Annotated in this window: 46 protein-coding genes and 1 pseudogene (2 of these 47 cut by a window edge); 34 read left to right on the plus strand and 13 right to left on the minus strand. The window is 74.1% G+C overall.

Annotated elements, in window-relative coordinates; translation table 11 throughout:
• The 17 genes from nicT to VT52_RS06970 all read left to right on the plus strand — a co-directional run.
• Window positions 1–375 carry the 3' portion of a Nickel transporter NicT gene (nicT, locus tag VT52_RS06890; protein WP_046420231.1) on the plus strand. It extends 717 nt beyond the left edge of the window, so the window shows 375 of its 1,092 coding nt (coding positions 718–1,092); its start codon lies off the left edge, out of view; its stop codon occupies window positions 373–375.
• 188 nt (window positions 376–563) lie between these two features.
• On the plus strand, window positions 564–806 hold the full coding sequence (locus VT52_RS06895) for a hypothetical protein (protein ID WP_046420229.1): 243 nt from the start codon (window positions 564–566) through the stop codon (window positions 804–806).
• Window positions 803–3,094, plus strand: a complete 2,292-nt coding sequence (locus VT52_RS06900; protein ID WP_046420227.1) for a heavy metal translocating P-type ATPase — start codon at window positions 803–805, stop codon at window positions 3,092–3,094. The genes VT52_RS06895 and VT52_RS06900 overlap by 4 nt, the downstream gene beginning before the upstream one ends.
• Before the next feature lie 20 nt (window positions 3,095–3,114).
• Entirely contained in the window at window positions 3,115–3,639 is a 525-nt protein-coding gene (locus VT52_RS06905; RefSeq protein WP_338059179.1) for a copper chaperone PCu(A)C, read from the plus strand.
• Between the two features lie 134 nt (window positions 3,640–3,773).
• On the plus strand, window positions 3,774–4,508 hold the full coding sequence (locus tag VT52_RS06910) for a hypothetical protein (RefSeq protein ID WP_046420222.1): 735 nt from the start codon (window positions 3,774–3,776) through the stop codon (window positions 4,506–4,508).
• Between the two features lie 244 nt (window positions 4,509–4,752).
• Window positions 4,753–5,355: a sigma-70 family RNA polymerase sigma factor gene (locus VT52_RS06915; protein ID WP_046420220.1), complete on the plus strand. Its 603-nt coding sequence runs from the start codon at window positions 4,753–4,755 to the stop codon at window positions 5,353–5,355.
• 270 nt (window positions 5,356–5,625) lie between these two features.
• On the plus strand, window positions 5,626–6,381 hold the full coding sequence (locus VT52_RS06920) for an aspartyl/asparaginyl beta-hydroxylase domain-containing protein (protein ID WP_046420218.1): 756 nt from the start codon (window positions 5,626–5,628) through the stop codon (window positions 6,379–6,381).
• Window positions 6,382–6,462: 81 nt separating this feature from the next.
• Window positions 6,463–7,836 (plus strand): MFS transporter, encoded by a 1,374-nt coding sequence (locus tag VT52_RS06925; protein WP_046420216.1) that lies wholly within the window; start codon window positions 6,463–6,465, stop codon window positions 7,834–7,836.
• Window positions 7,837–7,888: 52 nt separating this feature from the next.
• Window positions 7,889–8,044: a hypothetical protein gene (locus tag VT52_RS06930; protein WP_240509665.1), complete on the plus strand. Its 156-nt coding sequence runs from the start codon at window positions 7,889–7,891 to the stop codon at window positions 8,042–8,044.
• Window positions 8,045–8,167: 123 nt separating this feature from the next.
• On the plus strand, window positions 8,168–9,058 hold the full coding sequence (gene scoE / locus VT52_RS06935) for a (3R)-3-[(carboxymethyl)amino]fatty acid oxygenase/decarboxylase (RefSeq protein ID WP_046420213.1): 891 nt from the start codon (window positions 8,168–8,170) through the stop codon (window positions 9,056–9,058).
• Window positions 9,055–9,603: a (2E)-enoyl-ACP glycyltransferase gene (gene scoD, locus VT52_RS06940; protein WP_079174884.1), complete on the plus strand. Its 549-nt coding sequence runs from the start codon at window positions 9,055–9,057 to the stop codon at window positions 9,601–9,603. Before scoE ends, scoD begins: the two co-directional genes overlap by 4 nt.
• A gap of 25 nt (window positions 9,604–9,628) precedes the next feature.
• Window positions 9,629–11,212 (plus strand): long-chain-fatty-acid--CoA ligase, encoded by a 1,584-nt coding sequence (locus VT52_RS06945; RefSeq protein ID WP_046420210.1) that lies wholly within the window; start codon window positions 9,629–9,631, stop codon window positions 11,210–11,212.
• Window positions 11,213–11,298: 86 nt separating this feature from the next.
• Window positions 11,299–11,556: a phosphopantetheine attachment domain protein gene (locus VT52_RS06950; RefSeq protein WP_046420208.1), complete on the plus strand. Its 258-nt coding sequence runs from the start codon at window positions 11,299–11,301 to the stop codon at window positions 11,554–11,556.
• Window positions 11,543–15,874 (plus strand): non-ribosomal peptide synthetase, encoded by a 4,332-nt coding sequence (locus VT52_RS06955; protein WP_046420205.1) that lies wholly within the window; start codon window positions 11,543–11,545, stop codon window positions 15,872–15,874. Before VT52_RS06950 ends, VT52_RS06955 begins: the two co-directional genes overlap by 14 nt.
• A 106-nt stretch (window positions 15,875–15,980) precedes the next feature.
• Window positions 15,981–17,021: an ABC transporter substrate-binding protein gene (locus tag VT52_RS06960; protein ID WP_046420203.1), complete on the plus strand. Its 1,041-nt coding sequence runs from the start codon at window positions 15,981–15,983 to the stop codon at window positions 17,019–17,021.
• A 56-nt stretch (window positions 17,022–17,077) separates the two neighbouring features.
• Complete coding sequence (locus VT52_RS06965) at window positions 17,078–18,043, plus strand: FecCD family ABC transporter permease (protein ID WP_046420201.1); 966 nt, start codon at window positions 17,078–17,080, stop codon at window positions 18,041–18,043.
• 4 nt (window positions 18,044–18,047) lie between these two features.
• On the plus strand, window positions 18,048–18,875 hold the full coding sequence (locus VT52_RS06970; RefSeq protein WP_046420199.1) for an ABC transporter ATP-binding protein: 828 nt from the start codon (window positions 18,048–18,050) through the stop codon (window positions 18,873–18,875).
• Window positions 18,876–18,899: 24 nt separating this feature from the next.
• Here the strand turns inward: VT52_RS06970 and VT52_RS38630 are convergent, their stop codons facing one another.
• On the minus strand, window positions 18,900–19,262 hold the full coding sequence (locus tag VT52_RS38630) for a DJ-1/PfpI family protein (RefSeq protein ID WP_240509675.1): 363 nt from the start codon (window positions 19,260–19,262) through the stop codon (window positions 18,900–18,902).
• A complete protein-coding gene (locus VT52_RS38635; RefSeq protein WP_240509679.1) occupies window positions 19,151–19,513 on the minus strand; it encodes a type 1 glutamine amidotransferase family protein in 363 nt (120 codons plus the stop codon). The genes VT52_RS38630 and VT52_RS38635 overlap by 112 nt, the downstream gene beginning before the upstream one ends.
• A gap of 484 nt (window positions 19,514–19,997) precedes the next feature.
• Between VT52_RS38635 and VT52_RS06980 the strand changes: the two genes are divergently transcribed.
• On the plus strand, window positions 19,998–21,326 hold the full coding sequence (locus tag VT52_RS06980; RefSeq protein ID WP_046420196.1) for a cation:proton antiporter: 1,329 nt from the start codon (window positions 19,998–20,000) through the stop codon (window positions 21,324–21,326).
• 26 nt (window positions 21,327–21,352) lie between these two features.
• Here the strand turns inward: VT52_RS06980 and VT52_RS06985 are convergent, their stop codons facing one another.
• On the minus strand, window positions 21,353–21,919 hold the full coding sequence (locus VT52_RS06985; protein ID WP_240509666.1) for a fasciclin domain-containing protein: 567 nt from the start codon (window positions 21,917–21,919) through the stop codon (window positions 21,353–21,355).
• Window positions 21,920–22,255: 336 nt separating this feature from the next.
• Here VT52_RS06985 and VT52_RS06990 point away from each other — a divergent pair, with 336 nt between their 5' ends.
• Window positions 22,256–23,770 carry a DUF1254 domain-containing protein gene (locus VT52_RS06990; protein ID WP_053055482.1) on the plus strand — a complete coding sequence of 505 codons (1,515 nt, stop codon included), beginning with the start codon at window positions 22,256–22,258 and terminating at the stop codon, window positions 23,768–23,770.
• Window positions 23,771–23,836: 66 nt separating this feature from the next.
• On the opposite strand, the gene VT52_RS06995 is transcribed toward VT52_RS06990, so the two are convergent.
• Complete coding sequence (locus tag VT52_RS06995; RefSeq protein ID WP_420856265.1) at window positions 23,837–25,045, minus strand: phospholipase D-like domain-containing protein; 1,209 nt, start codon at window positions 25,043–25,045, stop codon at window positions 23,837–23,839.
• A gap of 319 nt (window positions 25,046–25,364) precedes the next feature.
• Window positions 25,365–26,924 carry an SDR family oxidoreductase gene (locus VT52_RS07000; RefSeq protein WP_046420191.1) on the minus strand — a complete coding sequence of 520 codons (1,560 nt, stop codon included), beginning with the start codon at window positions 26,922–26,924 and terminating at the stop codon, window positions 25,365–25,367.
• Window positions 26,925–27,081: 157 nt separating this feature from the next.
• Here VT52_RS07000 and VT52_RS35345 point away from each other — a divergent pair, with 157 nt between their 5' ends.
• The 3 genes from VT52_RS35345 (at window position 27,082) to VT52_RS07015 (ending at window position 31,313) form a co-directional block, all read left to right on the plus strand.
• Window positions 27,082–27,675: a MarR family winged helix-turn-helix transcriptional regulator gene (locus tag VT52_RS35345; RefSeq protein WP_240509667.1), complete on the plus strand. Its 594-nt coding sequence runs from the start codon at window positions 27,082–27,084 to the stop codon at window positions 27,673–27,675.
• A 146-nt stretch (window positions 27,676–27,821) separates the two neighbouring features.
• Entirely contained in the window at window positions 27,822–29,954 is a 2,133-nt protein-coding gene (locus VT52_RS07010; RefSeq protein WP_046420190.1) for an MMPL family transporter, read from the plus strand.
• Between the two features lie 351 nt (window positions 29,955–30,305).
• Window positions 30,306–31,313 (plus strand): MerR family transcriptional regulator, encoded by a 1,008-nt coding sequence (locus VT52_RS07015; protein WP_046420187.1) that lies wholly within the window; start codon window positions 30,306–30,308, stop codon window positions 31,311–31,313.
• Window positions 31,314–31,338: 25 nt separating this feature from the next.
• Here VT52_RS07015 and VT52_RS07020 read toward each other — a convergent pair whose 3' ends face one another.
• Complete coding sequence (locus tag VT52_RS07020) at window positions 31,339–32,847, minus strand: cryptochrome/photolyase family protein (protein ID WP_046420186.1); 1,509 nt, start codon at window positions 32,845–32,847, stop codon at window positions 31,339–31,341.
• 93 nt (window positions 32,848–32,940) lie between these two features.
• Entirely contained in the window at window positions 32,941–34,314 is a 1,374-nt protein-coding gene (locus VT52_RS07025; RefSeq protein ID WP_046420184.1) for a cryptochrome/photolyase family protein, read from the minus strand.
• Between the two features lie 259 nt (window positions 34,315–34,573).
• On the opposite strand from VT52_RS07025, the gene VT52_RS07030 reads away from it, so the two are divergent.
• Together VT52_RS07030 and VT52_RS07035 are read left to right on the plus strand one after the other, a co-directional pair.
• Window positions 34,574–35,824, plus strand: a complete 1,251-nt coding sequence (locus VT52_RS07030; RefSeq protein WP_046420181.1) for an NAD(P)/FAD-dependent oxidoreductase — start codon at window positions 34,574–34,576, stop codon at window positions 35,822–35,824.
• A gap of 338 nt (window positions 35,825–36,162) precedes the next feature.
• Window positions 36,163–37,611: a pyridoxal phosphate-dependent decarboxylase family protein gene (locus VT52_RS07035; RefSeq protein WP_240509676.1), complete on the plus strand. Its 1,449-nt coding sequence runs from the start codon at window positions 36,163–36,165 to the stop codon at window positions 37,609–37,611.
• A 107-nt stretch (window positions 37,612–37,718) separates the two neighbouring features.
• On the opposite strand, the gene VT52_RS07040 is transcribed toward VT52_RS07035, so the two are convergent.
• Together VT52_RS07040 and VT52_RS07045 are read right to left on the minus strand one after the other, a co-directional pair.
• Window positions 37,719–38,579, minus strand: a complete 861-nt coding sequence (locus tag VT52_RS07040) for an NAD(P)H-binding protein (protein ID WP_046420179.1) — start codon at window positions 38,577–38,579, stop codon at window positions 37,719–37,721.
• Window positions 38,576–39,001, minus strand: a complete 426-nt coding sequence (locus VT52_RS07045) for a nuclear transport factor 2 family protein (RefSeq protein ID WP_046420178.1) — start codon at window positions 38,999–39,001, stop codon at window positions 38,576–38,578. Before VT52_RS07045 ends, VT52_RS07040 begins: the two co-directional genes overlap by 4 nt.
• Before the next feature lie 86 nt (window positions 39,002–39,087).
• Between VT52_RS07045 and VT52_RS07050 the strand changes: the two genes are divergently transcribed.
• Window positions 39,088–39,696: a TetR/AcrR family transcriptional regulator gene (locus VT52_RS07050; protein ID WP_046420177.1), complete on the plus strand. Its 609-nt coding sequence runs from the start codon at window positions 39,088–39,090 to the stop codon at window positions 39,694–39,696.
• A gap of 332 nt (window positions 39,697–40,028) precedes the next feature.
• On the opposite strand, the gene VT52_RS07055 is transcribed toward VT52_RS07050, so the two are convergent.
• Complete coding sequence (locus tag VT52_RS07055) at window positions 40,029–40,715, minus strand: hypothetical protein (protein WP_053055481.1); 687 nt, start codon at window positions 40,713–40,715, stop codon at window positions 40,029–40,031.
• 108 nt (window positions 40,716–40,823) lie between these two features.
• Here VT52_RS07055 and VT52_RS07060 point away from each other — a divergent pair, with 108 nt between their 5' ends.
• The 5 genes from VT52_RS07060 (at window position 40,824) to VT52_RS39870 (ending at window position 43,836) form a co-directional block, all read left to right on the plus strand.
• The gene (locus VT52_RS07060; RefSeq protein ID WP_046420175.1) at window positions 40,824–41,456 is read left to right on the plus strand and encodes a TetR/AcrR family transcriptional regulator; all 633 of its coding nucleotides are present in this window, start codon (window positions 40,824–40,826) and stop codon (window positions 41,454–41,456) included.
• A 297-nt stretch (window positions 41,457–41,753) separates the two neighbouring features.
• The gene (locus VT52_RS07065; protein WP_046420173.1) at window positions 41,754–42,431 is read left to right on the plus strand and encodes a GAP family protein; all 678 of its coding nucleotides are present in this window, start codon (window positions 41,754–41,756) and stop codon (window positions 42,429–42,431) included.
• A 252-nt stretch (window positions 42,432–42,683) separates the two neighbouring features.
• Complete coding sequence (locus tag VT52_RS07070; RefSeq protein ID WP_046420171.1) at window positions 42,684–43,166, plus strand: hypothetical protein; 483 nt, start codon at window positions 42,684–42,686, stop codon at window positions 43,164–43,166.
• Between the two features lie 293 nt (window positions 43,167–43,459).
• Complete coding sequence (locus tag VT52_RS37840) at window positions 43,460–43,630, plus strand: hypothetical protein (RefSeq protein WP_167377660.1); 171 nt, start codon at window positions 43,460–43,462, stop codon at window positions 43,628–43,630.
• Between the two features lie 128 nt (window positions 43,631–43,758).
• Window positions 43,759–43,836: a hypothetical protein gene (locus tag VT52_RS39870; RefSeq protein ID WP_464863028.1), complete on the plus strand. Its 78-nt coding sequence runs from the start codon at window positions 43,759–43,761 to the stop codon at window positions 43,834–43,836.
• A 252-nt stretch (window positions 43,837–44,088) separates the two neighbouring features.
• Here VT52_RS39870 and VT52_RS07075 read toward each other — a convergent pair whose 3' ends face one another.
• The 3 genes from VT52_RS07075 to VT52_RS07085 form a co-directional block, all read right to left on the minus strand.
• Entirely contained in the window at window positions 44,089–45,627 is a 1,539-nt protein-coding gene (locus VT52_RS07075; RefSeq protein ID WP_046427883.1) for an MFS transporter, read from the minus strand.
• A 246-nt stretch (window positions 45,628–45,873) separates the two neighbouring features.
• The gene (locus VT52_RS07080; protein WP_046427885.1) at window positions 45,874–46,266 is read right to left on the minus strand and encodes a VOC family protein; all 393 of its coding nucleotides are present in this window, start codon (window positions 46,264–46,266) and stop codon (window positions 45,874–45,876) included.
• Between the two features lie 373 nt (window positions 46,267–46,639).
• Window positions 46,640–46,915 carry a hypothetical protein gene (locus VT52_RS07085; protein WP_143070845.1) on the minus strand — a complete coding sequence of 92 codons (276 nt, stop codon included), beginning with the start codon at window positions 46,913–46,915 and terminating at the stop codon, window positions 46,640–46,642.
• A gap of 286 nt (window positions 46,916–47,201) precedes the next feature.
• Between VT52_RS07085 and VT52_RS07090 the strand changes: the two are divergent.
• From VT52_RS07090 to VT52_RS07105, 4 genes and pseudogenes are all read left to right on the plus strand, one after another.
• A pseudogene (locus VT52_RS07090) lies at window positions 47,202–47,420 on the plus strand (discoidin domain-containing protein); the annotation flags it as partial.
• Window positions 47,421–48,605: 1,185 nt separating this feature from the next.
• Window positions 48,606–49,814 carry a cytochrome P450 gene (locus VT52_RS07095; RefSeq protein ID WP_046427890.1) on the plus strand — a complete coding sequence of 403 codons (1,209 nt, stop codon included), beginning with the start codon at window positions 48,606–48,608 and terminating at the stop codon, window positions 49,812–49,814.
• Window positions 49,815–49,916: 102 nt separating this feature from the next.
• Entirely contained in the window at window positions 49,917–51,269 is a 1,353-nt protein-coding gene (locus VT52_RS07100; RefSeq protein WP_046427892.1) for a serine hydrolase domain-containing protein, read from the plus strand.
• A 432-nt stretch (window positions 51,270–51,701) separates the two neighbouring features.
• Window positions 51,702–57,671, plus strand: partial view of a non-ribosomal peptide synthetase gene (locus VT52_RS07105; protein ID WP_071387416.1) — the 5' end (the start) only. It continues 12,726 nt past the right edge of the window; only the first 5,970 of its 18,696 coding nucleotides appear in the window; the start codon lies at window positions 51,702–51,704; its stop codon lies beyond the right edge, outside the window.

The following is a 57,671-nucleotide window of genomic DNA, read 5'->3' on the forward strand; positions in this document are numbered from 1 at the left end:
TACGCGATCCTGTGCCTGCCGCTGCTGTTCGCGGCGGGGATGAGCCTGTTCGACACCCTCGACGGCACCTTCATGAACTTCGCCTACCAGTGGGCGTTCTCCAACCCGGTGCGCAAGGTGTTCTACAACCTCACCATCACCGGCCTGTCCATCGCGGTCGCCTTCCTGATCGGCACCATCGAACTGGTCGGGGTGCTGCACGAGAAGCTCGACCTGAGTGACGCGGTGACCGGCTGGATCGCCGGGCTGGACCTGGACAACGTGGGGTACGTCATCGTCGGCCTGTTCGTGGTCGTGTGGGCGGCGGCGCTGGCCTACTGGCGGCTGGCCAGGGTGGAGCAGAGGTGGGCGGGCCGGCTCGGCGGGGGCGGCTGACACCCCGGCCGCTTCGAGGACCTCCGCGGTCCGCCGGCGGTGCCGGTGAAGCCGACGGTGCCGGCCGCTATGGCGTACGTCACGGTCGAGTCCCGGAACTCGACGCTCCGCCGGCCCGACTACTGCGACGGTACGGCTTCCAGTGCCATCTCTCGCACGACGGTCCGAAGCGGCCAGGAAGGTCGGGCATGGCCGATATTCCGTTGTCACCCGGCTCGACCGGTACGACCCGCGGCAGGCTGCTGCCGCCTCCCGCGCTCTGCGCGTTCCTGCTCCTGCTGGTGCTGCTGTTCTCGGTGTCCTACGCCGTCGGGTCGGCGGCGGGTCCGGTCGCGCCCGGCATGCACGGCGGCGGAGGACCCGGGCACGGCGGTGGGGGCGGTGGCGGCATGGACGACATGCCCGGGATGAGCCACGGGAGCGGTGGATGACCGCGCTCGAACCGGCGGCGGAACTCGTCGTCACCGACATCACCGTGGGCGGGATGACCTGCGCGGCCTGCGTCCGGCGGGTGGAGAGGAAGCTCGGCAAGCTGGCAGGCGTCACCGCCACGGTCAACCTGGCCACGGGGCTCGCCCGGGTCAGCCACCCGGCCGATGTCGCGCCCGAGAGCCTCGTCGCCGCGGTCGGACAGGCCGGCTACCGGGCCGCGCTGCCGGTGAGCGAGGACGAGGAGGACTTTGGCGCGGCGGACGAGGACGACGCCGAGTCCCGGCGCGAGCGGGAACGGATCACGGTCACCGCCCTGCTGGCCGTACCGGTGCTGGTGCTCTCGATGGTGCCGGCCCTGCAGTTCCGCGACTGGCAGTGGCTGTGCTTCGTGCTGGCCGCCCCGGTGGCCGTGTGGAGCGCCTGGCCCTTCCACATCAGGGCGTTGCGCGGGCTGCGCCACTCCACGGCCACGATGGACACCCTGGTCTCGCTGGGGATCGTGGCGTCGTTCTCGTGGTCGGCGTACGCGCTGTTCCTGGGCGGCGCGGGCGAGCCCGGGATGCGGATGTCGTTCAGCCTCCTGCCCTCCGCGTCGGACGGCATGGCGCACCTGTACCTGGAAGCGGCCGTGAGCGTCCCGCTGTTCGTGCTGACCGGACGGTTCCTGGAGGGGCGGGCCCGGCGCGGGACCGGGGCGGCGCTGCGGTCGCTGGCCGGACCGGCGGTCGAGAACGTCTCGGTACGTGACGAGCTCGGGGAGCGGTCGATCCCGGTCGAACGGCTGCGCGTGGGGCAGACCTTCGTGGTGCGGCCGGGGGAGCGGGTCGCCACCGACGGACGGGTGACGCGGGGCACCTCCGCCGTGGACCTGTCCCTGGTCACCGGTGAGAGCGAACCCGTGGAGGTGGGCCCCGGCTCCGCTCTGGTCGGGGGCGCCGTCAACGCCGGCGGACTGCTGCTGGTCGAGGCCACGGCTGTCGGCGCGGACACCCGGCTGGCGCGGATCACCGCTCTCGTCACCGAGGCCCAGACCGGCAAGGCGCGGGCGCAGCGGCCGGCCGACGCGGTCGCCGGGGTGTTCGTACCCGTCGTCCTCGCCCTCGCGGTGACCGTCCTCGGATTCTGGCTGGGTGCCGGAGCCGATCCGCAGGCGGCCCTCACCGCCTGTGTGGCCGTACTCGTCGTCGCCTGCCCGTGCGCGCTGGGGCTGGCGACACCGACCGCCCTGACGGCCGCCACCGGGCGCGGGGCGCAACTGGGCGTGCTGGTGCGGGGGCCGCGGACGCTGGAGGCCCTCCAGCACGTGGACACCGTCGTCCTGGACAAGACCGGCACCCTGACCACCGGTCACATGACGGTGGCCGGCGTCACCGCACTGCCGGGCGCGCTCGGGCGGGAGGCGGTGGTCCGACTGGCCGGGGCCGTGGAGCAGGGCTCCGAGCACCCGATCGGGCGGGCGGTCACCGCGTACGCGCGCCGCACGGGCGACGCCGGCCCGTTGCCGGACGTGACGGACTTCGCCGCGGTTGTCGGGCACGGGGTCCGCGGCCGGGTGGACGGTCTGGTGGTCGAGGCGGGCGCGCCGGAGGGCAGGCTGCCGCGCGAGCTGGCCGGGGCGCTGGCCGCGGCGGAGGAGGCCGCGCACACACCGGTTCTGGTACGGGTCGACGGACGTGCCGAGGCGCTGGTCGCCGTCGGCGACGTACTGCGCCCCGGCAGCTACCGGGCCGTGGACCGGCTGCGCCGGCTCGGCATCCGCCCGGTGCTGGCCACCGGCGACCGGAGGGCGTCCGCCGAGGCCGTCGCCGCCGCGCTCGGCATCGACGAGGTGCACGCCCGCTGCACCCCGGAGGGCAAGGCCGCCCTCGTGCGCGAACTGAGGAACGGGGGCGCCCGGGTCGCGGTGGTGGGCGACGGGGTGAACGACGCCGCCGCGCTCGCCGGCGCCGACCTGGGCATCGCCATGGGCGGCGGCGCCGACGTGGCCATCGGCGCCGCCGACCTGACCCTCGTCCGCGGGGACATCGAGGCCCTCGTCGACGCGGTCCGGCTGGCCCGGCGCACCCTGGGCACGATCCGGGCCAACCTGGCCTGGGCGTTCGGCTACAACGTGGTCACCGTGCCGCTGGCCATGGTCGGCCTGCTCGACCCCATGGTGGCGGCCGCGGCGATGTCGGCGAGCTCCGTGCTCGTGGTCGCGAACAGCCTCCGGCTGCGGGGCCGGCAGCCGTCCGCGGCCCGCGGCCTGGCGGCCGGGAGGCGCGGCGGGAAGGCGGGTGCGCGATGAGGCGCGTGAGGACCACGCACTTGGTTCTGGCTTTGAGGGGCCTCGGCCGGCGGCGGGTGAGGGACGCCGCGCTGTCCGTCCTGGCGCCCGTCGTGGCCTGCTGTGCGGCGCTGGCCGGGCTGACCGCCTGGGCCGGCGCGGGCCGGGCCGGCAGTCCGACGCGTGTCCGGGTCACGGAGGGGCGGGTCCTGCTGCCGTCCGTCGGGGTCCCGGAGACCGCGGCGTTCTTCCGGATCGCCAACGAGGGCGGCTCCGCCGACACACTCGTCCGGATCACCGCGCGTGACGTGCCCGGCGACGTCACGCTCTCCCAGCACCGTATGGAGCGGGGCGACATGGCCTACCGGTCCGAGATCGACTCCGTATCCGTGGCGGCGGGCGAACGCCTCGCCATGTCGCCGGTCGGCGTCGATCTGACGGTGCCGGTGCCCTCGAAGGCGTGGCGTTCGGGTGATCTCGTGCCGTTCACCCTGGAGTTCCGGCGCAGCGGCCCGGTCAGGGTCCTGGCCGTGGTGGTGCGGCCGGGTACGGTGTCGCCGCAGTAGTCGTTCCTCGTGTTCTCCGGGTTCCCCTGCGTCTGCTGTGAGTTGTGTCTCCTGATCGTCGGTGGGCCGGAGGGCGGGGGTTCCTGCCCACCCCCTGACGGTGACCGGACCCCGGGTGCGAGGATGAGCGGGCTATGAATGTCCCAGGGTGGTGCCGTGCGGTGCGGGCCGGCGTGTTCGCCGCGGCCTGCGTGGTGCTCGCCGCCCTCGGTCACGCGACCATGTCGGGAACTCCCGTGCCCTGGTGGGCCGTGGTCGCCGGGGCGGTCGGGACCGGCGCGGCGGGCTGGCTGATGGCCGGGCGGGAGCGCGGCCGCACGTCGATCGTCGCGGTCGTGACCGCCGCCCAGATGGTGCTCCACGAGACCTTCTCGCTGGCGCAGTCGTGGGCGTCCGGCCCCGGGCCGACGCCGCACGCCGGTCCGTCCCCGGGCATGAGCGCCATGCGCATGGGCTCGACGCACATGGGGTCGATGGGCTCCATGGGCGCGATGCACGCGGGCTCCATGGGCGGGACGGACATGGGGTCCGCCGACCACCCGGTCCACGGCATGGCCGGGTTCGGTCATATGCATGACATGACCGGCATGAGCAGTACGGCCTCGGCCGGCATGTTCGCCGCGCACTTCCTGGCCGCCGTCCTGTGCGGGCTGTGGCTCGCCTACGGTGAGCGGGCCGTCTTCCGCGTCCTGCGCGCGACGGCGACCTGGCTGGCGGCCCCGCTGCGACTGCTCGGGGCCCTGCCCACGCCGTACCGCCGCCCCAGCGTGCACAGGCGCCGCGCCGTCGACGCTCCGGCCCCGGTACGTCTGCTCCTGTGCTGTTCCCTCACCTTCCGGGGGCCGCCCGTGGGTGCCGCTGTCCGCTGAGACAGCCGGATCCACCGGAGCCCCTCGTCCACTCGTCCCGCGGTGTTCTCGCGCGCGGGTGTGCCCTGACCTCTGCGCCGGGCACACCGGCGGGTGGCCGTGAACGGACCGTTCCCCACGGGCGGGACCGTTCCCCACGGGCTCCGGGAATCGCCCTACCTCCGCGTACGGGCGCACCCCATGCCCCGGTGAGCCGTGCCCCCGCACGGGCCGGCCCCGGAAGACCCGAGAAGGACATCACACGATGATCTCTGTCATGCCCGCTCCGCGGGCGGACCGTGCCTCCGCGGACGCGACGGCGACCGCCTGGGCGCTGGCCGCCCGCGGCGGAGACCCCGACGCGGCCGACCACTTCGTCCGCGCCCTGCACGCCGACGTACTGCGCTACGTCACCTACCTCAGCGGCGATCCGCAGCTCGCCCACGATCTGACCCAGGACACCTTCGCGCGCGCGTTCGGCAGCCTGCACCGCTACGAAGGCCGGGCCTCGGCCCGTACCTGGCTGCTCTCGATCGCGCGCCGCGCGGTCGCCGACAGCCTGCGCCGCGCCGCGGTCCGCCCCCGGATCGCGGACACCGTCGACTGGCGGACGGCGGTGGAGGGCGCCCAGCCGCGCGGCCTGCCGGGCTTCGACGACGGCATCGCCCTGCTCGACCTCCTGGAGACCCTGCCCGACGAACGCCGGGAGGCGTTCCTGCTGACCCAGGTCGTCGGGCTGTCGTACGAGGAGGCGGCCGGATTCGCGGGCTGCCCCGTCGGCACGGTCCGCTCCCGGGTGTCCCGCGCCCGCGCGGGACTCGAACGGGTGCTGCGGGAGGCCGAGGCGGCGAGCGCCCTGGCCGGCTGACGCCGGGCCCTGCCGAGGTCCGACGTTCTCGACCGCGTGTGCGGCGGCACGGTCCCCGGCCGGGGACCGTGCCGCCGGGAACTCCACGGCGGTGACGCGCGACCACTGTGGTGCGGGAGCCGGCCGCAAGCGGACGGGAGGTCAACTCCGGTGCCGTACAGAGTAATTGCCAGGGTTTCGCGGGAACTCCCCGGCCCTTCGCCCCGACTCCTACCGCGACGGCACCGGCCCGACGGCCGGCCGCGACGGCAGTGACCAGGAGGGGCCCGCATGACACCCGAGACAGAGAACGCCTTCGCGGCGATCAGGAGCGAGCACGGCGCGGACTCCGTCGGACGTGTGGAACGCATGCTCCGGCCCGGAGGCGGGGGCGCGCGGCACCCGCTCCAGCGGGGCGCCAAGTGGATCCTTCCGGGACTGTCGCCCACGCCCTGGCACGAACCGCGCGGCCATCCCGGACTGACCCCGCTCGTCGAGGCGCTGGAAGCCGCCCATCCGCTGATCAAGGAGGAGCTGGCCGCCGCCTGGGAGGGCCGCCCGGAGGCGTTCTCGGACTACGAGCACTACCTGATCCGCCAGGAGGACTGGCAGGCCCTCCATCTGTACCGGGGCGGCGCACTGGCCGAGGAGGCGGCGGGCCTCGCGCCCACGGCGTACAAGGTGCTGGACGAGTTCGCCGTGGAGGCGGAGAGGATATGCCCCCTCCTGGAATCCCACTTCTCCACCCTGCTGCCGGGCGCGGTCATAGCCCCGCACTGCGACCTGTGGAACTTCAGCATCAATCTGCATCTCGCCGTGGACATTCCGGATGGCTGCACCCTCACGGTGGCGGGCGAGACCCGTTCCTGGACGGAAGGGGAGTGCCTGCTCTTCGACTACTCCTTCGAGCACGCGGCGCGCAACGACGGCGACAGGCCGCGGACCTGCCTGCTCGTGGACCTCTGGCATCCGGAGACGACCGTCGCGGAGCGGCAGGCGCTCACCGCGCTCATCGACGAGGTCAGGCGTCGCCTGGACGACGGCTGAAGGGCCGGCGTTCGCGGCGAACGACGATCCGGCCGAGATTCCCTACCGTTCCCCATCGATGAGTGAGGAGGTTGTCGACCGGTGCGGGCCCGGCTCTCCCTTCCCGTCCTGGCGCTGGCCCAACTGGTCATCGCGCTCGACTACAACATCGTCTACGTCGCCCTTCCCGGCATAGGCGACGGCCTCGGCTTCTCCTCGCACGGCCTCCAGTGGGTGGTGAGCGCCTACGTCGTGACCACCGGCGGCTTCCTGCTGCTGGGCGGCCGGACGGCCGATCTGCTGGGTCGGCGCCGGACCTTCGTCGCCGCGGCGCTCGTGTACGCGGGGTCCTCGCTGGTGGGCGGCCTGTCCGGGTCGGCGGGCGGCCTCGTCGCCGTCCGCGCGGCGCAGGGCGTCGGCGGATCGCTGCTGTTCCCGGCGACCCTCGCCCTGATCAACACCCTCTACGCGGAGGGCCCCGCCCGTAACCGGGCCCTGGCGGTATGGGGCGCCGCGGGGGCCGGCGGTCTCTGCTTCGGTTCCCTGCTGGGCGGTGTGCTCGTCGAGGCGTTCGGCTGGCGGTCGGTCTTCTTCGTCAACGTGCCCGTGGCGGCGGCGCTGGCGTGGGCGGGACGGGCGCTCTTCCCGGCCGACGCCCCGCGCAGCCGCCCGCGCCGGTACGACGTGACGGGCGCCCTGGCCGGCACCGCAGGCATCACGCTCCTGGTGTTCTCGCTGGTGCGAGCCCCCGAGGCGGGCTGGGACGACCGGTCCGCGCTGCTCGGCGCCGCCCTCGCGGTCACCCTGCTGGCCGTCTTCGCCGTCGTGGAGACCCGTGCGCGCGACCCCCTGGTGCCGGCGCGGCTGTTCGCCCACCGAGGACTGCTCGGCGTGATGGCCCTCACCGCGCTCTACAGCGCCACCTTCAGCTCACTGCCGTACTTCATGACCCTCTACTTCCAGACCGTCCGCGGCTACGACGCGTTCACGACCGGCCTCGCGTTCCTCGTCCCGGCCGTGGTGACCGCCCTGGGCACCAAGGCCGGTGAACTGGCCGTCGCCCGACTGGGGCCGGGGCGCGTGCTGGCCGGCGGCCTGGCGCTGGGCGCGGGCGGAGCCGTCGTGCTCGGGCTCGCGCTCACCGAGCACGGGCCGTACTCCCTGCTGCTGCCCGGCATCGTGCTGCTCGGGCTCGGGCAGGGCGCCGCCTGGACCGGCATGTGGATCGCCGCCGCCTCCGGAGTGGCCGCCGAGGACCAGGGAGTGGCCTCCGCAATGGCCTCCACCGCCCTCCAGGTGGGCGGCGCGATCGGCCTCGCCCTGCTGGTCGCCCTGTCCTCGGGCGCCGGTCAGGGCCCGCCGGAGGCGAACCCGCTCACCGGCATACGGGTCGCCGTCTTCGCCGTCGCGGCCGCCCTCTGCTGCGGTGCGCCGCTCACCCTTGCCCTGCGCACCGGCCGCGCCTCCGCCGCGTAGCCGGCTCGACCCGCCCCCCGCTCTCCCATCCTCGACCGGAACGGACCACCCCGTGACCACCTACGACCGGCTCGTCGCCGTCGTCGGCCTGCACGACGTACCCGCCGACCTCATCCGTCCCGACGCCGCTCTCGGCGCACTGGACGTCGACTCCCCGACCACGGCCGGGACCGGCATCCGCATCGCACGGGACCCGGGCGTCACGTAGGCGAGGACGAACTCGAACCCGGCCGCACCCTCGGCGAGATCGCCGAACTCGTCGACTCCCGTCGCGGAACCACCGTCTGACCCCGCACCACCCCGACCGCATCCCCGGAAAGGAACGGCAGCCATGCAGATCAAGGACCAGCCCGGTGCCGCACTCGGCGTCACCGTCGAGGACTTCGACCACACCACGGCCTCCGAAGCCGACGTCCAGGACCTGAAGAAATCCGTCTACACGAGGAAGATCGCCGTTCTGAAGGGCCAGGACCTCACCCCCGAGCAGTTCCTCGCCCTCGGCAAGCGCCTGGGCCGCCCCGAGACGTACTACGAGCCGATGTACGAGCACCCGGACGTCCCGGAGGTGTTCGTCTCCTCCGACGTCCCGGAGAACGGCAGGCGGATAGGAGTGCCGAAGACGGGCAGGTTCTGGCACGCCGACTACCAGTTCATGCCCGACCCCTTCGGCATCACCCTGATCCACCCGCAGGTCGTCCCCGAGAAGAACCGCGGCACCTACTTCATCGACATGGGCAGGGCCTACGAGCGGCTGCCCGAGGAGCTGAGAGCGGCCATCGCCGGAACGCGCTGCCGGCACTCCGTGCGGAAGTACTTCAAGATCCGGCCGCAGGACGTCTACCGGCCGATCTCCGAGATCATCGAGGAGGTCGAGACGAAGACCCCGCCGGTGGTCCAGCCCACCACCTTCACCCATCCGATGACCGGGGAGACGGTCCTCTACCTCAGCGAGGGCTTCACCGTCGGAATCGAGGGCGGGGACGGCGAACCGCTCGACGGGGAACTGCTGGAGCGCCTCTTCGAGGCCACCGGCCAGCTCGACGACACCTTCGGGCACGAGGGCATCCACCTGCAGAGCTTCGAGAAGGGCGACCTGCTGGTCTGGGACAACCGCAGCCTCATCCACCGGGCCCGCCACACCACCACCCCGGAACCCACGGTCTCGTACCGGGTCACCGTCCACGACGAACGGAAGCTGTACGACGGGATGCGGGTCGCGTGAGCGCGCCCGCCGCCGGCCGTGCCGCCGCCTCGCCGCCCCGGTCGTACGCCACCGACGGGGAACTGCTGGCCCGTGTCCTGGCGCCCTACAAGGAGCACTGCGAGTACCTGAGGTCCGCGGAGGTCACGGCGTCCGGCGGACTCTCCCGCGCCCGCTGCGCCTTCGCGATCCCGGAGTCCTGCTACATCGACGACACCGGCCATCTGAACTCGGTCGAGGTCAACATCGCCTACAACCAGATGATGTACTACCTGGTCGCCAAGTCCGTGCAGGAGCGGCTGCTGACCGGGTTCGAGGACTGGACCCTCGACGACTTCTGGCGCCACCAGCTCCCGGACATCCTCATCGCCCGCTTCACGGCGAACTTCCGGCGGCCCGTCGACCCTCGCCGGTTCACCGGGGAGATGGAGTTCCGCTCCGTGACCCGGCGCGCCTCCGCCACGGCCGGCCCCTTCCTCCACGCTCCGACCGCGTTCCGCTACCAGGACGCCCACGGCGGCCGGTGCGACGGCGAGGTGACCCTCGCGTTCGTCAACGTCCCCTGACCCGACCACCGAAGGGAGACCGCACATGGACACGTCCACGGTGCCGCAGCCCCAGGGCGCGAGGCCCCGCCGTCCCGAACCGACCACCCTGGTCCACACCACCCGCTTCCACGCCGCCCGCCGGCCGGCGGCCGTCGCGGTGATCTGCGAGGGCCGCACCCTGACGTACGGCGAACTGCACCGCGTCAGCAACCGCATGGCGCACGCCCTGCGGGCCGCGGGCCTCGGCGAGGGCGACCGGGTCGCCTACCTGGGAAAGGAGTCCGAGCACTACTACGAGGCGCTCTTCGCCTGCGCCAAGACCGGCGCCGTGCTGGTCCCGGTCAACTGGCGGCTCGCCGCCCCCGAGGTGAGCCACATCCTCCAGGACTCCGGCACCCGACTGCTGTTCCTGGAGGACGAGTTCGCCCCGATCGTCGCGGCCATGCCCACCCGGCCCCCGGAGACCGTCGTCCCGGTGGGCTCGATCACCGCCTGGCGCGCCGGACACCCCGACGGCGAGACGGAGTTCGAGGCCACGCCCGACACGCCGGTCGCCCAGCTCTACACCAGCGGCACCACCGGCCTGCCCAAGGGAGTCGTACTCGCCCACCGCAGCTTCTTCGCGATCCGCGACGCGCTGGCGAGCCGGGGACTGGACTGGATCGACTGGCGGCAGGGCGACATCGCGCTGATCGGCATCCCCGGCTTCCACGTCGGCGGCCTGTGGTGGGCCACCCAGAACCTCAACGCCGGTGCGACGATCGTCGCCCTGCGCGCCTTCGCCGCCCGGCAGGCCGTGGACCTCATCCGCGACCTCGGCATCACCACCGCCTGCGTGGTCCCGGCCATGCTGCGCATGATGCTCACCGAACCCGGCGTCGGGCCCCGGGACTTCACCACCCTGCGCAAGACGGTGTACGGCGGATCCCCTGTCTCCGAGGCGCTGCTGGAGCAGAGCCTCGCCGTCCTCGACTGCGAGTTCGCCCAGATCTACGGCCTGACGGAGACCGGGAACACCGCCGTCTGTCTGCCCCCGGCCGCCCATGTCCCCGGCAGCCCCCTCATGCGGGCCGCCGGGCGCCCCTACCCCGGGGTGCGGGTCAAGACGATCGACGGCCGGGGCCGCGAACTGCCGCCGGGTGCCGTGGGCGAGGTCTGCCTGCGCACCCCCGCCCGGATGGTCGAGTACTGGGGCCTGCCCGAAAGAACCGCCCGGACGCTCGTCGACGGCTGGATCCACACCGGTGACGCCGGCTACCTCGATGAGGACGGTCACGTCTTCATCCACGACCGCATCAAGGACGCCATCCTGGTCGCCGGCGAGAACGTCTACCCCGCCGAGATCGAGAACGTGCTGGAACGCCACCCCGCGGTGGGGGAGGCGGTCGTGATCGGGGTCCCCGACGAGCGGTGGGGAGAGCGGGTCCACGCCTTCGTGGTCCCGGCGGCCGGTGCGCGGCCCAGCCGCCGGGACCTGCACACCTTCCTCGTGCCGCGGCTGGCCGCGTTCAAACTGCCCGCGGACTACGAGTTCACGGACCACCTGCCGCGCAACCCGAGCGGCAAGATCCTCCGCCGCGAGCTGCGCGACCGCTACTGGCGCGACTCCGCCCGCCAGGTCAACTGATGCCCCGGCCCGGACCGTTCGCCCCCGGCGCGGCGCGCCGCGAGCCGTCGCCGCACCGGCGCAGGAGCCACCGAGAGAGAGCCCCCATGCCTGAACCACTCACCCTGGACAGCTTCCGCGCGGACCTCGCCGCATGCCTGTTCCTGGAGCCCGGCGAAGTCGACCTGGAAGAGAGCCCGCTGGACGCGGGACTGGACTCGCTGCGCATCGTCACCCTGCTGGAGCGCTGGCAGGCGGCGGGCGCCGAGGTCACCTTCGTCGACCTCGCCGAGCGCACCTCCTTCGCCCAGTGGTGGCAGCTGCTCACCGAACGCGTACGAGGAGCCGGACGTGCCGACACCTGAGCGACGTCCGCTGCTGGCCGCCCAGGAGGGCATCTGGGCCGGCCAGCAACTCGACACGGACAGCCCGGCGTACAACACCGCCGAGTACCTGCGCATCGCCGGTCCCCTGGACACGGCCGTCTTCGAGCGCGCCCTGCGCCGTGTGGTCGCCGAGACCGAGGCCCTGAACGTCACCTTCGACACCGACGACACCGGCCGCCCCCGGCAGATCCGCACCCCGGCCGGCGACTGGCCCCTCCACCTCGCGGACCTCACCGCCGAGGCCGACCCGGGAGCCGGCGCGACGGCCTGGATGGAGCAGGACACGGCCCGCCCCGTCGACCTCGCCCGCGGCCCGGTCTTCGGCCACGCCCTGCTGCGGACCGCGCCCGAGGAGTTCCTCTGGTACCACCGCGTCCACCACATCGCCCTCGACGGCTTCGGCCTCTCCCTCGTCGCCCGGCGCGTCGCCGAGGTCTACACCGCCCTCATGGCCGGCGGGCCCGTACCGGAGAGCGGATTCGGCACCCTGGAATCCGTCCTCGCCGAGGAACGCGCCTACCGGGAATCCGCCCGCCACACCGAGGACCGCGACTACTGGACCGGCCGCTACGCCGACCACCCGCCGGTCTTCGGCCCGGCGGGCCGCTCCGCCCTGCCCGCCCGCACCTTCCACCGGCACGTCGCCGACCTCGACCCGGCCGCCGCCGGCCGACTGCGCACCGTCGCCCTTGAACTGTCCGTCTCCTGGCCGGAGATACTCCTCGCGGTCACCGCCGCCCAGCTGCACCGGCTCACCCGGGCCCCGGAGATCGTCCTGAGCCTGCCCGTGACGGGCCGTCTCGGGTCGGTCTCGCTGCGGGTGCCCGCCATGGTGCGCAACATCCTGCCCCTGCGGGTCACCGTCACCCCCGACGACAGCCTCCGCGTCCTCGCGCCCCGGATCTCGCGCGAGCTGCGCGCCGCACTGCCGCACCAGCGCTACCGCTACGAGCGGTTGCGCCGCGACCTGAAACTGGTGGGCGGGCAGCGCCGGCTGTCCGGGCCGGGCGTGAACATCATGCCCTTCGCGTACGACCTGAGGTTCGCCGGGCATCCGAGCACCGTCCACAACGTGTCCGCGGGTCCCGTCGACGACCTGGCCGTCAACGTCTACGACCGTGCGGACGGCACCGGTCCGCGCATCGCCGTCGACACCAACCCGGAGCTGTACACCGAGACCGGGACGGCCGCCCTCGGGGAAGGACTGCTCGCCCTGCTGGCGGAGGCGCTCGCCGGCCCGGACCGGGCGCTCGGCGGAACACGGGCGCACCGTACCGTGCCCGTCCTGGACGGCGGCCCCCTGCCCGCCCCCGCCCGTCCGGTACTGAGCCTGATCGCCGACCACGCCGCCCGACGGGGTGCGGCCGTCGCCGTCGAGCACGCCGGGACGACCCTGACCTACGCCCGGCTCTTCGGCGCCGCCCGCGGCATCGCCCGGGAACTGGCCGGTCGCGGTGTCGGAAGGGGCGACCTGGTGGCCCTGGCCCTGCCCCGGGGGGCGGACGCGGTCACCGCCCTGCTCGGAGTGCTGCTGTCGGGCGCCGCCTACTGCCCCCTCGACCCGGGGGCACCCGCCGACCGTACCGCCCGGCTGCTCGCCGACGCCGCCCCGGCGCTCGTCCTGACCACCGGCGTTTACGCGGCCGGGTTCAGGGACCGTCCGGTACTGCTGCTGGAGGGACTGGGACCCGGCACCACCGGCACCCCGTCGGCGCCCGCGCCCGCGGACCTCGCGTACGTCCTGCACACCTCGGGCTCCACCGGGCGGCCCAAGGGCGTCGCGGTCGGCCATGCCGCGCTCGCGCACTTCGTCGCCGCCGCCACTTACCGTTACGGACTGCGCCGTGAGGACCGCGTCCTCCAGTTCGCGCCGCCGCACTTCGACGCCAGCGTGGAGGAGATCTTCCTGACCCTGTGCGCCGGCGCCACCCTGGTGGTGCGGACCGACGACATGACGGATTCGGTGCCGGGCTTCCTCGACGCCTGCGCCCGGCTGCGGGTGAGCGTGCTGGATCTGCCGACCGCCTACTGGCACGAGGTCGCCCACGCGGTCTCGACCGGCGCCGCCGCCCTGCCCGAGTCCGTGCGAACCGTCGTCATCGGCGGCGAGACGGCCCTGCCCGAACGGGTCGAGCGCTGGCGCGCGGCGGTGGGCACCTCGGTCACCCTGCTGAACACCTACGGCCCCACCGAGGCCACGGTCGTCGCCACCGTCGCCGATGTGAGCGCACCCGGGCCCGACGCCGGTGAGGTGCCCATCGGCCTGCCCCTGCCCGGCACCCGGGCAGCCGTCGTCGACGGCGAGCTGTACCTGCTGGGCCCGACACTCGCCGACGGCTACCGGGGAGACCCGCCGGACGGTGCGCGCTTCGCCCCGCTCACGGCCCTCGCGGGCGCGCCACGCGCCTACCGCACCGGCGATCTGGTCCGCGTCGGCGAGGACGGGCAACTGCGTCATCTCGGGCGGGCCGACGCCGAGTTCAAGATCAGTGGGCACCGGGTGCAGCCCGCCGAGGTGGAGAGCGCCCTGCTCACGTATCGCGGCGTCCGGGAGGCGGCCGTCGCCGGGCAGGTCCTGCCGGACGGCACCCGGCGGCTGGTCGCCCATGTGGTGGCCGAGCCCCCGGCACCCTCCGCCGCCGAGATCCGGGACCACCTCCGCACGAGGCTGCCCGCGGCGCTGGTCCCCTCCGCCGTCGAGTTCGCCGACCGGCTGCCCCGCACCGGCTCGGGCAAGATAGACCGGGCCGCCCTCGCCGCGCCGCCCGCCCGCCGGGCGCCCGCGACGGGAAGCCCCCTGGAACGGACCGTCACCGGCATCTGGCGGCAGATCCTCGGCACCGACGCCGTCGCCCTGGACGACGACGTGTTCGACCTGGGCGCCCAGTCCCTCCAGGCCATCCAGGCCGCCAGCCGGCTCGGCACGGCACTCGCCCGGGAGGTGAAGGTCGCCTGGCTCTTCCAGCACCCCACCTCCGCGGCCCTGGCCCGGTTCCTCGCCGAAGGCCCCTCCGTGCCCGGACGGCCCCGTCCCGCCCCGGCCTCGCTCATGCCCGCGGCCCTGACGGCCGACGCCGAACTCGATCCGGACATCCGGCCGGGACCGGGACCCGTCCCGCGCGACACCCCCCGGCGCATCCTGCTCACCGGCGCCACCGGCTTCGTGGGCGCACACCTGCTGGCGCGGCTTCTGGCCGACACGGACGCGGAGATCGTCTGCACGGTACGGGCGGCCGGCGTACGGGAGGCCACCACCCGCGTCCACGCGGCGCTCGCGCGGCACGGCATCGCGCCCGGCGAGGAGGCGTCGGCCCGCCTCACGGCTCTCCCCGCGGATCTGGCCCGTACCGGCCTGGGCCTGCCCCCGGAAACCCTGGCCGACCTCGCGGCGAGCTGCGACGCGATCTTCCACGACGCGGCGACCGTCAGCATGCTGCGCGACTACGCCACCCTCCGCGCCGTCAACACCGTGTCCACCCGCCTGCTGCTGCGCCTCGCGGCCGTCGGCACGACACCCCTGCACTACGTCTCCACCCTCTCCGTCGCGCCGCCGGCGAGCCGCAGCCCGGAGGTGCCGGAGGAGTTCCTGCCGCCCCACGAGGGCCTGCGGCACGGCTACCAGCAGTCCAAGTGGGCCTCCGAACGCCTCCTCGAACAGGCGGCGGCACGCGGTCTGCCCGTCACCGTCCACCGGCTGGGCCGGGTAACCGGGCCGGTCCGCACGGGATACGTCAACGAGCACGACTTCCTGTGGAGCGTGCTGCGGGCCGGCATCCCCGCGGGCGTCCTGCCCGAGCTCTTCGAGGACGAGGTCTGGACCCCGGTGGACTTCGTCGCGCACGCCCTCGTCCACCTGTGCCTGCGCCGCAAGGACGCGACGGCGGCCGCGGGGACGGTCTTCAACCACGCCACCCCGCCCCGGGTCCGGCTCGCCGACGTGTACGACTGGGTACGGGAGTACGGCTATCCGGTACGGACCCTGCCGCTCGCGAACTGGCGGGAGCGGCTCGCCCGTTCGGCCGGCACGGCGGCCACGACGCTCGCCTTCTTCGACTCCGCCGAGCAGGGCTCGGGCGGGCGGGGCGCCCCGCCCGACCTGCGCCTCGGGCAGGTCCGCGCCGACCGGGTGCGAGCGGGGCTGGCCGGCAGCGGCATCACCTGCCCGCCCCTCGACCGCGACCTGTTCTTCCGCTACCTGGACCACTGTGTGACGACCGGTCTCCTGCCCGTCCCGGCCCCCGGCCGCGGCTCCCGCCTCCGCCGGGCGAGCGGGCCACGCGGTCCGCGATCGGCCTGAGCCTGCCGTCCGTCGGCAACTCGCGGGAACCCCAGGCCACTTCGCCCCGACTACTGCATCAGAGCCCGCACCCCGTGGGCACACCCACCTCACGCAAGGAGCCCGCATGCCGATGAACCGGCCGGCCGCTGCCGCCGCCCTGGCCGCAGCCCTCTGTCTGTCCGCGGCGGCCTGCGGATCGTCGTCCGCCGGCCGGGCGAGCGACGGGACGGCCGGGGCCGCGGCCTCGCAGCAGGGCTACCCGGTGACCCTCGACAACTGCGGGGTGAGGGAGACCTTCGACAAGGCCCCCAGCCGGGTCGTCGTGATGAACGGCGCCTCCGTGGCCGAGGTCTCCACCCTGCTCGCCCTCGGCCTCGGCGACCGGATCGTCGCCAACGAGCAGAGCTACGGCATGTCCGAGGTGCCGGGCCGGGCCGCGGCGATCAAGAAGCTGCCCACGGGGCACGTGAAGTTCAACGACGCCTACGACATCCCCCGGGAGGCCATGCTCGGCCTGCGCCCGGATCTGGTGCTGTCCACGACCTCGTACGGTTTCGACCAGAAGAACGGCTTCGCCACCCGCGACCAGCTGAAGGACGTCGGGGCCCGCTCCTACGTCTCCCCGGAGGGCTGCGACCAGGACACGTCCAGGATGACCATCGAGGACAGCTACCGGCTGCTGCGCGACATGGGAAAGGTCTTCGGCGTGAGCGACAGGGCCGAGAAGCTGATCGCCGCGTCCGAGAGGAACATCGCCACCGTCACGCGGAAGGTGAAGGGGGAGAAGAAGCCGAAGGTCATGGTGCTCTTCTCCAACATGTCCATGGGCGGCAACGACTTCGGCTCGGTCGTCGCCAGAGGCATCTACAACGACATCCTCGCCAGGGCGGGCGGCTCCAACGCCTTCGAGAACGCCTCCGCGACCTCCTTCGCCGACCTGAGCGAGGAGAAGGTGGCCGCCACCGACGTCGACGCGGTCGTCGTCATCGGCTACAACGACCCGAACCCGGCGGCCTACGCCAGGAAACTGCTCAAGGAGTTCCCCCAGTGGCCGGCCGCGAAGAACGACAAGTACACGACGCTGTCCGACTCGATGTACCTCGGCCCCAGCAACGACGTGGCCGTCCGGAAGATCGCCGAGATGCTGCACCCCGACGCCTTCTGACCCGGCTCGAGGTCCCGTTCGCCTTCACGCTGCTGCCCGTCGCGCTGGTCGCCACCATGATCGTGGCGATCAGCATCGGCGCGGTCGACGTACCCGTCGGCGACGTGTGGGGGATCGTCCTGCGCCATGCCGGCGGCGCGAGGACCGGGCCCGCCGACCCCGCCCTCGACCAGATCGTGTGGAACTTCCGCACCCCGCGGGTCGTCCTCGCGGCCCTGGTCGGCGCGGGCCTCGCCGTGTCCGGCGCGGTGCTCCAGACCGTGGTGTCCAACCCGCTGGCCGATCCGATCGTGCTGGGCTTCTCCTACGGGGCCACGCTCGGCGCGGTCCTCGTCATCACCCTCGGCGGGGGCGTCGCGCTCGCCGGGCTGGGGGTGCCGGCGGCGGCCTTCCTCGGCGCGGTCGCCGCCGGAGCCCTGGTCTTCGCGCTCGGCCGACGCCACGGACGGATGGCGCCGACCCGCCTGGTCCTGGCCGGCGTCGCCGTCGGCTACGTCTTCCTCTCCGCGACCAGCTTCGTGCAACTCCGGGCGACCCCCACCGAGTTGCGGACGGTGATGTTCTGGATGCTGGGCAGCGTCGCGGGCGCCCAGTGGGACCAGCTCCCCACGGTGGCCGTCGTCGTGCTCGCCACGACCGTGCTGCTGTCCCTGTTCGGGCGCCGCCTCAACGTGCTCCTGGCCGGCGACGAGTCGGCGACCGCCCTCGGCGTCGACGTCAACCGTCTGCGCGCCGTCCTGCTGGTCCTCAGCGCGCTGCTGACCGGAACGGTCATCGCGGTCGCGGGCAGCATCGGCTTCGTCGGGCTGATGATCCCGCACCTGGTACGGCTGACGAGCGGCGCCGACCACCGCCGGCTGCTGCCCCTGACGGCGCTGCTCGGAGCCCTCTACCTGGTCCTCGTCGACCTGCTCTCCCGCACCCTCGACCGCCCCGACGAACTGCCCCTGGGCATCCTCACCGCACTCCTCGGCGCCCCCTTCTTCCTGTGGCTGCTGCGACGCGACAAGGGCCTGGACTAGAAGCATGAGACTCATCGTCGACCGGATACACGTCACCCTCGACCGCAACCCGGTCCTGCGCGACGTGAGCCTCGAAGTCCGCGAGGGCGACGTCGTCGGTCTCGTCGGACCCAACGGCAGCGGGAAGTCCACCCTGCTGCGCACCGTGTACCGTTCGCTGCGCCCGGCCGGCGGGGTGGTCCGGGTGGGCGGCGACGACGTGTGGGGACTGTCGCCCCGAGCGGCCGCCCGCCGTACCGCGGCCGTCCTCCAGGACCCCGGCGGCAACACCACCGGCCTGACCGTCGCCGAGATCGTCGCCCTCGGCCGCGCCCCCCATCACGGGCTGCTCGGCCGCGACGGCGCCGAGGACCACCGGTCCGTGTCCGACGCCATCGACCGCTGCGGCGTACGGCCCCTCGCCGGCCGCGACTACGCCTCCCTCTCGGGCGGTGAGCGCCAACGCGTGCTGCTGGCGCGGGCGCTGGCCCAGGACCCGAGGCTCCTCGTCCTGGACGAACTCACCAACCACCTGGACATCAGGGCCCGGTTCGAACTCCTGGACCTGATCCGCGCCACCGGTGTCACCACGCTCGCCGTCCTGCACGACCTCGATCTCGCCGCCCGCCTCTGCGACCACCTCGTCGTCCTGCGCGACGGGACCGTGGCCGCGGCGGGACCGGTCCTCGACGTGCTCGCCCCGGACCTCCTCGCCGACGTCTTCGGCGTCCACGCACGCACCGAACGGCACGCCGACGGCGTCGTCCGGATCACGTACGCGGCCCGCCCGCTCGCGCGGGCCGGGGGGACGGCGGACGACGACGCCCTCACCGCGGGGGCCGCCGACCGCTGACCCGGCGGCGCGTCCGCGTCCCCGTCAGGCCCCGGGCCCCGGGCCGGGTCCCGGGTCCGCCTCGTACTGGATCCCCGACCGCGTGGACTCGGCCGCACCGGGCCCGTCGTAGCGGGCGACCAGGTGCAGCGCCATGTCGATCCCGGCCGACACCCTGGCACTGGTGACGACGGGCCCGTCGTCGACGAACCGCGGCCCACGCCGGACGTCGATCGAGGGGTCGAGCCCCGCGAGCCGGTCGAGGTGGTCGCGGTGGGTGGTGGCCGGGCGTCCGCTCAGCAGACCGGCGGCGGCCAGCACCAGCGAGCCCGTGCACACGCTCGCCAGGACGGTGCCCCGCTCGTGCAGGCCCCGTGGCCAGTCCAGATGGTCCGGGTCCTCGACCAGGCCCCGGGTGCCGCTGCCGCCGGGATGGACGAGCAGATCCAGCCGCGGCGCCCGCGCCCGGCGTGGTCGGCGACCAGGCCGAGGCCCTTGGAAGCCCGCACCACCCCCGCCCGCCGGCCCACGGTCAGGACACGCACCGGCGCCGTCGCGACATGGGAGGCCCAGAACCCGAGCACCTCCCACGGCCCCACCACGTCGAGTTCCTCGACGTCTTCGAAGAGCAGCACACCGATGGTCAGGTCCTCGGTCATGACCGTCACCCTAGTGCCGCGACAGGCAACGTCCGCCCCGTGCGAACGTTGCCCGCCGCGGCACTGGCGTCCGGGCGCGCGCGTCGCGGCTGCGGGCGGCGATCCCGGAGGCGGGGTACGAGGTCGCCGAGAGGGCCGCGGCCCGACGGACCGGCCCCCTACGGCGAACACGGCCGCCATTCCCAGCGCCGTCGCCGCACGGCACATCGGCGCCAGAGCGCCGGCATGGCCCGTGCCCGTACCGCGCCTCCCGCCGGACGCCTTCCGTCCCGCCACCGTCCCGCGCCCGGTCGAGCGCACGGGTCGACCTCACCACCGGGCCGGCGTGCGTGGGCAGGCGCTCCGTCCTCCGGCTGCGGCGGCCCGAGGACGGGAGGAGGATGGAGCCCGCGGACTGCCGGGGCCCGGACCACCGGGAACCGCCTCCGGCGCTGCCGAGCGAAGTCTGCCGACGGAAGGCCCCGGCGATGAGCGGCGAAGGGCGATGAGCGGCACAGCATGGGCCGGCGTGGCGGTGGCGGGCACCACGGCCGCGTACGCGCTGTGCTCACGGCGGCTGGCGTCGTCACCGGTGTCGTCGGCGATGGTGTTCGTCGGCTGCGGAATCCTCCTCGGGCCCGTGGCGCTCGGCATCGTCGTCCCGCGGCACGACTCGGAGCCGGTCGTCGCCCTGCTCGAAGCGGCGCTCACCCTGGTGCTGTTCACCGACGCCATGACGGTCCGCGGCCGGGACCTGCGGACCGACGGCTTTCTGCCGGCCCGGCTTCTGTGCGTCGGTCTGCCGCTGAGCATCGGGGCGGGCTGGCTGCTGGCGTGGCCCCTGCTGCCCGGACTGACCCTCTGGGAACTGGCCCTGGTCGGCGCCGTCCTCGCGCCCACGGACGCGGCCCTCGGCAAGACCGCCATGTCCAGTCCGCGGGTCCCGGCACTCGTCCGGCACGGCCTCAATGTGGAGAGCGGCCTGAACGACGGCATGGTGCTGCCGTTCTTCGTGCTCTTCCTGGCCGTCATACCGGGTACGTCCGCCGCGCGAGAGGGAGCTTCGGGAGTCTTCTGGCGTGCGCTGGTGCTCAGTTCGGTCCTGGGACTCCTGGTCGGCGCGGTGGGCGGCCTGCTGTTGCGGGCGGCGCGGTCACGGGGCTGGGTCTCGGGGGAGTGGGCGCAGCTCTTCGTCCCGGCCGTCGCCACGGCCGCGTACGCCCTGGCGCTCGTGGTGAACGGCAGCGGCTTCATCGGCGCCTGGATCGGCGGGTTCGCCTTCGGGGTCGCACTGCGCCGGTCCCCGGCCTCCGAACCGGGGCAGCGCCCCGGCCTCCCGCCGGACGCGGCCGACCCCGCCGCCGGTTTCACCGAGCACCTCGGGGAACTCCTCGCCTCACTCAGCCTGCTGGTCTTCGGCGCCGTACTGCTCGGCCCGACGCTGGAGCACCTGAGCTGGCGCATCGTCGGCTACGCGGTTCTCAGTCTCACCGTCGTCCGCATGCTGCCGGTGGCCCTCGCGCTCGCCGGCAGCGGGCTGCGCCGGCCCACGGTCGCCTACATCGGATGGTTCGGGCCCCGCGGTCTGGCCTCCGTCGTGCTCGGGCTGCTGCTCCTCGACGAAGAGCACGTCCAGGGAGTCGAGTTGGTGGCGAGAGTGGTGGCGGTCACCGTCGGCCTGAGCGTGCTGCTGCACGGCGTCACCGCTGTCGCCCTCGCCCGCCGGTACGGCGACTGGCACGAGAAGGCGGTCGCCGCGGGCGGGAATCCGCGCGAGGGAACCCCTGTTCCCGGCTCCGCGCGGGTCGCCCCGCGCGGATACCGCCGGCCGTGAGCCGGCACGACGGGCCGGGACGGGAGTCAGGACGACGGCGGCTGGAGGACGCTGTCGATGACGTAGATGGTGGCGTTCGCGGCCTTGATGTTGCCGCAGACGATGTTCGCCTTCCCGTTGACCTTGAAGTCGGTGCCCGAGCCCGACGTGGTCAGCTTGCCGCCCTCCACCGTCGTGAAGGAGCCGTGGGAGAGTTCGTTCGGCGTGATCTGCTGGTCCACGACGTGGTAGGTCAGCACCTTCTTCAGCTGGCCCTGGTTCTGCAGCAGCGAGGTGAGCTGTGACGCGGTCACCTTCTGGAACGCCTGGTCGTCGGGTGCGAAGACGGTGATCGGGGACTTCTCGTCGAGGGTGCCGCTCAGCCGCGCCCGGACCGCGGCCGAGACCAGCTGGCTGAGCTGCGGATACGCGGCGGCGGCCTCCGTGACTTTGTCCTTGGCCGTGCTGGCCTTCTGGGAGATCCCGGCACATCCGGGACCGAACGTGCCGGAAGGGCTGGGGGACGCGTCCTGTGCCCGGCTCTGCGAGGCCATGCCTCCGAGCGCGAGCGGTACGGCGACCAGAGCCGCCGCGCCGGCCTTCGCTGTACGCATGCCGGTGAATCTCATGGCAACCTTCCTCCCGTGGAGGCGTGAACAGTGAAGAGGTTCGGACTGCGGAAATCCTCGCTTCCGCGCGCGGGGTGGGCGGCTGACGCGCCACGGCACTGGGCCGTTCCCCGGCTGTCCAGCGAGCGTATCCAGCAGGTGCGGCCGACCGCATCTCGAAGCCCGGACGAGGCGAGAACCCTGCCCCGGCGGGCGTCCTGGCCCGTCCCGGGCCCCGCCGGGCTGCGACGACCGGCGCCCCGGAGGAAGATGGTTGCCGGGAGAGGAGCGACAAGGCGGCCGGGACCGGACCCTTCATACGGTGAGCGAAGTGGTGTCGTCATGACCGAACCAGCACAGAGCCCCGCCTGGCGGCGCATCCCCGAGGACGTCGCGGGCGCCGCCGTCACGGTGGCACGGGCCGCCGGACACGCGGCTCTCCACCCGAAGTCCACGATCGACCGCGCGCGCCACCTGCCGGAGATCGTGCCCGTGCTCGGCCAGGCGGTGAAGCCCATCCTGACGGGCCGGATGGGCGACTGGCGAGGTGAGTACGCCTACACGCTCGGCGAGCAGGCGTTCGTCTACGGGTTCCCGTACATCTACAACGCCCAGCTGAGGTACGACTGGGTGACCCGGCCGCGTAATCCGGCGACGATCCCGTACGCGGCCGTCAACCACTTCTGGCATGCCGAGCGCCTGCTGGACGCGACGTACCGGGACGGCGGGTGTCCCAACAACGACACCCTGTACTCGACGGCCTGGGTGCATCTCGGCGACGAGCCGGTCATCCTCTCCCACCCGGACATGGGCGATCGGTACTTCACCTTCGAACTGGTGGGGATCACCTCCGACAACTTCGACTACGTCGGCCAGCGCACCACCGGATCGGGCGCGGGCGGCTTCGCCCTCGTCGGCCCGGGATGGAAGGGCAAACTCCCCGCCGAAGTACGCCGCTTGAAGAAGGCGCCCAGCCCGTGGGTCCTCGTCCTCGGCCGCACCCTGGTCGACGGCCCGGACGACGTGCCCCGGGTCCGGGAGCTCCAGGAGCAGTACCGGCTCACCCCGCTCAGCCTGTTCGGCCGGAAGGACGCGACGGCCCCCGAGAGCCGTGACGTCCTGAAGCCCGTCCCGGCGGAGGAGGATCCCCTGGGGCCGTGGAAGACCCTCAACCTGATGCTGGCCGAGAACCCCCCGCCGGCCCATCACCGGGTCCTCCTGGAGCAGTTCGCCCAGATCGGCATCGGCCCCGGCCTCGACGTCGAGGCCCAGCCCGAGGCCGTCAGAAGGAGCCTGGTCCGGGCCGCCGCCGTCGGCGTGCCCCTGCTCAAGCAGCAGATCCTCAGCGGCGACTGGGCCGAACTCGTCCACGGCTGGCGCTACCCCCCGCCGCAGATGGGCCGCTTCGGCGACGACTTCCTCAAGCGTGCCGCCGATCAATCGCTGATCGGCGTCGCCGCCAACGACCCCGCCGAAGCGGTCTACCTGCTCAACTTCGAGGACGCCGACGGCAACAAGCTGGATTCCGCTGGACGTTACGAACTGCGTTTCCCCGGCGACGCGTTGCCGCCGGTCGACGCGTTCTGGTCGGTGACCGCCTACGGCGAGGACATGAACCTGATCGCCAACCCGGCCGATCGCTACTCGGTGGGTGACCGCAGCGCCGGCCTGCGACGGGACGAGGACGGCGGAGTCACCCTTCACCTGCAGAGCGACCGGCCCGGCGAGGACGACGAGGCCAACTGGCTGCCCACCGCGGCGGACGGCACCTGGTTCGTGGCCCTGCGCATGTACCGGCCCAGCCCGGCTGTGATCGACGCGACCTGGGAATGCCCCCCGCTGACCCGCGTGTCCTGACGGTGCCACGGGCCGGGCACCCGCCCTGCGGGCTCGGCCACCGCCGCGCCGGGTCCGCCGGCCGGCTCACAGGAAGCGCCGGAGCGGGGTGACCGCGGCTTCCTTGACGCGCTGCAGAGCGGCCCTGCGGCGCCACCGGGTCAGGTCGATCTCCGTGCTGCGCTCCAGGTCCGCCTCGTAGTCGCGGTCCAGTGACGCGGTGAACTCCTCGTCCAGGACGGCGAGCATGACCTCCTCGTCGTGGTCCATGGACCGGCGGTTGAAGTTGGTGGACCCGATGAGGGAGGCGACCGAGTCCACCGTGATGATCTTGGCGTGCATCATGGTCGGCTGGAACTGACGGATGTGCACACCGGCCCGGAGCAGGCGCGCGTAGTGGTGCTGGCCGGCGAGCTGGCAGGCGCGCTGATCGGTGTGCGGGCCGGGCAGCAGGATCTCGACCCGCACACCGCGGTGGGCGGTTTCGCACAGCAGGTCGATGAAATAGGTGTCGGGAGCGAAGTAGGCCGTGGCCAGCCGGAAGCGTTCCTCGGCGGAAGCGAGCATGACGCGGATGAGGGTCTGCATGTCCTGCCAGCCGATGCTCGCGGAGCCGCGGACGACCTGCACCACCGCCGAGCCGGGCTGCGGGTGTTCCGTGAAGCGGTCGCGGTCGTCGAAGAGTTCGTCGTGGCACTCCGCCCAGTTCTGCGCGAAGGCGGCCGCGACGCCGTCCACGGCCGGGCCGCGCACCTGGACGTGGGTGTCGCGCCACTCGGTGGCGTTGCGGGCGTCGCCGCACCATTCCTCCGCGATGCCGACGCCGCCGGTGAAGGCGGTCTGCTCGTCGATGACGAGGGCCTTGCGGTGGCACCGGTGGTTCTGCTTGAACGGTGACAGCAGCACGGGTCTGCGGAACCAGGCCACCTGCACGCCCGCGGCGCTCATGAGGTCCAGCAGTCTCCGCTCGATCCTCTTGGCGCCGAAGCCGTCGAGCAGCAGCCGCACCCGCACCCCGGCGCGGGCGCGTTCGGCGAGGGCGGCGGCGAAGTCGTGGGCGATCTGCCCCCGCCAGTACACGAACGTCATCATGTCGATGGTGTGCCGAGCCCCGCGGATCGCCCCGAGCATCGCGGGGAAGATCTCGTCACCGTTGCGCAGCGGAACAAGGGCGTTGCCCTCGGTGGCCGCCACGCCTATCAGCCGCTCCAGGCGGCGGCGCAGGCGCTGCTTGCGGGCCGCCGCGTCGAACGTGGTGTCGCGGGCAGGAGGTGCCGGTACACCGTCGAGCATCACGCCGAATCCCCCCATCAGGACGGAAAGCCGATATGCCGGGCCCGTGGCGAGCCCGAACGAGCGGATGCCCGGCGAACCCGGCCTTACTCCAGCCGTCTGCCCACCCCGCCTTGCGCCGGCCATCCGCCCGGAGCGTGCCGGTCGGCGCGGTGGCAGCGGCCGGTGGAGCGGCGGTCGCGTGCCACGGGCGGCGTCTGCGCGGTCCCGTGGACGCCGCCCGCCGGCTTCCTCGTGCCCGCCCGTCCGCGTTCCTGTCCGGCCCGCGCGGCTCGGTCCCGACCCGGCTTCCCCGCGACCCGGTCCGGGCGGTCGCCGGATCTCACCCGGCCCCTCGGACCGCCGACGAGGTCCTGGGCTCCGAGGAGAACGTCCCGTCCGCCGGGCGCCGGCCGCCCGCCCGCTCGGCCGTACGGGCGATGTTGCGGGCCATGCTGCCGAAGACGACGGCGTGGAAGGGGGAGATGCTCCACCAGTAGGCCTGGCCGAGCAGGCCGTGCGGGTGGAACAGGGCCCGCTGGCGGTACCGGGTGCGGCCCGTCCCGTCACGGTCGACGCCCATCTCCAGCCAGGCCAGTCCGGGCAGCCGCATCTCCGCGCGCAGCCGCAGCAGACGGCCCGGCTCGATCTCCTCCACCCGCCAGAAGTCCACCGAGTCGCCCACGCGCAGCCGGTGTGCGTCCCGGCGTCCGCGGCGCAGCCCCACACCGCCCACGAGCCGGTCGGCGACACCCCGAAGGGACCAGGCCAAGGGGGAGGAGTACCAGCCGTTCTCCCCGCCGACCCCCTCGATCACCCGCCACAGGGCCTCGGGCGGGGCGTCGACCGGCCGTTCCCGCAGGTCGGTGCAGAGGCTGCCACCCGCCCAGTCGGGGTCGGTGGGCAGTGGGTCGCTGGGGGCGCCGGCCACCGAGGCGGAGGACCAGCGGGTGGTGACATCGGCGTCCCGCACGCGCTTGAGCGCCAGCCGTACCGCCTCGTCGAAGCCGACGGGATGGCCGGGCGGGTCGGCGGCATGGCGGGTGATGTCGTTCTCCCGGCACACCACCTCGTGGCGCAACGACTCCGTGAGCGGCCGGGCGATGGACGCGGGAACCGGGGTGACCAGGCCGACCCAGTGGCTGGACAGCCGGGGGGTGAGCACCGGCACCGGAAGGATCACCCGCCGGGGCAGTCCGGCCACCGCGGCGTAGCGCGTCATCATGTCGCGGTACGTCAGCACGTCCGGCCCGCCGATGTCGAAGGCGCGGTTCACGTCGGCGGGCATCCGGGCGCTCGCGACCAGCAGGCGCAGCACGTCCCGGACCGCTATCGGCTGGATGCGGGTGCGCACCCAGCTCGGTGTGACCATCACCGGCAGCCGCTCGGTCAGGTAGCGCAGCATCTCGAAGGAGGCCGAGCCCGAGCCGATGATCACGGCGGCGCGCAGCACCGTCGTCGGCACCCCGCTCGCGAGCAGGATGCGCCCGACCTCGGACCGGGAGCGCAGATGCGGGGACAGCTCCCGCTCGGGCACCCCGGCGGGAGCCAGGCCGCCGAGGTAGACGATGCGGCGCACACCGGCCTTTGATGCCTGCGCGCCGAAGACGCGGGCGCCCTCGCGATCGGTGTCCTCGAAGCCGCGCCCGGTGCCCAGCGCGTGCACGAGGTAGTAGGCCACGGCGACCCCCCGCATCGCGGTCCGGACCGACTCGGGATCGGTGGCGTCCCCGCGGACCACCTCCACCTCCCCGGCCCAGGGGTGATCGCGCAGTTTCCCCGGGGTGCGGGCCAGGCAGCGCACCCGGTACCCGGCCGCCAGCAGTTCGGGCACGAGCCGGCCCCCGATGTAGCCACTGGCCCCGGTCACCAGACACAGGGGCCGCCGCGCGGTCGTCTCCATGGCTTCTCCTTCCGGCAGGATGTCCGCCCGTCCGAACTGTCCGCACTGTCCGCCCGTCCGAACTGTCCGCACTGTCCGCCCGTCCGAAGTGTTCGGCCGTCGCGCCGGATGCGGATGCGGCCCGGGTGATCCGCGGGTTCCCCGGTACGATGCGCCCGTGGACACGGAGACGAGCGGAGGGCGTCCGGCGCGGCGGCACGGTGGGACCGCCGACGGAGAGCCCCCCGCGGCCGGTGCCCCGCGCACCGCGGCCGCCGGCTCCGCCGCCGAGCGCACCTCGACCTTCGACCCGCCGCCCTTCGCGGGCGATCTGCCTGCCTTCGCGGTGCAGTTGCGCCGCATGCACGGCGAGGTCGGCCGGGTCATCCAGCAGTACGCGGCCCGGCAGAACCTGCACGCCACCGACGTCCAGGCGCTGGCCGCCATCCTCGACGCGCCCGAGCCGATGACGCCCACCAGGCTGCGTGCCGTGCTGGGACTCACCTCGGGCGCGGTCACCGCCTGCGTCGACCGGCTCGAACGCGCCGGGCAGGTCCGCCGGGTGCGGGAGGACAGCGACCGCCGGGTGGTGCACCTCCATTACGCCGCCGAGGCACGCGCCGCCGCCCGCGACCACTTCCGGCCGCTGGCCGACGCCGTGATCCGGTCCGGCGCCGACTTCGACGAGCACGAGCTGTCCGTGGTCCTGCGGTTCCTGACCGCCCTGAACGACGTCCTCGCCCAGGTGCCCGAGGCGCCCGCCGGCCGCTGACGGGAGCCTCGAACCCGGATCGGACGCACCCGCATCCGATCCGCGTGCCCGCGGGGAACCAGCGACGTACTCTTTCGATGAAATATTGCTCACTCATTGAGATTGTTCACCGTCGAGATTTTTTGTCGTTCGCTCCGAGGAGTCACATGACACCCGCGCACCGCCTGTCCCGCGGACTCGTCCCCCTCGCTCTGATCGCCGTATGGCTGGTGGTCGGCGCACTGCTGGGTCCCTTCGCCGGGCGGCTCGGTGAGGTCGCCACCAACGACCAGGCGGCCTTCCTGCCGCGCAGCGCCGAGTCCACCCGTGTCCTGCGCGAGCAAGCCGCCTTCCAGCAGCGCGAGAGCCTGCCGGTCATCGTGCTGTGGACCGCCGACGGCGGGGGAGCCGTCAGCGGCCGGCAGCGGGCGGCCTCCGCGGCCGTGGCCGCGCTCACCGGCACGCCCGGGACGGCCGGAGCCCCTTCCCCCGCCCTGCCCTCGCGCGATGACGCCGCCCTCCAGGCCGTCGTGCCGCTGCGCCCCGATCTCGGCGACCGGCTCGCGCCCACACTGGAACGGGTGCGGGCGGCGGCCGAGAAGGTACCCGGCACCCAGGTGCGCCTGGCCGGGCCGGCCGCGACCCAGACCGACCTGGCGGACGCCTTCTCCGGCATCGACGGGGTCCTGCTCGCGGTGGCCCTGGCCGCCGTCCTCGTCATCCTGCTGCTGGTCTACCGCTCCTTGCTGCTGCCGCTCGTCGTCATCACCGGCGCGGTGTTCGCCCTGGGGCTGGCCTGCGCCGTCGTCTACGCCCTGGCCGACCACGGCCTGGTCCGCGTCGACGGCCAGGTGCAGGGCATCCTCTCGATCCTCGTCATCGGTGCCGCGACGGACTACGCGCTCCTGGTCACCGCCCGTTGCCGGGAGGAACTGACGGCGGGGCGAAACCGGTACGACGCCGCCCGAGCCGCGCTGCGCCGCTCGGCACCGGCCGTGCTGGCCAGTGCCGGCACCGTCGCCCTCGGCCTGATCGCCCTGCTGCTCAGCGACCTCACCAACAACCGGGCCCTCGGGCCGGTCGGCGCCGTCGGGATCGGCTGCGCCGTCCTGAGCGCGCTCACCTTCCTGCCCGCCGCCCTGGCGCTCCTGGGCCGCCGCGCCTACTGGCCGGCCAGGCCCGAGGGCGGGGCCGGTGCCACCGGTCTGTGGCAGCGCGTCGCCGCCCTGGTCGACCGGCGGCCGCGCCGGGTGTGGGCGCTCGCCCTGACCGGACTGCTCGTCTGCTCGGCGGGGGCCCTCACCCTGGACTCCAAGGGCGTGCCGCTGGACGAGACGTTCGTACGGCACGTGCCGTCCGTCGCCGCCCAGCAGACCCTCGCCCGGCACTTCCCGGCCGGTGCGGGCACCCCCGTGGTGGTCCTCGCCGACGCCGCCTCCGCCGACCGCGTGGCGCGCACCGTGCGCGACACCGCCGGCATCGCGGCGGTGACCGCCACCGGCGCCCAGGGCCGCCCGGCCGCCGCGCCGCACGCGGTGGACGGCAGGGTCAGGTTCGAGGCGACCGCGGAGGCGGCCCCCGACACCCAGGCCGCCCGCGACACGGTGGCCCGGCTGCGCACGGCGCTGCACGCGCTGCCCGGCGCGCGAGCCCTCGTCGGAGGCTACACAGCGCAGCAGTACGACATCCTGCGCGCGGCCGAACGCGACCGCACCGTCATCGTCCCGGTGGTGCTCGCCGTCATCCTGACCATCCTCGTGCTGCTGCTGCGCTCCCTGGCCGTGCCCGTACTGCTGGTGCTGACCGTCGCCCTCAACTTCACCGCGACCCTCGGAGTGGCGGCACTGGTCTTCCGTGACGTGTTCGGCTTCAGCGGTACCGATCCGTCCGTGCCGCTGTACGGGTTCGTCTTCCTGGTCGCCCTCGGCGTCGACTACAACATCTTCCTGATGTCCCGGGTGCGCGAGGAGACCCTGCGGCACGGCGCCCGCGAAGGCGTCCGCCGCGGGCTCGTCACCACCGGCGGGGTCATCACCTCCGCGGGGGTGGTGCTCGCGGCCACCTTCGCCGCGCTCGGCGTGATTCCGCTGGCGTTCCTGGCGCAGATCGCGTTCATCGTCGCCTTCGGCGTGCTGCTGGACACCCTGGTGGTGCGCTCCCTGCTGGTGCCGGCGCTCGTGCGGGACGCCGGGAACCGGGTGTGGTGGCCCACCCGGCCGGGCACCGACGGGCCGGAGGGCCGCTCACCGGGGGCGGGGCGGCGAGCCCGAGCCCTCCTGCCGGGGGAGGACCACGCCTGAGAGCCGCCCGTGTCCGGGGGGCGGGCGGGGCGAGTGCACCCCCCGGGCGTCGATCCGACGCGGATCGGAGATCCGATGCATATCCGATGCGAGTTGCGGCGACCGGAGTGCCGGACGGACCGTGAGGAGACCCGACACAGAGGCGGATCGCACACGTCACGGGGCGGCCGCTGGGTACGGTCAGGAGCCACGCCCGGCGCGGCCCGGCGCGCCGGGCACGCGGTCCGGACGCCGAGGCCGTGGGGCGAGCACGCCGACCGGTTCGCCGCCCGGTGGGATAGCCCGGTCCCGCACGCACCGGACCCCGCTTCGGCCGGCCGCGGAACAGCATGAAGGGAACACCTGACCGTCGTGAACCCCACCGGGCCGCCGCCCCCCACACCGCCCGCCCTGCCGGGCGACGCCGGTCTGACCACGGGCGTGCTGGCACGCCGCCTCGGCGTGTCGCCCATGACCCTGCGCTCGTGGGACCGCCGCTACGGCATCGGACCGACGGCGCGCACCGAGGGCGGCCACCGCCGCTGGACGGCGGCGGACGTGGCGACGGTCGAGGAGATGTGCCGGCTGACGGCGACCGGCGTCCCGCCCGCCGACGCGGCCCGCGCCGTCCTGGCGGCCGCCGCCGGCCCGCCCCCCGCACCGGAGGGCGTCGCGGCCCCGGCGCCCCCGTCGCCCACAGGGCGGTCGCGGGCCGCCGGCGCGCTGCCTCTCGGCGACGTGCGCCAGGAGTGCCGCGGCCTGGCCCGCGCCGCCGTACGGCTGGACGCGCCCGCGCTGGAGAAGCAGCTCACCGCCGCCGTCGAGCGTCTCGGTGTCGTCGGAGCCTGGCAGGAGGTGATGGCTCCCACCCTGCATGCCGTGGGGCGCCGCTGGGCATCCTCGGGCGACCAGTACGTGGAGGTGGAGCACCTGCTCGCCTGGCACGTCTCCACCGTGCTGCGCCGCAGCGCGCCGTCCGTCGTCTCCGCCACGTCCCCGGCGACCGGCTGCGTCCTGCTGGCCTGCGTCCCCGGCGAGCAGCACACCCTTCCCCTGGAGGCGTTGCACGCGGCGCTCGGCCGTGAGGGGCTGCCCGTACGCATGCTGGGGGCGGCGGTGCCCGCCGAGGCGCTGGACGCGGCGGTGCGCCGGCTGGGCCCGGTGGCGGTCGTGCTGTGGGCCCAGGAGAGCGCACGCGCGTCCCCGGCGCTGGTCCGGCACGTCGCCGGCACCCGCTGGGGCATGAAGGGGGCACGGCGTGGCCCGGCGGTGCTGCTCGGCGGCCCCGGCTGGAACCGGTCCCAGCCCCAGGGCGTCCTCAGGCCGGGCGGACTGGCTCAGGCGGTGGAGGCGCTGCGCGCGCTGTGCGCCGCGGGGTGAGCCGGAGCCCGCGTCCCCGCCGGCCTCACGGCACCTCGCCCGCCCGCCGCCGCTCCTGCCGCAGCATCTCGTCGAGGTCGCCGAGCCGGTCCAGGCCCCGCACCGCGCGCCGCATGCGGGCGTTGCCGGACAGCAGCCGCCGGTGCCGGTGCAGGAAGGCCCAGTACCCGGCGGCGAAGGGGCAGGCGCGCGGACCGGTGCGCTCGGTGGGCCGGTAGGCGCAGCCGTCGCACAGGTCGCTCATCCGGTGGATGTAGGCGCCGCCCGACGTGTACGGCTTGGTGGTCATCCTGCCGCCGTCCGCGTACTGGGACATGCCCACCACGTTCGGCACCATCACCCAGTCGTAGCCGTCGACGAAGCACCGGTGGAACCAGTCGGTCACCGCGGCCGGGTCCCAGCCGCGCTGGAGGGCGTGGCTGCCGAGCACCATCAGCCGGGGGATGTGATGGGTCCACCCGGTGTCGCGCACCTGGGCGAGCACGGTGGACAGACAGCGCGCGGTCACCGCGTCGGCGTCCAACTCGGTGAAGTGGTCGGGCAGTTCCTCCGTGTGCCCGAGCGTGTTGCGGCGCCGGTAGTCCTCGCCGAAGTGCCAGTACAGCTGCCAGACGTACTCCCGCCAGCCCGCGACCTGCCGGACGAAGCCCTCCGCGCTGTTCACCGGCACGGCTCCCGCCCGCCAGGCCCGCTCGGCGCTCTCCACGCACTCCGCCGGGTGCAGCAGCCCCAGATTCAGTGAGGACGACAGCAGGCTGTGGCTCATCACCGGATCACCGGTGAGCATCGCGTCCTCGTACGCCCCGAAGGACGTCAGCCGGTGTGCCACGAAACGCCGCAGGGCCGCCAGCGCCTCCCGGCGGGTGGCGGGGAAGCGGCGGGGCCCGTCCCGGCCGACGAAGCGCACGCCGTCCTCGCGTTCCCACCGGTCGAGATCGTCGCGCACCTCAGCGTCGACGTCGTCCTCGCGCGGCCGGTACGGGCCCGGTACGCCGAGTTGCCGGGCGCCGCCCGGCGGGGGCTCACGATTGTCGTGGTCGTGGTTGAAGCGGCCGCCCGCTGGCTGGTCGCCCTCCATCAGCAGATCGTGCTCCTGACGCACCCAGCGGTAGAAGTCCTCCTGGCGCAGCCGCCGTTCGCCGCGCCCCTCGGCCCAGCCGGCGAACTCCTCGTGCGCCACCAGGAACCCCCGGGCGGGCAGCACCCGCACTCCGCCCAGGGACCGCACCAGCCGCAGCGCCGCGTACGAGGTCGGATGGCACACCGTGACCGGCGCGTCGCCCACCGCGCGGCGCAGGCCCTCCCGGTAGGTCTCGGCCCGGACGTACGTCACCCGCCCGCCCAGTTCCGCCGCGCGGTGCCGCATCGCGGAGAGCACCAGGTGGGCCTTGGCGCGGTGGAAGCGGCGCCGCCGGAAGACCGACCTGGCCTCGATCATCACCACCGGAGCCCCGCGACCGGGTCCGTCCCCGCCGTCCGGGGTGAGGAAGTGCGGGCCGAGCTGGTCGCCGAAGGTCCAGTGCGGGATGGTCATGGCAGGCTGCCTTCCGTGCGGCACCGGGGGCCGGCACCTGCGGGCGTCGGGTGTGGCGCCGGGGCGGGCCGGCGAACGGGTGTCCCGCCGGACTCAGGCACGCCCCCGGGCCCGCTTGAGGCGGTCCAGGCCCTCCGCCAGGGACACCACCGGTTCCGGATAGCCGGTCCCGGAGAGCTCCCGCGCCGGAAGCTTCCACGGCTCGTGCACGACGGCTCCCTCGATGTCCGCCAGTTCGGGCACCCACCGTCGCACATAGGCTCCGTCCGGGTCGTGACGCTTGGCCTGGATGACGGGGTTGAGCACCCGGTTGGGCCGGGTGTCGGTGCCCGTGCCGGCCATCCACTGCCAGTTCAGCTGGTTGTTCGCCACGTCGCCGTCGACGAGCAGGCCGAGGAAGTACCGGGCGCCCACCCGCCAGTCGAGATACAGCGTCTTGGTGAGGAAGCTCGCCGTCAGCAGCCGGCCCCGGTTGTGCATCCAGCCCTCCTGGCGCAGCTGCCGCATCGCCGCGTCCACCACCGGGTAGCCGGTACGGCCCTCCCGCCACGCCTCGGCGTCCGCCTCCGCGTCCTTCCCGTCGCGCCACTGGTCGCGGTGCGTGCGGTAGTCGCGTGCGGCGGCGTCGGGGCGCGCGGCGAGTACCTGGCGGTTGAAGTCGCGCCACGCGACCTGCCGTACGAACGCCTCCGCGCCCACGCCGCCGGCCTCCCGGGCCCGGCGTACCACTTCGACCGGCGACAGCGTGCCGAAATGCAGGTGGGGGGAGAGCCGGGAGGTGGCGTCGCCCGCCAGATCGTCGTGCCGTGTCTCGTACGTCTGGACACCGGAGCGCAGCCACGCGGTGAACCTGCGCCGCCCTTCCGTCTCGCCGCCCGCGCACAGCTTCGGCGACACCCCGCTCACCTCGCCGCGCTCCGGCAGCGGGGCGGATGCCACCTCGTCCGGCACGGTGATCACGCGCGGTGTGTCCAGCACGTCCCGCAGCGACTGCCCGGACCAGCGCCGGTAATACGGCGTGAAGACCGCGAAGTGGTCGGAGGAGACCGGTGCCACCGCGCCCGGCGCCACGGCGGTGCTCACCGTGTCGTGCACGTACAGGCGGCGTCCGTCGGCCTCCAGGGCCCGGCGCAGCCGCCGCTCGCGCACGCACGCGAACGCGCTCGTGTCGCCCGTCATGTGCACCTCGTCGGCGTCCGTCTCGGCGGCGACCCGGCACACCTCCGTGACCGTGTCGCCCTCGCGCAGCACGAGCCGGCCGCCCCGCTTCCGCAGTCCGGTGTCCAGGTCCCGCAGGCAGTCGGCGAGGAAGGCGAGCCGGTTCGGCGCGGCGAAACCCGCTCGGTCCACGGCCGGGTCGCGCACGAACAGCGGGACCACCCGGCCTCCCCCGTGCAGGGCCGCGCGCAGCGGCGGGTGGTCCGACAGGCGCAGGTCGCAGGTGAACACGACGATCGAGGTCTGCATGGGTCTCGCTTCCACTTCCGGTGAGGCGGCTCTCGAACCCCTTCGCCCCGAGGGCCGGCGGCGGATGCGGCGGGCCGCCGTCGGTCCCCCGTTCCGGTGAAGCGCATCCGGGTCGGTTCCCGGCGGGGAAGCAACGGGGGAGGAGCAGGCAGCGATCAACCGGGTGCCCGGCGTCCGCCGCCGGGCGGCGGGGGAGCGGGCCCGGCCCGGCGCGCGGGGCACCGCTCGGCGGCAGGCCCTCGAGGAACGAGGAGAAGAGATGGCCGTGGTGGGTGGGTCCGGGGTCGCGGACGTCGTCGTGGTGGGTGCCGGGGTCGCCGGGCTGGCGTGCGCCCGCGACCTGGCCGCCGCCGGGCTCGGCGTCACCGTGCTGGAGGCGGACGACGCGGTGGGCGGGCGGATGCGGACGGACCGTCTGGACGGCTTCACCGTGGACCGGGGTTTCCAGGTCGTCAACCCCGCCTACCCGCAGCTGCGCCGCCGGCTGCCCGCGCGGTTCCTCGACCCGCGTCCCTTCCTGCCCGGCGTCCTGGTGCACACCGGCGACCGGCGCGTGCTGCTGGCCGACCCGCGCCGCCGCCCCGACACGGTGGCGTCGCTGCTGTCCGGGCGGCTCGCCCGGCCGCGCGACCTGATGGCGCTGGCCGCGCTCGGCGCCCGGGACGCGCTCGCCCCGGCCCGGACCGTCAAGCACGCGCCCGAGCGCACCACCCGGGCCGCACTGGCCGGCGCGGGCTTCTCCGACTCGTTCGTGGAGGACTTCTTCCGGCCCTTCCTCTCCGGGGTCTTCCTGGAGGACTCGCTGGAGACGTCCAGCCGGGTCTTCCACCTCGTCTGGCGCAGCATGCTGCGCGGCGACCTGTGCCTGCCGGCCTTCGGTGTGCGGTCCGTCCCCCGAGCCCTGGCCGCGGCCCTCCCCGAGGGCACCGTACGGCTCGGCACCCCCGTGTCGGGGTTCTCCGACAGGGGGGTGCTCACGGCGGGCGGCGGGGAACTGCCGGCGCGCGCCGTCGTGGTGGCGACCGGTGCCGGTGCCGCCGCTCGGATGCTGCCCGGCCTGGACGTGCCCGCCCACCGCACGGTCACCACGTACTACCACGTCGCCCCGCGTTCCCCGCTCGGCCGGCCCGTCCTGCTGGTCGACACCCGCCGCCGCGTGCTGAACACCTGCGTCCTCAGCGATGTCGCGCCCGAGTACGCGCCGCGCGGCAGCGCCCTCGTCGCCACCTCGGTGCTGGGCGGCGACACCGAGCCCGCCCGGTCGGCCGCGGCCGCCGCCCTGCCCGAGATGTACGGCACCGACACCGCCACCTGGGACCTGCTGGCCACGCGCACCGTCGAGGACGCGCTGCCCGCCATGCCGCCACCCTGGCCGCTGACCCGGACCTGCCGCACCGGCCCGGGGCGTTACGTCTGCGGGGATCACCGGGGAACGGGCTCCGTCCAGGGCGCCCTCGCCTCCGGAGCACGGGCGGCCCGGGAGGTGCTGGCGGACCTCGGCACGAGGTGAGCGCGCCGGGGCTCGGCCGGACGCCACCTCGCCCACCATCTTGTGCGGGACGGGAATTGCCGATAACCCTGACGCTGCGCCACGCTCCCGTCCCCCCGACCCCGTACCGGCCCCCGCCTGATCTCCCGTCATCTCCGCCACGGGACGAGGGAGTTCACCCGCCCCCGCTCCCGGCGACGCGTCCTACCCCGCTTCCGGCATCCTGCCCGCGGCTGCCGGTCCCCTCGCGCACGGAACCAGCCACCGTGCCCCGAGCCAGACAGGAACCGACCGTGCCCCGTGAGTCCGCCGCCGAGCCCGCCGAGCCGACCGCCTCCGCCGTACGCCCCGAGTCCGCGCTGCCGCCCGGCCGCCCGGCCGACCGACTGCTGGCCGAGCTGCGGGACTTGCGCGCGGCGGACGCACCGACCCGGGGCGGCCGGACGTTCGCCTACGTCTACGACGCCGGCCTGCCCGGCGTGGACGAGCTGACCGGGGCCGCCTACGACGTGTTCGCCACCGTCAACGCCCTCGATCCGACGGTCTTCCCGAGCGTGGCCCGGCTGGAGAACGACGTGGTGGGCGCGGTGTCGGCGATCCTGGGAGTGCCCGGCGCACAGGGCAGCTTCACCAGCGGCGGCACCGAGTCGATCCTGCTGGCCGTCAAGACGGCACGGGATCACGCCCGCACCGTGCGCGGGGTGACCCGGCCGCAGCTGGTGCTGCCGTCGACGGCACACGCGGCTTTCCACAAGGCTGCCCACTACCTGGGGCTGGAGACGGTGGTGGTCCCGGTCGACCCGCTGACCTTCCGGGCCGACGCGCCCGCCGTCGCGAACGCGGTCACCGAGCGGACCGCCCTGGTGGTCGCGTCGGCCCCGTCGTACGCGCACGGGGTGCTGGACCCGGTGGCCGAGATCGCGGCGGCCGCCGCGGCGCGGGGCGTGCTCTGCCATGTCGACGCCTGCGTCGGCGGCTGGTTCCTGCCGTTCCTCGCCCGCGCGGGCCTTCCCGTCGAACCGTTCGGCCTCTCGGTCCCGGGCGTCACGTCGATCTCGGTGGACCTGCACAAGTACGGATACGCCCACAAGGGCGCCTCGGTCGTCCTGTACCGGGACGCCGAGCTGCGCCGCCACCAGTACTTCGCGTACGCGGACTGGCCCGGATATCCGGTGGTCAACCCCACCGCGCAGGGCACCAAGTCCGGCGGACTGCTGGCGCAGGCGTGGGCGGTGCTGCACCACCTCGGCCACGACGGGTACACCGCCCTGGCCCGCCGCGTGGCGCTGGCCGCCGACCAACTGCTCCCCGCCCTGCGGGCGATGGACGGCGTCCGGGTGCTCGGCGACCCGGCGGGCAGCCTGATCGCGTTCACCGTGTGCGGCCCCGCCGGCACGCCCGATCTGGGACTGGTGCTGCGCACGGCGGACGAGATGCGGGAGCGCGGCTGGTACCTCCAGCCGCAGCTCTCCTGTGACGGCCTCCCGCCGAACCTGCACCTGACCCTGACCCCGGCGACCAGTGACCGGGTCGAACCGCTGCTGGCGGACCTGGCCGAGTCCCTGGTGGCGGCACGCGTGTGCGAGCCCTTGACCGTGGACCCGGCCGCGGCCGGGGCGGCCGCCGCGCTCGACCCCGACACCCTCACGCCGAAGGACGTGGCGAGCCTCCTGGCCTTCGCCGGGCTGGACCGCGAACAGGGCCTGCCCGCGCGGATGGCCCCGGTACTGGCCCTGCTGGACGCGCTGCCGTCCCGGCTGAAGGAACGGATGCTGACGGAGTTCGTGGGTTCGCTCTTCCGCGTCTGATCCGCCCGGGGCCACGTGTACGGGACGGCCCGCCCCGACGGAGGCGCGAGGGGGCCGTCCCGCCCGGCCGTGCGGGAGAGCGGCCGGTTCCGGCCGTCCCGGTCGCCTCAGGTCGCGGCGGGACCCTCGCGTCGCAGCTCCCTCTCGGCGAAGGCCCGGAAGGTCCCAGGGGGCCGGCCGGTCAGGCGCTGGACGGTGTCGGTGACGCGGTCCTCCGCTCCTTCGGCGATGGCGCGGTCCATGCCGGCCAGTATCGAGGCGAACTCCACCGGCAGGTGCGCCGTGAGCCGGTCGCGCAGCTGCTCGTAGGACAGCCGGCGATGGGCCACGGGCCGGCCGGTGACCTCGGTGACGGTGGCGGCGATGTCGTCGTAGCCGAGCGCCTCGGGTCCCGTGAGGACGAGGTCGGTGTCGGGAGCCCGCGTGTCGGTCAGCGCGCGCACCGCGACGGCCGCGATGTCCTCGGCGTCGACGAAGCCGACCCGGCCGGCCTCCGCGGCGGTCCGGATGACGCCCTCGTCGCGGATGCTGAGGCCGTGCGTGTGCGTGCCCGTGAAGTTCTGCATGAACCACGAGGGCCGCAGTACCGCCCACTGTTCGAACAGATCGGGCAGGGCCCGGTGCACCAGTCCCACCGCGGGGCCGCCCTCGGGTATCGCCGAGGAGCTCAGCAGCACGGCTCGGCGCACTCCCGTGGTGCGGGCCCGCCGGAGGAACGGCAGCATGACCGCCGCGGGGTCGGGTTCTCCCGGAGGCGGTACGAGGTAGACCCGGTCGGCTCCGTCGAGGGCGGCGGTGTGGGTGGCGGGGTCGTACCAGTCGAAGGCGACCGGCTCGGCGCCGGCGACCGGGGCGGCCCGGCGGCCGGCGGCCCTGACGTGGTGGCCCGCGGCCGCCAGCCGTGCGGCGGTGCGGCTGCCGGTGGTGCCGGTGGCACCGATGACCAGAGTGGTGCCGGCGCCGGTCATCGGCCGCTCCCGGTGAAGTCGGTGCCGGCCTGCTGGACGGCGAGGGGGTTCCAGTAGTCGCGGTAGGAGGTGAACCGCCCGTCCCGGACGGTCACGACGGCGATGTACGTCATGTCGAAGGGAGCGCCGGTCTCCACCACCCGGCCGACGCCGCGCATCTCGACCACGATCGTCCGGGGGTCGGTGGTCTGATGGATCCGCAGGTCGGGGAAGTCGTGCAGATCGATGTGGTCGGGATAGTGGCGCATGTAGGCGGCGACGGCCTCCCTGCCCTCCAGACGCCGGGGCAGGCCGTCGGGGGCGAAGGGGAACTCCATGAGGCCGTCCTCGGCCCACAGGGCGACCCATGCGGGAATGTCCTTGTCGAGCAGTAGTCGCAGGCTGTGGCGGTACAGATCCGCCGGGGACGTCGGTGCGGACATGGGTGTCCTCCAGCTCGTAGAATCCGGACTGTGGGTCCGTTTTGACGATACGGACCACGGGTCCGCTTTGCAAATGAAGGAGCACCATGACGGAGCGCAAGTCCCGCAAGGACGCCGCCCGTAACCGGGAGGCCGTCCTCGCGGCCGCTGACGCCCTCTTCACCCGCGGCGGCAGCCCCGAGGACGTCACCATGGCCGACGTCGCGGCGGCGGCCGGCGTCGGCAAGGGCACGATCTTCCGGGCCTTCGGTGATCGCGCCGGGCTGCTCCGCGCCCTCTACGAGGTGCGGCTCGAACCGGTCAGGGAGGCCGTCGAGACCGGCCCGCCGCCCCTGGGGCCCGCGGCCTCGCCGCGGGATCGCGTACCCGCCCTGCTCGACGCCGTCCTGTGTTTCAAACTCGACAACCGGCGCCTCGCGCTGGCCCTGGAGGAAGGCGGGGGCGGCAGCCCGTACCGGGCGGAGCATTACGAGCGGTGGCACGGCCTGCTGCGCGCCGTACTGGAGCAGATCCCCGGTCTGGCCGACAGCGGCTTCGCCGCCCACGCCCTGCTCGCCGCCACCCGGGCCGACCTCGTCGAGCACCTGGCGGGAGAGGAACGCGTGCCGCGGGAGCGGCTGCGGGCACAGCTGGCGGACTTCGTCGCCGGGTTCCTGGCCTCCGCCCCGCCGCGAGGGGCGGCCGCGGCGGAGTGACCGGGGATCGGGCGGGTCCGTGTACGGGGCGTGGCCCGAGCGGGCGGCGCGCCCGAGGCCGACGGGGGCGCACGCACGCCGGCAGGAACGAACGGGGGAGGGGAAAGGGACCTTGGGGGATTCGCGACGGGGTCACGGCCGTCGCCGGGTGCACTGCGCCCGCATCGGGCCGCGGAGCGCCGAGCGTTGGCGGCACGCGGCCCTGTCGGGCACGTCCGGCCCCGGTGCCCGTGGCGCGAGCCCGCGGGTTACCGGGGGCCGGCTGCGCCCCGGAGTCGGCCCCGATGACTCGGGGCCGGCGGCTCGACGGCGTCGTCCTGGACCGGACTTGGTCAGCGGGCACGCTCCGGCGAGCGGTCCGGGCTCGCGTCGCCGCCGTGCCACCGGGCGCGGACCGCCCACGCCGCCGCGCCGAGGGCGAAGCCGTAGGCGGAGACCAGGCCATGGCCGTTGTCCTGGGCGAGCCACATCGCCAGACCCAGTACGGGAACGCCGATCGCCAGGGCGAGTTCCTTGGGGAGGCGGGTACGGGTGAGGAGGGCCAGGGCGAGGGTGGCGCCGAGGAAGTAGGTGGCGCCGGAGCTGCCGGCGAAGTTCCGCGGGTCGGTACCGGGGCCGTCGCCGAGGCCGAGCAGGGTGTCGATCCGGCCGGGCAGCACGATGCCGGCGAGGAAGAGACCGACGGTCAGCGGGCCGCCCCAGTACCACTGGGCGAGCGCGGCGACGACGGCGAGGGTGACGAGGTTCCACAGGGCGCCGAGGAGGCCGCCGTTCTGCATGAACACCGAGGTGAACTCGCGCCACCAGCCGGACCTGGCGGGGTCGGCGTCCAGCGCGTCCATGGCGCCGGACCAGACCAGTTGGAGCAGCACGCCGCCGACGGCGATCGCGGTCAGGGCGACCGCCGCCCACGGGATCGGCCGCCCGCGCAGGGTGTCCCGGCCGGCCACTCCGAGACCGCAGTTGACCATCATGACCATCAGTGCGGCCGTGGTCACGTTGAAGACGATCGCCCCCATGTCGGCGGCTCCCCCGGTTCCAGCGATTCAAACGCCGTTCGAAAATCTGACGACGTGAAACTAGCACATTTTTCGAACGGTGTTGGAACACGTTGTACGATGAAACCCATGAAGCTCACCAAGGAGCGCATCGTCGACGCGGGCATGGCCGTCTTCGCCGAGGCCGGCTACCAGAACCTGTCCATGCGTCAGGTCGCCGACCGCCTCGACGCCCACGCCGGCAGCCTCTACTACCACGTACGCGGCAAGGAGGAACTGCTCGCCCTGATGGCCGACCGGGTCTGCCACCGCGCCTACGACGCGGGTACCGACGCGCTGGCCGCGCTCCCGCCCGCCGCCACCTGGCAGGACCGGGTCGAAGCCCAGGTCACCGCCCTGCGTGCGGAGATCAAGCGGCATCCCGGGGGCGCCCAACTCCTCGCCGAGAGCCCCGGCGTGCTCAGCACCGGCGCGTTCTCCCTGATGGAGCGCCTGCTGCGTACCCTGCTCGACGGCGGGCTGCCCGCCGCCCACTGCGGCATCGCCGCCGACAGCCTGCTCAGCCACGTCACCGGGTTCGTACTCCAGGAACAGAACGGGCCGGCCGCCCCGCCGGCCGTCACCGCCGGCCGATACGCCGAACTGCGCGAGCGATTTCCCCTCGTCATGGGCGACTTGATCCCCCGGCTGAGCCAGGACGAGAAGTTCACCCGGAGCATCCGCCTGCTCTGCACCGGCTTCACGGCGCTCGACCAGGGGTGACCGGCTCGCCGACGTTCGTCCCCGGCCGGCGGCCCGCCGCCCGGGACGGTGGCGCCGCCGTGGGTGCGGCAGGCGGGTCCGGGAGCCTCGCACCCGCGGGCACTCCTGAGGACAGATCCGGCCGGGCGCAGGAAGATGGAAACGGCGGGACGGGCCGGGTGTACCGCCGTCGCCACTTCGGGCGGCCGTCTCCGCACAGCCGTGAAGGCGATGGCGCGGTCGCTCACCGGATTGACCGCGGGCCGGAACAGCCGCTTCCGTCAGGCCCCTCCACCGGCTCGCCATCCGGAGGCAACCATGGGCGCAGTTCTCGGTGACGTACTGGGTCTCGCGGCGGCCGTCGCGGTCAGCCCGCTCCCGATCATCGCCGTCATCCTCATCCTCGCCACGCCCCGCGGGCGTCTCAACGGTGTGCTCTTCACCCTCGGCTGGATCCTGGGGCTGGCGGTGCTGGGCGCGGTGATGCTGGCGATCGCCTCCCCGGCCGAGGCCTCCGCCCACCAGCATCCGGCCACCTGGGTGGGAGCGCTCAAGCTCGCCCTGGGCCTGTTCCTCGTCCTCTTCGGCGCCCGGCAGTGGCACCGGCGCCCGAAGGACCCTTCGCAGGCCCGGCTGCCGAAGTGGATGAGCGCGCTCGACGGCCTCGCGCCCGTCAAGATCTTCGGGCTGGGGGTGGCCCTGGCCGCGCTCAACGCCAAGAACGCACCGCTGACCATCGCCGCCGGGGCGTCGATCGGGTCGGCCGGACTGCCGGTCGGGCAGCAGATCGCCTCCTTGGCCGTCTTCGTCCTGATCGCCACCCTCGGTCTGCTGGCCCCGGTGGGAGTCTTCCTGGTCGGGGGCGAGCGTGCCAGGGCCACGCTCGGCAACTGGAAGGAGTGGGCGGCCCGGAACAACGTCGCCGTGATGGCGGTCCTCTTCCTCGTCCTCGGGCTGAAGGTGCTCGGGGACGGCATCTCCGTCCTCACCTCCTGACCGGCCTTCTCACCGAGCCGGCGGGAGACGGCGCGTCCCTCCGCCGGGATACGGGACGGCCGGGACCGCCGGACCGGAACGCCGAGTCGGGGCCGCGAAGGGGCGCCGTACACCCGGCGTTCCACGAGTCGATGTCTCCGCGCGGCGCCGGCGTCCGCCGCCGGTGACCACATCAGGCCGACTATGCGGGACAGCCTCCGCGTGCACCGCGACCGCCCCTAGAGTCGGGCCAGTCGACGGGAAGGAAACGAGATGTCCCTTGACCTGACCGAGCTGACGTGTTTTGGCCGTGCGCTGGAGGAGGCGCGTTCGCTGCTGGAGGCCGACCGCAAGCGTCTGGAGCAGCGGTGCGAACGGACGTCGTACGCGGACGGCACGGCAGGCAGTCCCACGCAGACGCTCTACGGCGTCACGCTCCTGTCCGGGGCCATGTCCCAGGCGCTGACCCGGGTCGCCCTGGCCGCCGGCTACTCCACCCTCGGCATGGACCAGCGGGCCGAGCACGAACTAGTGACGGCACGGATGTACCCGGTCGGCTTCCCGTCCGGTGCGGATCGCATGGCACGTCCGCTCGGCGAGGCCACCGTGCAGGCGATGGAAATGGTCCGGGACCTCGGTTTCTTCGACGGAGAGATCTCCATCGCGATCGACGTGGCCCTCGCCGCCCCGCAGGCGACGTATCCCCCGGCCGACTGGGACGAGTACGAGCGGCAGCGACGCACCTGGACCGAATGAGCGGCCACCGGCCGGGCCGCGAGGCGCCCGCCGGGCATGCCGACCGCGGTCGGCCGAGGCCGGTCCTCACGACGACGTCCGGGTGGCACCGAGTGCCTCGGGCGGCGCGGAGCGGGGAGCGCGGCCGGGGCGGGTGTCTTCCTCCGTTTGCGGCGTGCCGCCCAGCGGGGTTCAGTGATTACGGACCCTCGTGAAAACGCCCCCCGGATCGCGGACCCGCGCCGCCCGGGAGCCGCCGTGCGATCCCGTCCGGGCGAGGCTCGGCCCCGGGGTACTCGATCCGGGAGGATCCCATGTCGCACCATCACCACAAGTCCAATGAGCAGGTCGAAGGAGACCCGGACACCGGTCACGGCCGCGGTATGCCGCGCCGGCCCGACGAGGCACGACTCGCCGAGCGCACCCGTAAGGACCAGCGGGATGTGAAGGAGGAGCGGGCCGAGACCGAGCGCGAGGAGGGCTGACGGTCGTCGTTCGTCCGCGCTCGTGCCTGCCCGCCGACGCCGCATAACGGCACCGGCGTGCCCGACGGGACGTCGTTCGCGCTTCCCTTCCCGTCCGAAGCGCCATTCCACCCATACGGGAGGTTCTCATGTCCTCGAAGAGACGCCGGAAGAAGAAGGCGCGCCGCAACCATCCGGCCAACCACGGCAGACGCCCCCAGTCCTGAGGGGGCGGTCCTGAGGGCCTGTCCGCACACGGAAGGCCGCGGGCGGTCCCTCCCGGCCGGCCCGGCCGGGAACGGGTCGGGATCCGCCTAGGGCCGCGACAGGCGACGTCCGCCCCGTCGCGACGCCCTGCACCCACTCTCGCCGCACCGGCCGAAAGCCCGAGTACGTCCGGTACGAGGGCTTCCGTCCGGCACGCCGAGAGCACGCACCGGACGCCGCTCCTTGACGGGCGGACGTCGCCTGCCGCGGCACTAGACCGCGCGCGGACCGTCCGCCGACAGCAGGTACAACTCCCGCGAGGTGCTGATCAGTTCCTGTTCCTCCTGCCGGGAGCCGACCATCGGCCGCGATCCGTTGAGCGGCATCTGGGCGGTCTCCGGGAGGAACCGCACCGTGATCAGACCGATGGCTCCGGCGAGCATCAGGTAGTAGGCCGGCGCCAGATCGTCGCCGGTGACGCTGACCAACGCCTCGGTGACCAGCGGGGTCGTACCGCCGAACGCGGACACGGCGACGTTGAAGCCGATGCCCATGGCGGCGTAGCGCACCGCCGTCGGGAACAGGGCGGGCAGAGTCGCGGCGCTGGGCGCGGCGAAGCACGCCAGCAGGGTGGCCAGGGTCAGCATCCCCGACAGCGGCAACCAGGTGCCCCCGCTCGTGAGCATCAGGAACGACGGGACCGCGAGGACGATCATGGCGGCCGCGCTCACCCCGTAGACGGGACGCCGGCCGACACGGTCGCTGAGCCGGCCGACGAACGTGATCAGCAGCACGATCCACAGCATGCCGACGAGGACCAGCAGGTCGGCGAAGGCGGCGGAGCGGTGCAGGTCCTCGGTCAGGTAGGTGGGCATGAACCCGGTCACCATGTAGTTGGTGACGTTGTACAGCAGCACGATGCCCATGCACAGCAGCAGCTCACGCCAGTGTCTGCCGATGATGTCCTTGAACTCGCCGCCCACCGAGGCCTGGGCGATGCTCTTCTCGTGCTCGTCCAGCTGCTGCCGGAAGGCCGGGGACTCCTCCAGCCTGAGCCGCATGTACAGGCCGATGGCGCCGAGCGGACCGGCGACCAGGAACGGCACGCGCCAGCCCCAGGAGAGCATCGCGGCGTCGCTCAGGGCCAGGTTCAGCACGGTGACCAGGGCGGAGCCGAGCGCGTAGCCGACGAAGGTACCGAAGTCGAGCCAGCTGGACAGGAAGCCGCGGCGGCGGTCCGGTGCGTACTCGGAGACGAACGTGGAGGCTCCGCCGTACTCGCCGCCGGTCGAGAAGCCCTGCACCATGCGGGCGATCAGGAGTAGCACCGGAGCCGCGACGCCGATCGTCGTGAAGCCGGGGATCAGACCGATGGAGAAGGTGCCGGCCGCCATCATGATCATGGTGGTGGCCAGTACCTTCTGCCGGCCGACCCGGTCCCCGAGCGGCCCGAAGACGAGCCCGCCGAGCGGCCGCACCACGAAGGCGGCGGCGAACGTCGCGAACGACGAGATCAGCTGGGCGGTCGGTGAGGCCGACGGGAAGAACACCTTGCCGACGACGGCGGCCAGATAGCTGTAGATGCCGAAGTCGAACCACTCCATGCAGTTGCCCAGGGCGGAGGCACCGACCGCGCGCCGCAGCAGGGGGCCTTCGACGACCTGGATGTCGTCCTCTCGGAAGGCCCCCTCGTTGCGGCGCAGCCGGCGGGTGAGTTCCTCCCGCACCTGTCGCGGCATCTCCACGACGGACTCCGGCAGCCTGGTGTTCCCGGGCGGGCCGGGGGACCCGTCGGACGTCGCATCGCTCACGTGGCAGCCAGCCCTTCGCCGTCGGCAGGATCACCCACCGCATCCTGTGCCGCCCCGCGACAGCGCGCGCGCCGGGGCGTCCGACCGGGCGTACGGTCCGACCCCGGCCACGGCGATCGGCACGCCACCGCGCTCCGGCTCTTGGCGGCGGAGGCCGAGCCGGCATGTGGAGCGCGGCTTCCCCGGCGCGGACGGGTCACGCGGGCACCGCGTTCGGTGGCGTGCGCGAGCGCGCGGGCGTTTCGGTCAGCCCTGTTTGGGCGCCGTGATGGGCATCAGGCGCAAGGTGAAGGAGTGGCCGGCCGGGTCGGTGTATCCGCGTTCCTCGTACGGCCCCGCCGGGTCCCTCGTCTCGATCGGTCGGCCTCCGAGGCCCACCACGCGGCGTTCGGCCGCGTCCAAGTCCTCGACCAGGAACACCAGATGGGACTGGAGGGAGTTCTCCGGGCGGGGCCAGCTGGGCGAGACGGCGTTCACGTCACGGCGGAAGGCCAGCCGTATGCCGTCGGCGCCACGGACCTCCACGAGGTTGGCCGAGGCGTCCGTCTGCTCGGCCTCCAGGAACTCCTTGTAGAACACGGCCAGTTTCTCGGGCTCGGCGCAGTCGAGGACCACGACGCCCGCCTTCACCACTGTCATGCTTCCTCCCGGGGGATGACCTGTTCTGCGGATATCCCCAGCCGCCCGATTCAGTCGGCGGACTGCCGCGCGGGCCCCGGCACCGACCACGCGGTCCCGCCTCCGCCACCGAGGATCCACCCGCCGCCGTCCGGAACAGGGCCGTGTCCGCCGCTGCCTCCGTCCGGTGCTCGGAGAACTTCGCGCAGGTCACATGGCCGGCCGACGTCAGGCACGTTCGGCAGGCCGGAAACGGTTCGAGCGAACCCGGGGCAGCACTTCCGGCTGCCGGCGTCCCCGGGGCCCGCCGGCAGCCGTGCCGCGTCGGCTCGGTGTGCGATACCGGGACCGGCGTGCCGTCTTCAGGTGACATCCCGCCGCGCGGAGCGGCACGTCATCCGGCCTCCGACCCCGTCCGCCGAGCCAGGCGGAACAGGACCCGGGCGTACACGAGGGTCGCCGCCGTGATGATCGTCGGGACGACCGCCAGCGCGAGTATGCCCGCCAGCTCGCGGCCGCCTTCGGCGGGTCCGGGGAACCCCCGGTCCTCGTCCAGCATGAACCGGTAACCGAACCACGCCCACAGCGCCAGCGACAGCACCATCCACCCGAGCGACCACTTCTCGATCCGGTGCCCGTCCTGACGGAGCCGCTCTGCGTCCGCAGTCATCTTTCCCCCTGCCTCACTGGTGATCAGCGGCCAGTGGATCACACCAGGTACGTGCCGACGAGCGCCGGTCCCTCACATGTCCGCAGCGCTGTCACCCTGCTCGCCGTCTCCCTGGCGCCCTCACCACCGCCACCGCCGGGGAAGACCGTCGCCACGTCGGCCGGATGCCATGACCGCCCGCCTTCCGCGCGTCGTGTCGCCGACGGCCCGGAGGCCGGGCCGCGGTCCCCGTGGCCTCGCATCGTCGTCAGCGGCGGTCGGGCCGCGCTCCGCCGGGCCGCCAGTCCGCAACCGGACCGTCACCGTGCTCGGCGGCACCGACGGTTCGACGTACTCCACGGTGGCCGGTTCCCGGGGCCACCGCTTCGACCCGGCCATGGGCAACACCGCCACGGTCTCCCCGCCGAGCGGTACGGATCTGCGTCACCTGCGGCCGTCGGTCGGCGCCGACACGGGCCGTCCTGCCGGGCAGTTCGGCGAGGTGGAGGCGTACCCCACGTCCTGACACCCCGACCCGGACGGGGCGGCACGGCGGAGCCGTCCCGGCGTGCCGGTGCCCGTACGGGGAGAACCCGGGCACCGGCGCCCCGGCGGGCACCGCTGTACCCGGCCGGCCCGCGTGTGACGGCCGTCGGCACCCGTGACCCCCTGTCCCCGCCCCCGCCCGGTCGTGCCAGGGGGAGCGCGAGTGGTGAGCGGATTCACCAAATGCGCCCCCGACGCGCCAGGTTGGCTGAAATCACGTACCCCGGCCGGAATCTTTGCTTCCCCCATCCGGAGACTGTCATGTGGTGCGGCAGGGGCGCGCGGGGTGTGACGGCGTGTCGGACGGTGCCGAAAGCGGCCCCTGTCGTATCGCCCATGCCGTCCGGGGCGGTGTCCGACAGGCGTCCGCCGCCGCGTCATCACCCCTGGTCAGGGCCGGGTTCGGCCGTCGGGCCGGAGTGCGGGCCGCGGCGCCGGGCCGGGGGTGCGCCGTGTCGCGCGGCGTCCCGGCCGGGACGCCGCGCGGATTTTTTCTCACGGACTCGGTTTGCGTGTGCGTCGCCGGGGCACCCGCGCGGGCGACGATCCGGCCGCGATCACGTCCGCGCGCACGGCCCGTCGGAGATTGCTCCACGGTGACGCAAAAACACCGCCGGAGTACTCTCCGTTCAACTTCAGGGGGTTGCTTACGTGTGACTCACCGTGAAGACTGTGGCCGAGATCCATCGAAACGAAGGTGTGACGGGGTGCGCATCATGCCATTCGTGGGGCGGCATGCTCTGCGATTGCGTATCGTCACATCGCGTTCCGAGCAGTCGGGGCCGTAGGTCCCGTTGTCCGTATACGAACCGGGAGGGTCCCGCGCCGTCGCCGCGCGGGAGGTTTCGCCAAGGGGGATGGACTATGTCGGGTTGGTGCGCCGTACGACCGGGCTCCCCGCGGGGCCGTGGCCGGCCGCGCGGCCGCCGCGTCCTGCGCCGTATGTGCTGACGGTTCCCGGTCCATCCCGGCAGCGGTCCGACGGCATCCGACCGTTCCGCCGCTCCATGGCAAGTCATCGGCACGCCACACGGGTCACGCGGCGCTCTCGTCCGGACGGCCGAGCGGTGGTGCCCGGGGCCTTCCCCGGCCGGCCCGTGCCGGTTCGCGCCATTCCCCGTGCGTGTGGCTCCTCCGTGCCCGCACGTGCTAGCAAGGAGACAAGGTGATCAGCAGGCAACCGACGGCCGGCCGGCTCCTCCTGGAGGAGTTACCCGACCGCTGGCGAGGTCTACGCGAGGCCGGTCCGGTACGGCACGACGAGGCGCAGGGCGTCTGGCAGGTGCTCGACCACGAGAACGTCTCCGCCGTGCTCGCCGATCCGGCGACGTACTCCTCGGACCTCTCCGCTCTGAGCCCCACCCAGCCCGACTTCGAGACCTTCACCCAGGGCAACTTCGTCGGCATGGACCCTCCGGAGCACCGCAAGCTCCGCACGCTGGTCAGCCAGGCGTTCACCCCCCGGGTCGTGCACGGGCTGGAACCGCGTATCGAGGCCGTCTGCGCGCGGCTGCTGGACGAGGTCGCCGACCGCGACCGGTTCGACCTGGTCGACGCGCTGGCCTATCCGCTGCCGATCATCGTGATCGCCGAACTGCTCGGCATCCCCGCCGAGGAACACCGGCTCTTCCAGGAGTGGGCGAGCGTCCTGTTCGGCGGCGACCAGCTCGGCGAGGCGCCGGACATGGCCGATCTGGAACGGGCGCTGGAAGCCATCGCCCCGACCGTGCGCGAGATGAACGGCTACATGCTGGACCACATACGCGCCCGCCGCGCCGCCCCCGGTGACGACCTGACCAGCAGACTCATCGCCGCCGAGGTGGACGGAGTGCGGCTGCGGGACCAGGAGATGGTCGGCTTCGTGGCGCTGCTGCTGGTCGCCGGGCACATCACCACCACCGCGCTGCTCGGCAACGCCGTCGTCACCTTCGACCGGTACCCCGAGACGGACGCGGCACTGCGCGCCGATCCGGGGCGCGTCCCCTCCGCCGTCGAGGAGGTGCTGCGCTGGCTGCCCCCTTTCCCCGAACTGGGCCGCCGGGTGACCAGGCCGGTCGTCCTCGGCGGTCACGAGATCCCCGCCGACACCCTGCTGATGGCACATCTGGGCGCCGCCAACCGGGACCCCGCCCGCTTCGAGGCGCCCGACGTCTTCGACGTGACCCGCTCACCCAATCCCCATCTGACCTTCGGGCACGGCATCCACTTCTGCTTCGGCGCGCCCTTGGCCCGCCTGGAGGCGCGCATCGCCCTGCACATGTTGCATGAACGATTCCGCACCCTGGTGATCCCGTCCCACGAGGCCATCGTCCACCAGAACCCCGCCGTTCTCATCGGCGTGCGGCATCTGCCCGTCGAGGTCGGCAGAGCCTAGGCCCGGCGCACCGAGCGCCCCGGCCGGCCCCGTACCGCTCACACCCCCGGGCCGGACCGGAACACCCGCACATGAGACCCATCCAACGGGAGTCCCCTTCTCATGCCCTACACCATCCCCACCGCTCCGCCCGCCTCCCGGGAACCCTCGCTGTTACGCCGGGAACTGCGGGACCGCCTCGACGCGCTCGCCCGGACCCACCGGGTACCCGGCGCCCAACTGGTCCTCGACACCGGCACGGACGTCATATCCGTGCACACCGGCACGGCCGACGTCCTCGCCGGCACCCCCGTCACCGGGGAGACCGCGGTCCCCCTGGGCTCGCTCACCAAGCCCTTCACCGCGGCCCTCGTCATGCTGCTGGCCGACGACGGCGACGTGGACCTCGACGAGCCCGCCGCCGAGCACCTCAGGGAGCTGGGCGCCGTACCCGAGGTGACCGTCCGCCAACTGCTCAGCCACACCGGCGGCCTGCCCACCGGGCCGGACTCCGACACCGCCGCGGCGACCACCGCGGCCCGCTATCTCACATCGGTGTGCACCGCCCGTGACCTGCTCTTCCCGCCGGGCACCGACTTCTCCTACTCCAACGCCGGCTACGTCGCCGCCGGACGGCTGGTGGAGACCGTCACCGGAATGCCGTGGGCCGAGGCGGTCCGGTCGCTGCTGCTCGAACCGCTCGGTGTCGCAACGGCGTTCCTCGGTGACACCGCGCCCACCCGGCCCGTGGCCTCGGGACACGCGGTCAACACCGCCACCGGACAGGCCCTCGCCACCCGGCAGAACCTGGCCCCGCTGGAGGCGCCGGCCGGCGCGCTGCTCGCGAGTGCCGCGGACCTGGCCGCGTTCGGCAACGCGCTGATCGGCCGCTGCGACCTGCTGCCGCCCGCCGTGGCCAAGGACATGCGCCGTCCCGAGCCCGCCGCCCGCCCCGGCACCCTGGCCGACGGCTGGAGCCCCGGACTCGCCCTGTACCAGCGGGGCGAGCGCGCGTGGTTCGGCCACGACGGCAACGCCCAGGGCACGTCCTGCCACCTGCGTACCGACCCGGAGAGCGGTGTGGTGGTCGCCTTCACGGGCAACGCCGGCGGCGCGACCGCGCTGTGGCGCGACCTCAGCGGGGAACTCGCCCGGCTGACCGGCATCCGGGTGCCCGCCGGCGGACACCCCGTGGACGGGGGCCGCCGCGGCGCCCTGCCCGACTGCGCGGGCACGTACCGCAACGGCAGCACGACCTACCACGTCACGGCCGGTGCGGACGGCGAGCCCGCCCTGTCCGTGGACGGCGACCTGGCGCTCCCGCTGGTCTGCTACGCCGACCTGTCGTGCGACCTGCGCGATCCGGCCACCGGGACCCTGGAGCCCGGCGGCCGGTTCCACCGCGACCCGGCCACCGGGAGGATCGACCGAATACAGATATCCGGCCGCACGGCGCGCCGCACCGACGACGGCTGACCGCCGGGACCGCCGGGCAGGCCGGACCGCGTGCCGCTCCCGGCCCGCCGGTCCGGCCCCGGTCCCGGTCGTGGACCGGTCGGGGTCCGGCCGGATCCCGTCGCCCCTACCGCCCGGTCCCGCCCCGGAACCCGGTCCCGCCCTCCCGGAGCGCCCCCTGGTACCCGGCACGCCCGGCCTCGCGCTCCCGGCCCGCCCGCGCGGACCCGGCCGTCCGCAGGACGCCCACCGCGCGGGAGCCGTCAGCGCCCCGCTCCTCCCACCGGTCGTCACATCCCGGTACCGGTCGCCCCGGCCGGCACCGGCAGCCCGCTCGTCCAGCACCGTCGACACACCCGGTGTGCCCCCGCTTCGGCGCGCCGCCCCCGAGGTGGGCCCGGGTCACCCCCACGGCCCGCGCCGCATCGTCCCGCTCTCCAAAGGACTACACCCATGACGGACCCGCACGACAAGCCCGCATCGGCGCCCTCCCTGCCGCACCCCGCCCCCACCGGCGCGGCGGAGAGCGGCACGAGAGGGGCGCATCCGATGCTCGGCGCGCTGTTCGCCGCCTGGGTGGCCCGCACCCCGGACGCACCGGCCCTCACGGACGGCCGGCGGACCTGGACCTATCGCCAACTGGCCGAGCGGGCAGATCGGTTGGCCGCGCACCTGATACGCCGGGGGGCCGGGCCCGACCGGGTGGTCGCCCTGGTCCTGCCGCGCTCCATGGAGCTGATCGCCGCCGAACTGGCCGTCGCCCGAGCCGGTGCCGCCTTCCTGCCCGTGGACCCCGCCTACCCGGCCGAGCGCCGGACGATGATGCTCGCCGACGCCGCACCCGCCGTCACCCTCGACGACGCCGGCCGGGTCGGCGAACTGCTCGGCGCCGGCGACGGCGCGGAGCCCGCGGGGGAGGGCGACGGCAGGGCGGCCGCCGGGGACCCGGCCGGTGCCGACAGCGCGGCGTACGTCATCTACACCTCCGGTTCCACCGGCACCCCCAAGGGCGTGACGGTCACCCACCGCGGCATCGGCGGCTTCGTCGCCGCCGCGGCCGAGCGCTACGCCGTGGGTCCAGGCGACCGCGTCCTGCAGTTCTCCTCGCCGAGCTTCGACGCCTCCGTCCTGGAACTGTTCATCTCGGTGCTGTCCGGTGCCACCCTCGTCGTACCGTCGCACGGCCCCTGGCTGGGCGACGAACTCGCCGGCGTCCTGGAAGAGCACCGCATCACCCACGCCCTCGTCCCGCCGGCCGCGCTCGCCACCCTGCCCGGCCCCGAGACGGGTGCCGGACGTCACCTGCGCACGCTGATCGTGGGCGCCGAAGCCTGCCCCGCCGGGCTCGTCGACACCTGGGCGCCCGGCCGCCGCATGATCAACTCCTACGGTCCGACCGAGGCCACCATCGTCGCCACCTGGACCGGACCGCTCACCGCCGGCCAGGGCACTCCGGCGATCGGCGACGCCCTGCCGCACACCCGGGCGTACGTGCTCGACGCCGCGATGCGGCCCGTACCGCCCGGCAGGGACGGCGAGTTGTTCGTGGGCGGTGACGCGGTGGCCCGCGGCTACCTCGGCCGGCCGGGCCTGACCGCCACCCGGTTCGTCCCCGACCCCTTCGGACCGGCGGGGGCCCGCCTGTACCGCACCGGCGACCGGGCGCGCCAACGGCCAGACGGTGAACTGGAGTTCCTGGGCCGGGTGGACCGGCAGGTGAAGGTGCGCGGCTTCCGGATCGAGCCGGGTGAGATCGAGGCCGCCCTGCGCCGGTCCGGCGCCGTCGGCGAGGCCGTGGTCGTCGTACGCGAGGACGAGCCGGGACACCAGCGCCTGGTCGGCTACGTCACCCCGGCGGGACGGCGGCCCGCCGGCGCCCCCGGCCCGGCCGCCTCCCCGTCCCGGCCCGAGCGCCCCCTGGATCCCGCGGCCCTGCGCGCCGCCGTGGCCGCGCTGCTGCCCGCCCACATGGTGCCGGCCGCGGTCGTGGTGCTGGACCGGATGCCGCTCACCCCGCAGAACAAGATCGACCGACGGGCCCTGCCCGCCCCGGAGCGCACGGCCGCGGTCGGCCACCTGGCGCCGCGCACGGACGGGGAGCGGGCGCTCGCGGCGATCTGGGCGGACGTCCTCGGCGTCGCCGAGGTCGGCGTGACGGACGACTTCTTCGACCTCGGCGGCGAATCCATCCTCGCCGCCCGTGCCCTGTCCCGGATCCGGGACGAACTGGGTGTCCGGCTGACGACGCGGGACGTCTTCTCGGCGCGGACCGTCGCCGCTCTCGCCCCGCTCCTCGGCGACCCGTCGGCCGCCGCGCCCGCCGAGCCCATCCCCCCGGTCCCGCACGAGGACGGCCTGCCGCTGTCCAGCGCGCAACGGCGGCTGTGGTACCTGGACGAACTCAGCGCGGGCGGCACCGAGTACAACACCGGCGTCTGCCTGCGGCTGCGCGGCGCCCTGGACCCGGACGCACTGCGCCGGTCCCTGCACCGCCTCGCCGTCCGGCACGCCGCCCTGCGCACCACGTTCGCCACGGCGGACGGACAGGGCCTCCAGCGGATCGCGGCGGAGCCGGACCTCCCGCTGCGCACGGCCGACGTCGGGGACCTGCCCGCGGCGCGGCGCCCCGAAGCCGCCGAGAAACTGCTCACCGAGGAACTGGGCCGGCCCCACGACCTGGCCGCCGGGCCGCTCACCCGGGCCCTGCTGGTGCGGCTCGCCGACGAGGACCACCTGCTGCTCCTCGCCCAGCACCACATCGTCACCGACGGCTGGTCGGTGGGCGTCCTGACCCGCGAACTCGCCGCCCTGTACCACGCCGAGACCACCGGCGAGCCGGACGGCCTCCCGCGACCGGGCGTGCAGTACCCGGACTTCGCGGTGTGGGAACGGCGGCAGCGGGCCTCCGGCGCGGACGCCGCCGACCTCGCCTACTGGAAGCGGCACCTGGCCGGCCTCCAGCACCTGGAGCTGCCCGTCGACCGCCCGCGTCCGGCGGTGCGCACCACCGCCGGAGCCGCCCACCGGCACACGCTGCCCGCCGCACTGGTGACCCGGCTGCGGCAGCTGGCGACGGGACGCGGCACCACGGTGTTCACCCTGTACGCGGGCGCCGCCGCGCTGCTGTTCGCCCGCTACTCGGGCCAGCGGGACATCGCGTTCGGCACCGTCACCACCGGGCGCGGCCGGCGCGACCTGGATGACGTGGCGGGCTTCTTCGCCAACACGGTCGTGCTGCGCGGCGAGGTGGACGAACGGGCGAGTGTCGACCGGTTCGTGGAGACCATGCGGACGACGCTGCTGGACGCCTTCGCCCACGACGGGGTGCCGTTCGACCGGGTCGTGGAGGAACTGGCCCCGCGCCGCGACCCCAGCCGCACCCCGCTGGTGCAGGTGCTCGTCGTGCAGCAGACCGCCCTCCCGGTCCCGCCGCGCGCCGGCGCGCTGCACCTCGCGGAGCACCCGCTGCCCCGCCCGGCCGCGCGCTTCGACCTGGTCCTGGAGTTCACGCCGGACGCCGACGGCGGCTGCGCACTGACCGCCGAGTTCAACACCGACCTGTTCGAGGCGGCGACCGTGGCCCGCCTCACCGCACACCTGCACCGTCTGCTGGAGGGCATGGCCGACGGGCCGGGCCGTCCGCTGGCCGAGCTGCCCATGCTCTCGGCCGAGGAGCAGCGCACGCTGGTGGACACCTGGAACCCGCCCGCCCGCCGCTCCGCCGGCACCGGGGGCGGCACGCTGCCCGAGCTGTTCCACGCGCAGGCGGCCCGCACCCCGGACCGTACCGCCGTCGTCCGCGGCCCGGCCCGGCTCGACTACGCCGAGGTCGCCCGGCGCGCCAACCGGCTGGCCCGGCTGCTCGTCGCGCGTGGCGCGGGACCCGAGACCCTGGTCGCGCTCTGCCTGCCGCGCTCCGCCGACCTCGTGCCCGTGCTGTGGGCCGTGCTCACCGCGGGCGCCGCGTACCTCCCCGTCGACCCCGGCTACCCGGTCGAGCGCGTCCGGCTGATGCTCGGCGACGCCCGGCCCGCCCTCGTCGTCGCCACCCGCGAGACCGCCGCCGCCCTGCCCGACGACTGCGCGCCGCTGCTGCTGGACGAGTGTGACGACACCGCCTGGGCCGACACCGGACTCACCGACGCCGACCGGCTCCGGCCGCTGCTGCCGGACCATCCCGCGTACGTCATCTACACCTCGGGTTCCACCGGCCGGCCCAAGGGCGTGGCGGTGACCCACCGCAGCGTCGCCGCCCTGGCCGCGTGGGCGGGCGAACGGTTCGAGGGCACCGGACTCGGCCATGTGATCGCCGCCACCTCCCTCAACTTCGACGTCTCGGTCTTCGAGCTGCTGTGCCCCCTGACGGCCGGCGGCACGGTCGAGGTGGTCACCGATCTGCCGGCCCTCGCCGACGGCTCGGGACCCCGCAGCGCCGGGCTGCTCAGCGGCGTGCCCTCCGTCGTCTCCCGCCTGATCGCGGACGGTACCGCGCCGCTGACCGCGGACACCGTCGTACTGGCCGGCGAGGCCCTGCCCGCGCAGACCGCCCACGAGCTGCGCGCCGCCATGCCCGCGGCCCGCATCGCCAACATCTACGGCCCCACCGAGGCCACCGTGTACGCCACCGCCTGGTTCGCAGGCGACCGGCTGCCGGAGCAGGCCCCGCCCATCGGCGAGCCGGTCGCGCTCACCCGTACCTACGTCCTGGACGGCCGTCTGCGGCCCCAGCCGGTCGGCGTCACCGGGGAGCTGTACCTCGGCGGCGGCGGCCTCGCCCGCGGCTACCTGGGCCGTCCCGGACTGACCGCCGCCCGGTTCGTCGCCGACCCGTTCGGCGCGCCGGGGGAGCGGATGTACCGCACCGGCGACCTGGTACGCCGCGCCGCCGACGGCCGGCTGGAGTACGTGGGCCGGATCGACCAGCAGGTCAAGGTGCGCGGCTTCCGGATCGAACTGGGCGAGGTGGAGGAGGCGCTGCGCGGCTGCGCGGGGGTCGCCGAGGCGGCGGCCGGCACCGTCACCGGCGACGGCGAGGACCACCGGCGCCTGGTCGGCTACGTCGTCCCGGCCGCCGGGGAGCGGGTGGAGCCGGACACCGTACGCCGGGAACTCGGCCGCACCCTGCCCGACTACATGGTCCCGTCGACGGTCGTCGTCCTGGACGGCCTGCCGCTCAGCCCGAACGGCAAGGTCGACCGCGGCCGGCTCCCCGACCCGGGCCCCGCCGCGCGCGTCGTCCGGCACGTCGCGCCCCGCACCCCCACCGAACGCACGCTCGCCGCGATCTGGGCGCAGGTGCTGCGCACGGAACGCATCGGTGTCGACGACAACTTCTTCGAACTCGGCGGCGACTCGATCCTCAGCATCCAGGTCGTGGCCCGCGCCCGGCAGGACGGCCTGCCGCTGACCTCACGGGACGTCTACCAGCACCAGACGGTCGCTGCCCTGGCCCGCTGCGCGGACGCCGCCGGCCGGCTCCGCGAGGCCGCCCCGGCACCCGAGGAGGCCACCGGCACGGCCCCGCTGACGCCGATCCAGCACTGGCTGTTCGGCGCCGCGGTACGGGACGCCGGGCACTTCTCCCAGGCGCTGTCCCTGCAGATGCCCGACGACCTGGAGCCGGCCGCGCTGGAGGACGCCCTGAACGACCTCGTCGGGCACCACGACGCCCTGCGCTCCCGGTTCGCCGCCACCGGCGGTCCGGCGCGCGAGGCCGTCTGGTTCATCGACGAGCGGATGCCCCGGATCCGGCTGGCCCGGCACACCGGCCCGGACACGGACACCCCCCACTTCGGGCCGTTCGACCTCGCCCGGGGACCGCTGCTGCGCGCCGTGCTGCACGACAGCGGACCCGGCCGGCCCGCCGTGCTGCACCTCGCGGTCCACCACCTGGTGGTCGACGGCGTGTCCTGGCGCGTGCTGCTGGAGGACCTCGACCGTGCCTACCGGGCCCGCCGCACCGGCGCCGACGGCGCGGCGGCGCTGCCCGCGAAGTCCTCGCCGCTGCGGCAGTGGGCCCGCAGGCTGGCCGCCCACGCGGCGGACGGCGGCTTCGACGACGAGCGCGCGTACTGGGCCCGAGCGGTCCCGGACACCGCGGCGGCGGTACCGGACGGGCCGGAGCACGGCGTCAACACGTACGCCTCGCAGCGCGCGGTCACCGTACGACTGGGCCCCGAGGACACCTCGGTCCTGCTGCACACCCTGCCGGAGACCTACCGCACCCAGGTCAACGACGTCCTGCTCGGCGCCCTCGGCCGGGCCCTGTGCGCGTGGAGCGGCCGGGACCGGGTGGTGGTCGACGTCGAGGGACACGGCCGCGAGGAACTCTTCCCCGAGCTGGACATCAGCCGCACCGTCGGCTGGTTCACCACCCGGTACCCGGTCGCCCTCGCCGATCACGGGGAGGACGACTGGGACGCC

The organism is Streptomyces malaysiense (assembly GCF_000980885.2).
GTDB lineage: Bacteria > Actinomycetota > Actinomycetes > Streptomycetales > Streptomycetaceae > Streptomyces > Streptomyces malaysiense.

What these genes read in the sequence shown, in the direction of transcription:
- VT52_RS06910 (WP_046420222.1), top strand. Translation starts at nt 3,774, where the DNA reads ATGAATGTCCCAGGGTGGTGCCGTGCGGTGCGGGCCGGCGTGTTCGCC.
- VT52_RS06980 (WP_046420196.1), top strand. Translation starts at nt 19,998, where the DNA reads ATGAGCGGCACAGCATGGGCCGGCGTGGCGGTGGCGGGCACCACGGCC.
- VT52_RS06985 (WP_240509666.1), bottom strand. Translation starts at nt 21,919, where the DNA reads ATGCGTACAGCGAAGGCCGGCGCGGCGGCTCTGGTCGCCGTACCGCTC.
- VT52_RS07030 (WP_046420181.1), top strand. Translation starts at nt 34,574, where the DNA reads ATGGCCGTGGTGGGTGGGTCCGGGGTCGCGGACGTCGTCGTGGTGGGT.
- VT52_RS06915 (WP_046420220.1), top strand. Translation starts at nt 4,753, where the DNA reads ATGATCTCTGTCATGCCCGCTCCGCGGGCGGACCGTGCCTCCGCGGAC.
- VT52_RS37840 (WP_167377660.1), top strand. Translation starts at nt 43,460, where the DNA reads ATGTCGCACCATCACCACAAGTCCAATGAGCAGGTCGAAGGAGACCCG.
- VT52_RS07010 (WP_046420190.1), top strand. Translation starts at nt 27,822, where the DNA reads ATGACACCCGCGCACCGCCTGTCCCGCGGACTCGTCCCCCTCGCTCTG.
- VT52_RS07040 (WP_046420179.1), bottom strand. Translation starts at nt 38,579, where the DNA reads ATGACCGGCGCCGGCACCACTCTGGTCATCGGTGCCACCGGCACCACC.
- VT52_RS06950 (WP_046420208.1), top strand. Translation starts at nt 11,299, where the DNA reads ATGCCTGAACCACTCACCCTGGACAGCTTCCGCGCGGACCTCGCCGCA.
- VT52_RS07045 (WP_046420178.1), bottom strand. Translation starts at nt 39,001, where the DNA reads ATGTCCGCACCGACGTCCCCGGCGGATCTGTACCGCCACAGCCTGCGA.
- VT52_RS06920 (WP_046420218.1), top strand. Translation starts at nt 5,626, where the DNA reads ATGACACCCGAGACAGAGAACGCCTTCGCGGCGATCAGGAGCGAGCAC.
- VT52_RS07065 (WP_046420173.1), top strand. Translation starts at nt 41,754, where the DNA reads ATGGGCGCAGTTCTCGGTGACGTACTGGGTCTCGCGGCGGCCGTCGCG.
- VT52_RS07000 (WP_046420191.1), bottom strand. Translation starts at nt 26,924, where the DNA reads ATGGAGACGACCGCGCGGCGGCCCCTGTGTCTGGTGACCGGGGCCAGT.
- VT52_RS07055 (WP_053055481.1), bottom strand. Translation starts at nt 40,715, where the DNA reads ATGGGGGCGATCGTCTTCAACGTGACCACGGCCGCACTGATGGTCATG.
- VT52_RS07070 (WP_046420171.1), top strand. Translation starts at nt 42,684, where the DNA reads ATGTCCCTTGACCTGACCGAGCTGACGTGTTTTGGCCGTGCGCTGGAG.
- VT52_RS39870 (WP_464863028.1), top strand. Translation starts at nt 43,759, where the DNA reads ATGTCCTCGAAGAGACGCCGGAAGAAGAAGGCGCGCCGCAACCATCCG.
- VT52_RS07020 (WP_046420186.1), bottom strand. Translation starts at nt 32,847, where the DNA reads ATGACCATCCCGCACTGGACCTTCGGCGACCAGCTCGGCCCGCACTTC.
- VT52_RS06960 (WP_046420203.1), top strand. Translation starts at nt 15,981, where the DNA reads ATGCCGATGAACCGGCCGGCCGCTGCCGCCGCCCTGGCCGCAGCCCTC.
- VT52_RS07025 (WP_046420184.1), bottom strand. Translation starts at nt 34,314, where the DNA reads ATGCAGACCTCGATCGTCGTGTTCACCTGCGACCTGCGCCTGTCGGAC.
- VT52_RS07080 (WP_046427885.1), bottom strand. Translation starts at nt 46,266, where the DNA reads ATGACAGTGGTGAAGGCGGGCGTCGTGGTCCTCGACTGCGCCGAGCCC.
- VT52_RS06970 (WP_046420199.1), top strand. Translation starts at nt 18,048, where the DNA reads ATGAGACTCATCGTCGACCGGATACACGTCACCCTCGACCGCAACCCG.
- VT52_RS06990 (WP_053055482.1), top strand. Translation starts at nt 22,256, where the DNA reads ATGACCGAACCAGCACAGAGCCCCGCCTGGCGGCGCATCCCCGAGGAC.
- VT52_RS06945 (WP_046420210.1), top strand. Translation starts at nt 9,629, where the DNA reads ATGGACACGTCCACGGTGCCGCAGCCCCAGGGCGCGAGGCCCCGCCGT.
- VT52_RS07060 (WP_046420175.1), top strand. Translation starts at nt 40,824, where the DNA reads ATGAAGCTCACCAAGGAGCGCATCGTCGACGCGGGCATGGCCGTCTTC.
- VT52_RS06965 (WP_046420201.1), top strand. Translation starts at nt 17,078, where the DNA reads ATGATCGTGGCGATCAGCATCGGCGCGGTCGACGTACCCGTCGGCGAC.
- VT52_RS06900 (WP_046420227.1), top strand. Translation starts at nt 803, where the DNA reads ATGACCGCGCTCGAACCGGCGGCGGAACTCGTCGTCACCGACATCACC.
- VT52_RS06895 (WP_046420229.1), top strand. Translation starts at nt 564, where the DNA reads ATGGCCGATATTCCGTTGTCACCCGGCTCGACCGGTACGACCCGCGGC.
- VT52_RS07085 (WP_143070845.1), bottom strand. Translation starts at nt 46,915, where the DNA reads ATGACTGCGGACGCAGAGCGGCTCCGTCAGGACGGGCACCGGATCGAG.
- scoE (WP_046420213.1), top strand. Translation starts at nt 8,168, where the DNA reads ATGCAGATCAAGGACCAGCCCGGTGCCGCACTCGGCGTCACCGTCGAG.
- VT52_RS07100 (WP_046427892.1), top strand. Translation starts at nt 49,917, where the DNA reads ATGCCCTACACCATCCCCACCGCTCCGCCCGCCTCCCGGGAACCCTCG.
- VT52_RS07050 (WP_046420177.1), top strand. Translation starts at nt 39,088, where the DNA reads ATGACGGAGCGCAAGTCCCGCAAGGACGCCGCCCGTAACCGGGAGGCC.
- VT52_RS38635 (WP_240509679.1), bottom strand. Translation starts at nt 19,513, where the DNA reads ATGACCGAGGACCTGACCATCGGTGTGCTGCTCTTCGAAGACGTCGAG.